44 protein-coding genes and 1 pseudogene (1 of these 45 running past the window's edge) are annotated in these 57,671 nt (G+C 31.6%); 39 read left to right on the top strand and 6 right to left on the bottom strand.

The genetic code is table 11. The features are described from left to right. The 39 genes from VJY32_RS13240 to VJY32_RS13050 all read left to right on the top strand — a co-directional run. On the top strand, positions 1 to 1,139 hold the final stretch of the coding sequence (locus VJY32_RS13240) for a GH36-type glycosyl hydrolase domain-containing protein (protein WP_353678404.1). Its footprint begins 1,357 nt before the window's first position; 1,139 of the gene's 2,496 nt are visible here — the last part of the coding sequence; its start codon lies off the left edge, out of view; it ends in the stop codon at positions 1,137 to 1,139. A gap of 29 nt (positions 1,140 to 1,168) precedes the next feature. Beyond that, entirely contained in the window at positions 1,169 to 3,613 is a 2,445-nt protein-coding gene (locus tag VJY32_RS13235) for a glycoside hydrolase family 2 protein (protein ID WP_353678403.1), read from the top strand. Between the two features lie 2 nt (positions 3,614 to 3,615). Then, on the top strand, positions 3,616 to 6,762 hold the full coding sequence (locus VJY32_RS13230) for a LamG-like jellyroll fold domain-containing protein (protein WP_353678402.1): 3,147 nt from the start codon (positions 3,616 to 3,618) through the stop codon (positions 6,760 to 6,762). Positions 6,763 to 6,774: 12 nt separating this feature from the next. After that, entirely contained in the window at positions 6,775 to 7,869 is a 1,095-nt protein-coding gene (locus VJY32_RS13225; RefSeq protein ID WP_353678401.1) for an ABC transporter ATP-binding protein, read from the top strand. A 220-nt stretch (positions 7,870 to 8,089) separates the two neighbouring features. Then, positions 8,090 to 8,794: a phosphate propanoyltransferase gene (gene pduL / locus VJY32_RS13220; RefSeq protein WP_353678400.1), complete on the top strand. Its 705-nt coding sequence runs from the start codon at positions 8,090 to 8,092 to the stop codon at positions 8,792 to 8,794. A 2-nt stretch (positions 8,795 to 8,796) separates the two neighbouring features. After that, a complete protein-coding gene (locus VJY32_RS13215) occupies positions 8,797 to 9,108 on the top strand; it encodes a EutN/CcmL family microcompartment protein (RefSeq protein ID WP_353678399.1) in 312 nt (103 codons plus the stop codon). Then, the gene (locus VJY32_RS13210) at positions 9,095 to 9,388 is read left to right on the top strand and encodes a hypothetical protein (RefSeq protein ID WP_353678398.1); all 294 of its coding nucleotides are present in this window, start codon (positions 9,095 to 9,097) and stop codon (positions 9,386 to 9,388) included. The genes VJY32_RS13215 and VJY32_RS13210 overlap by 14 nt, the downstream gene beginning before the upstream one ends. 20 nt (positions 9,389 to 9,408) lie before the next feature. After that, positions 9,409 to 9,690 carry a BMC domain-containing protein gene (locus VJY32_RS13205; protein ID WP_353678397.1) on the top strand — a complete coding sequence of 94 codons (282 nt, stop codon included), beginning with the start codon at positions 9,409 to 9,411 and terminating at the stop codon, positions 9,688 to 9,690. Between the two features lie 9 nt (positions 9,691 to 9,699). Beyond that, positions 9,700 to 10,002 carry a BMC domain-containing protein gene (locus VJY32_RS13200; RefSeq protein WP_353678396.1) on the top strand — a complete coding sequence of 101 codons (303 nt, stop codon included), beginning with the start codon at positions 9,700 to 9,702 and terminating at the stop codon, positions 10,000 to 10,002. Positions 10,003 to 10,018: 16 nt separating this feature from the next. Next, on the top strand, positions 10,019 to 11,440 hold the full coding sequence (locus VJY32_RS13195; protein ID WP_353678395.1) for an aldehyde dehydrogenase family protein: 1,422 nt from the start codon (positions 10,019 to 10,021) through the stop codon (positions 11,438 to 11,440). Between the two features lie 28 nt (positions 11,441 to 11,468). Beyond that, positions 11,469 to 11,750 carry a BMC domain-containing protein gene (locus VJY32_RS13190; RefSeq protein ID WP_353678394.1) on the top strand — a complete coding sequence of 94 codons (282 nt, stop codon included), beginning with the start codon at positions 11,469 to 11,471 and terminating at the stop codon, positions 11,748 to 11,750. A 2-nt stretch (positions 11,751 to 11,752) separates the two neighbouring features. Next, positions 11,753 to 12,040: a EutN/CcmL family microcompartment protein gene (locus VJY32_RS13185; RefSeq protein WP_353678393.1), complete on the top strand. Its 288-nt coding sequence runs from the start codon at positions 11,753 to 11,755 to the stop codon at positions 12,038 to 12,040. Continuing rightward, complete coding sequence (locus VJY32_RS13180; RefSeq protein WP_353678392.1) at positions 12,037 to 12,300, top strand: EutN/CcmL family microcompartment protein; 264 nt, start codon at positions 12,037 to 12,039, stop codon at positions 12,298 to 12,300. The genes VJY32_RS13185 and VJY32_RS13180 overlap by 4 nt, the downstream gene beginning before the upstream one ends. Next, on the top strand, positions 12,300 to 12,575 hold the full coding sequence (locus VJY32_RS13175) for a EutN/CcmL family microcompartment protein (protein ID WP_353678391.1): 276 nt from the start codon (positions 12,300 to 12,302) through the stop codon (positions 12,573 to 12,575). Before VJY32_RS13180 ends, VJY32_RS13175 begins: the two co-directional genes overlap by 1 nt. Positions 12,576 to 12,703: 128 nt before the next feature. Further along, positions 12,704 to 13,486 carry a class II aldolase/adducin family protein gene (locus tag VJY32_RS13170; protein ID WP_353678390.1) on the top strand — a complete coding sequence of 261 codons (783 nt, stop codon included), beginning with the start codon at positions 12,704 to 12,706 and terminating at the stop codon, positions 13,484 to 13,486. 2 nt (positions 13,487 to 13,488) lie between these two features. Then, positions 13,489 to 14,667 carry an acetate/propionate family kinase gene (locus VJY32_RS13165; RefSeq protein WP_353678389.1) on the top strand — a complete coding sequence of 393 codons (1,179 nt, stop codon included), beginning with the start codon at positions 13,489 to 13,491 and terminating at the stop codon, positions 14,665 to 14,667. A 70-nt stretch (positions 14,668 to 14,737) separates the two neighbouring features. Beyond that, complete coding sequence (locus tag VJY32_RS13160; RefSeq protein ID WP_353678388.1) at positions 14,738 to 15,271, top strand: LUD domain-containing protein; 534 nt, start codon at positions 14,738 to 14,740, stop codon at positions 15,269 to 15,271. A gap of 1 nt (position 15,272) precedes the next feature. Beyond that, positions 15,273 to 17,489, top strand: coding sequence for an LUD domain-containing protein (locus tag VJY32_RS13155; RefSeq protein ID WP_353678387.1), 2,217 nt, complete (start codon positions 15,273 to 15,275; stop codon positions 17,487 to 17,489). 355 nt (positions 17,490 to 17,844) lie between these two features. Further along, a complete protein-coding gene (locus tag VJY32_RS13150; RefSeq protein WP_353678386.1) occupies positions 17,845 to 18,861 on the top strand; it encodes a LacI family DNA-binding transcriptional regulator in 1,017 nt (338 codons plus the stop codon). A gap of 209 nt (positions 18,862 to 19,070) precedes the next feature. Then, positions 19,071 to 20,561 (top strand): rhamnulokinase, encoded by a 1,491-nt coding sequence (locus VJY32_RS13145; RefSeq protein ID WP_353678385.1) that lies wholly within the window; start codon positions 19,071 to 19,073, stop codon positions 20,559 to 20,561. A 117-nt stretch (positions 20,562 to 20,678) separates the two neighbouring features. Continuing rightward, the gene (locus VJY32_RS13140) at positions 20,679 to 23,630 is read left to right on the top strand and encodes a TonB-dependent receptor (RefSeq protein WP_353678384.1); all 2,952 of its coding nucleotides are present in this window, start codon (positions 20,679 to 20,681) and stop codon (positions 23,628 to 23,630) included. 118 nt (positions 23,631 to 23,748) lie between these two features. Next, positions 23,749 to 25,449, top strand: a complete 1,701-nt coding sequence (locus tag VJY32_RS13135) for a T9SS type A sorting domain-containing protein (protein WP_353678383.1) — start codon at positions 23,749 to 23,751, stop codon at positions 25,447 to 25,449. Between the two features lie 90 nt (positions 25,450 to 25,539). After that, positions 25,540 to 26,463, top strand: a complete 924-nt coding sequence (locus tag VJY32_RS13130) for an alpha/beta hydrolase (RefSeq protein ID WP_353678382.1) — start codon at positions 25,540 to 25,542, stop codon at positions 26,461 to 26,463. 101 nt (positions 26,464 to 26,564) lie between these two features. Then, positions 26,565 to 29,603, top strand: coding sequence for a rhamnogalacturonan lyase family protein (locus VJY32_RS13125; RefSeq protein ID WP_353678381.1), 3,039 nt, complete (start codon positions 26,565 to 26,567; stop codon positions 29,601 to 29,603). Between the two features lie 96 nt (positions 29,604 to 29,699). Further along, on the top strand, positions 29,700 to 31,811 hold the full coding sequence (locus VJY32_RS13120) for a TIM-barrel domain-containing protein (protein ID WP_353678380.1): 2,112 nt from the start codon (positions 29,700 to 29,702) through the stop codon (positions 31,809 to 31,811). A gap of 190 nt (positions 31,812 to 32,001) precedes the next feature. Beyond that, complete coding sequence (locus tag VJY32_RS13115) at positions 32,002 to 33,633, top strand: right-handed parallel beta-helix repeat-containing protein (RefSeq protein ID WP_353678379.1); 1,632 nt, start codon at positions 32,002 to 32,004, stop codon at positions 33,631 to 33,633. A 31-nt stretch (positions 33,634 to 33,664) separates the two neighbouring features. Further along, entirely contained in the window at positions 33,665 to 36,544 is a 2,880-nt protein-coding gene (locus VJY32_RS13110) for a glycosyl hydrolase (protein ID WP_353678378.1), read from the top strand. A 47-nt stretch (positions 36,545 to 36,591) separates the two neighbouring features. Beyond that, positions 36,592 to 39,501, top strand: coding sequence for an exo-beta-1,4-galactosidase (locus VJY32_RS13105; protein ID WP_353678377.1), 2,910 nt, complete (start codon positions 36,592 to 36,594; stop codon positions 39,499 to 39,501). A 39-nt stretch (positions 39,502 to 39,540) separates the two neighbouring features. Then, positions 39,541 to 40,320: a polysaccharide deacetylase family protein gene (locus VJY32_RS13100; RefSeq protein WP_353678376.1), complete on the top strand. Its 780-nt coding sequence runs from the start codon at positions 39,541 to 39,543 to the stop codon at positions 40,318 to 40,320. A gap of 172 nt (positions 40,321 to 40,492) precedes the next feature. Beyond that, positions 40,493 to 43,849, top strand: coding sequence for an exo-rhamnogalacturonan lyase family protein (locus VJY32_RS13095; RefSeq protein ID WP_353678375.1), 3,357 nt, complete (start codon positions 40,493 to 40,495; stop codon positions 43,847 to 43,849). 267 nt (positions 43,850 to 44,116) lie between these two features. Further along, positions 44,117 to 45,472, top strand: coding sequence for a hypothetical protein (locus VJY32_RS13090; RefSeq protein ID WP_353678374.1), 1,356 nt, complete (start codon positions 44,117 to 44,119; stop codon positions 45,470 to 45,472). Positions 45,473 to 45,488: 16 nt separating this feature from the next. Then, a complete protein-coding gene (locus VJY32_RS13085) occupies positions 45,489 to 46,733 on the top strand; it encodes a glycoside hydrolase family 88/105 protein (protein ID WP_353678373.1) in 1,245 nt (414 codons plus the stop codon). Between the two features lie 81 nt (positions 46,734 to 46,814). Next, positions 46,815 to 47,129, top strand: a complete 315-nt coding sequence (gene rhaM / locus VJY32_RS13080; protein WP_353678372.1) for an L-rhamnose mutarotase — start codon at positions 46,815 to 46,817, stop codon at positions 47,127 to 47,129. 18 nt (positions 47,130 to 47,147) lie between these two features. After that, on the top strand, positions 47,148 to 48,188 hold the full coding sequence (locus tag VJY32_RS13075) for an L-rhamnose/proton symporter RhaT (protein WP_353678371.1): 1,041 nt from the start codon (positions 47,148 to 47,150) through the stop codon (positions 48,186 to 48,188). Between the two features lie 25 nt (positions 48,189 to 48,213). Beyond that, the gene (locus VJY32_RS13070; RefSeq protein WP_353678370.1) at positions 48,214 to 49,485 is read left to right on the top strand and encodes an L-rhamnose isomerase; all 1,272 of its coding nucleotides are present in this window, start codon (positions 48,214 to 48,216) and stop codon (positions 49,483 to 49,485) included. 212 nt (positions 49,486 to 49,697) lie between these two features. Then, positions 49,698 to 51,113, top strand: coding sequence for a glycoside hydrolase family 28 protein (locus VJY32_RS13065; protein WP_353678369.1), 1,416 nt, complete (start codon positions 49,698 to 49,700; stop codon positions 51,111 to 51,113). Positions 51,114 to 51,115: 2 nt separating this feature from the next. Continuing rightward, positions 51,116 to 52,234: a PKD domain-containing protein gene (locus VJY32_RS13060; RefSeq protein WP_353678368.1), complete on the top strand. Its 1,119-nt coding sequence runs from the start codon at positions 51,116 to 51,118 to the stop codon at positions 52,232 to 52,234. A gap of 39 nt (positions 52,235 to 52,273) precedes the next feature. Then, on the top strand, positions 52,274 to 54,118 hold the full coding sequence (locus VJY32_RS13055; RefSeq protein WP_353678367.1) for a glycoside hydrolase family 2 protein: 1,845 nt from the start codon (positions 52,274 to 52,276) through the stop codon (positions 54,116 to 54,118). 655 nt (positions 54,119 to 54,773) lie between these two features. Beyond that, positions 54,774 to 55,394 (top strand): hypothetical protein, encoded by a 621-nt coding sequence (locus VJY32_RS13050; RefSeq protein WP_353678366.1) that lies wholly within the window; start codon positions 54,774 to 54,776, stop codon positions 55,392 to 55,394. Here the strand turns inward: VJY32_RS13050 and VJY32_RS13045 are convergent. The 6 genes and pseudogenes from VJY32_RS13045 to VJY32_RS13020 all read right to left on the bottom strand — a co-directional run bounded on the left by VJY32_RS13045 (position 55,293) and on the right by VJY32_RS13020 (position 57,552). Then, positions 55,293 to 55,616 carry a hypothetical protein gene (locus VJY32_RS13045; RefSeq protein WP_353678417.1) on the bottom strand — a complete coding sequence of 108 codons (324 nt, stop codon included), beginning with the start codon at positions 55,614 to 55,616 and terminating at the stop codon, positions 55,293 to 55,295. The two genes, VJY32_RS13050 and VJY32_RS13045, sit on opposite strands and share 102 nt — an antisense overlap. Positions 55,617 to 55,801: 185 nt before the next feature. Further along, the gene (locus VJY32_RS13040; protein ID WP_353678416.1) at positions 55,802 to 55,876 is read right to left on the bottom strand and encodes a cation transporter; all 75 of its coding nucleotides are present in this window, start codon (positions 55,874 to 55,876) and stop codon (positions 55,802 to 55,804) included. Between the two features lie 173 nt (positions 55,877 to 56,049). Continuing rightward, positions 56,050 to 56,271: an NmrA family NAD(P)-binding protein gene (locus VJY32_RS13035; protein ID WP_353678365.1), complete on the bottom strand. Its 222-nt coding sequence runs from the start codon at positions 56,269 to 56,271 to the stop codon at positions 56,050 to 56,052. 29 nt (positions 56,272 to 56,300) lie between these two features. Then, positions 56,301 to 56,441, bottom strand: a pseudogene (locus tag VJY32_RS13030) (DNA starvation/stationary phase protection protein); the annotation flags it as partial. A gap of 301 nt (positions 56,442 to 56,742) precedes the next feature. After that, on the bottom strand, positions 56,743 to 57,039 hold the full coding sequence (locus VJY32_RS13025) for a hypothetical protein (protein ID WP_353678364.1): 297 nt from the start codon (positions 57,037 to 57,039) through the stop codon (positions 56,743 to 56,745). Between the two features lie 57 nt (positions 57,040 to 57,096). Further along, positions 57,097 to 57,552, bottom strand: coding sequence for a hypothetical protein (locus tag VJY32_RS13020; protein WP_353678363.1), 456 nt, complete (start codon positions 57,550 to 57,552; stop codon positions 57,097 to 57,099). Positions 57,553 to 57,671: the final 119 nt, after the last annotated feature.

Below are 57,671 nucleotides of genomic sequence, written 5' to 3'. Positions count from 1 at the left end.
GACAGAGAAGCTACATGACAATTTTAGCAATCCAAGCAATTCGTTCATACATTTATCTATCAACTGTAATTGAAAAAAATGAAGATAAACTTAGTGAATATGAAAACCTATCGGATAGAATGGAAAAAAGCTTAAATGAAAAATTGTGGTTAGATAATTTTAATTACTTAATGAATTGTTCAGAACTAAATGTAATTGATGAACATTATTACAGCGGTTCACTTTTAGCTGCTCACTTTGGATTGATTGATTCTTCTAAAAATTTACGAATGATTAAAACTGCAGAAGAATTTCTTATTGATAAAAAAGTTGGGGTTTATACAGTTTATCCAATGGATTTTACACAACTTAGAGATTATTGGCATTTTGCAGGAAACGAAGCTGGAGAAAAATTTTATTATCTAAATGGTGGAATTTGGTTTCACTCAAATGCCTGGTATGCATTAGCTCTAATTTCAATCGGAAAGAAAAATAAAGCCGGAGAATTCATTAAGAATGTTATGACAATTGATGGAATTATAAATGGACCAAATGGACAGCCAGCAATGTATGAAGTAAGAAATGGTGATTATAATAATCTAAAAATTTACGGAACTATTGATAAACCGCAATTTATGTGGGCAGCTGGTTGGTACCTTTATACTCTCTATCATCTTTTCGGAATTAATAACAATGAATGGAATATTGAACTTAATCCCTTTTTATTGTATGAACAAAGTGAATGTTTATTTAATCTTTATATTAATGGTCGTTTAGCAAATGTGAATTTGGTAAGAAATAAATTTTTACAAAATAAAATTGATAAGAAAGAAATTAATTCATTTGTTATCCCGGAAAAGTTATTTCATGTAAACCAAATAAATTTTTCAATTGGTGAACTAAAAAATGCTTTTCTGAAAAGTACTAATTCAATTCTTGAAGAATTTACTTATGATAAAAATAAAATGGATATTCACTTAAAAGCTTTTAAGGGACACAAAAACAAAACCATAATTATCTCAAAACATTTGCCAAAAGAAATAAAATTAAATCGAAATCATACCGTTGATTATTCGATTCATCAAAACAAAAATGAATGGATAATAAATATCAGCTTTACACATCAAGAAAAATTAGAAAGACTCACAGTTCAATTTTGACATAATCATTATTTGGGAGAGTAATATTTATGAAAGAAAAGTTCATCCTTAATAAAAATTGGGAATTGAAATTAGGAAACAATTATTCATCATCGACACCGAATGAAATAAAAAAAATAAAGAGCATAAAAGCTGAGATTCCTGGCACTGTTCATACAGACCTTTTATCAAACAATTTAATTGAAGAACCATTTTACTCGGATAATGAAAAACGACTTAACTGGATTTCTGAATCAGATTGGATTTATAAAACAATTTTTGATTCACCCTTTGATTATAAAAATTCTTCACCAATAAAATTAATCTTTGAAGGTATTGATACGGTTGCAAATATTTATTTGAACGATATTCAATTAGGGACAACATCTAATATGTTTTTGAAATATGAATATGATGTGACAAAACTGCTTAAACCAAAAAACAATGAATTAAAATTATATTTCGAATCGCCAGTTAATTATGCAATAAAACAAGAAAAGAAATACGGCAAACTTCCAGTCGCATTAAATTCATATCGAGTTTACATCAGAAAAGCACAATACTCTTTTGGCTGGGATTGGGGACCATCTTTTCCAACTATCGGAATCTGGAAGAATGTTTATCTCAAAAAAGAAAGCGAAGCAGAAATAGAAAATTTTCTTTTTAATACAATTGAAATAAAAAACAATTATGCAGTTGTCGAGGTAATATTTGATGTAAAGAAAAATACAAATGAAAAAATATTAGCAGCGATAAAAATTAACAACGAGAATTATTCAACAAATAAATTAATTGAAGTAATTAAAGGCAAAAATAAGATTAAATTCAAAATTGAAAATTGCGAATTGTGGATGCCTAATGGTTATGGCAAACAAAATTTGTATGATTTGGAAATTAAACTGCTCAATAAAAATAAAAATGTTTTGGATTCATTAAATAAAAAAGTAGGCATTAGAAAAATTGAATTGCAATTAAAAGAAAAAAATAAGAATTCATTTGGATTTATTGTTAATGGTAAAAAAATTTTTGCAAAGGGAGCAAACTGGATTCCTGCTGATGCATTTTTGACGAGAGTAACAGAAGATAAATATCGTAAGTTACTTACTTATGCTAAAGACGCAAATATGAACTTCGTTCGTGTATGGGGCGGCGGAATTTATGAAAATGATATTTTCTATGAAATATGTGACGAGCTTGGATTATTAATCTGGCAGGATTTTATGTTTGCATGCGGTTCATATCCCGAACATTCAGAATTTATTCAAAATGTTAAAAAAGAAGTTTCTTATAATGTAAACAGATTACAATATCATCCATCAATAGCAATATGGTGCGGTAATAATGAGAATGAATGGATTTGGTATCAGGAACAGAAGAAGAGTTATAAAAAAATGCCTGGCTATAAAATATTTAGTAAAATAATTCCATCTATTCTGAAAGAAGTTGATCCATTAAGACCATATTGGGAATCGTCGCCATTTGGTTTTGATGAAGACCCGAATTCACAATACAGCGGCAATCGCCATCAATGGGATATATGGAGCAGATGGATTGATTATTCTGAAGTAAAAAATGATAACAGTTTGTTTGTTACAGAATTTGGATTTCAAGGACCAGCTAATAAATCAACTCTTGAAAAAGTAATTCCTGTTGAAGAAAGAAAAATCAATAGTAAAATATTTGAGTTTCATAATAAACAAATCGAAGGAACGGAAAGATTAATAAAATTTTTGAGTGCTCATCTTCCGTTAAGTACTAAGTGGGATGAATTCATTTATTTAACACAACTTAATCAAGGCTTGGCGCTTAAAACTTGTCTTGAACACTGGCGTTTCAATCAACCAGGAACAAATGGAAGCATAATCTGGCAAATCAATGATACCTGGCCTGTTGTAAGCTGGTCTTTAATTGATAGTGAACTTAAACCGAAGTTGTCTTACTATTTTGTAAAAAAAATTTTTGCAGATGTTGTCACTAAAATTGATGTAAATGAAAAAGGAATATTTATCTTAGGGTTAAATCAGAAAGAAAAGAATTTCATGGGGATATTAAAATTATTTATTGTTGAATCGAGCAGCAGTGAAATTCTTTATGAAAAAAATAAATCAATAATAATCAAAAGCAATTCAATCAGTAATTTAATTACGATTAAAAATAATTTTGGTTCTTCTTCAATAATTATTTTAACAATTTATGATGAAAATGGAATTCAAATTTTTAGAGATGTATATGCATTTCAAGAGTGGAAACATATAAAACTTCCGAAGCCAGAAATTAAATTAAAGTTAATTCCAAAAGATGAAGAAAAATTTTTAGAAGTTACTTCAAATAAGCTTTCAATCTTTGTCGATTTAATTTCTTCTAAAGCAATATTTTCTGATAGAGGATTTATTTTATTGCCTGATGAAAAAGTATTAATAAAGGCTCAAAAAAATACAGAGTTAATAGAAGACGATATTGAAATTTATTGCCTTAATCAATTTCTATGTGATTAAAAATGTTTTTAAGAATTAAAAAACTTTTCATCATTAATTTAATTTTGTTTTTCAACTGTTACTCACAACAAATCGAAATTGAACGAATTGAAAAAATGCCAAATATTCCTTCACCTTATGAAATGAGAGATTGGAAAGCCGTTGCTCGTGGTTATGATTCATTAATTTATAATTTGAATGCTAATGGTGAATATCTGCCATTAATATTTTTATTTAACAGTTCAATTAATTATCCTGATGAAATTAGCTTTGGTTTGCATTCTTATGTGGGCACTAATAGCCCAAATAACAGCGAAGCAATAAATGTTCTTCCATCAATTATAAGTGCAACACTCATTGGGATTGATAAAAGAAATCAGAATGGCTTTGATTGGGTTAAGATGAGCAGAGAATATTTTAACAAAAGACCTGAAATGAATGTCTATAAAAATTCTCCTCATAATGATACTTATGATGACTGGTGGTATGAAACAATGCCGAATGTTTTTTTCTATCAATTATATTCATTATATACAGATGTTGAAGATTATGATTATCAATTTAGAATTATTGCTGATAGATTTCTTGAAGTAGCAAAATTAAGTGGCGGAAGTACAACTCCCTGGCAATATCCCAACTTCAATTATCGTGGTTGGGACTTTATAAATAAAAAATCTTATAAAATTGGAGTTGAAGAACCCGAAGCAGCTGGTGCAATTGCTTATATTCTTTATAATGCTTATGTAACAACTAGAGATAAGAAATATTTAATTGGTGCAGAATGGTGTTTAGAATTTTTGAATTCGTTAACAATAAATCCAGCTTATGAAATTCAACTTCCTTATGGTGTTTATACAGCTGTTAGGATGAACGCAGAAATTGGAACTGATTATGACATTGAAAAAATGTTCAACTGGTGTTTTAGTTTTACTAATCTTAGAAAATGGAATGTATTATTAGGCAAATGGGGTATTTATGATATTAATGGTTTGATTGGTGAAGACTTTGATAGACAATACGCATTCTCAATGAACACATTTCAACAAATTGGTGCTTTAGTTCCTGTTGCAAGATATGATGAAAGATTTGCTCGTGCAATTGGTAAATGGGTTCTGAATGCAGCTAATTCATTAAGATTATTTTACAGTAAATATTTAGATGACATTCGGCAAGATAGTGAAGACTGGGCTCATAAATATGATCCTAATTCATATATTGCTTATGAAGCATTATTAAAATCAAATTCTAATTGGCCAGAAGCTACTGGTGATGCAATTAAAGGCGGCTGGGCAAAGACAAATTTATCTCTCTACAGTTCATCTTCTGTCGGTTATCTTGCTTCAATTGTAGATACTACTAATGTTTCCAAAATTTTAAAACTCAATTTGAACAAAACAGATTTCTTCCAGAAAAATTCTTATCCAACTTTTCTTTTATTTAATCCTTATGAAGAATCAAAATCAGTAAGAATAAATTTACCAGATGGAATTTTTGATATTTATGAAACAATTAATAATTCATTTCTTGCAAAAAATATTTCGAATGATTTTGATGTTTTAATTCCAGCAAATTCTGCAATAATAATTGTTCTAACCCCTTCGAATGGTAAAATAGAATATAAAATGAACAAATTATTAATAGATGGAGTAGTTGTAGATTATAATGTTAATCAACAAGTTAGTAATCATCAGCCAAGAATAAAAAGTCTTGCCGCTGTTTCAGAAAAATTGATACAAAATAGATCAACAAAAATTTATTGCACTGCTGTTGATAAAGATAATGATCAACTTAAATATTATTGGCAAGTAAGTGAAGGCAGTATATTAGGCGGGGGTTCTTATGTTGATTTCGTTGCTCCAAATAAATCTACAACAGCCATTATCAAAGTAATAGTGGAAGATACATTTGGAGAGAAAGATTCAGCTTCATTATCAATAGATATTGTAAGTAATATTAATCATTCACCAGATATTAAGTACATCAAAGCAATTCCAAGAAAAATTAATTTAGGAGAAAAAGCAAAATTAATTTGTTATGCTGAAGATATTGATAATGACAGTCTGAGTTTTAATTGGAATTCAAAATTTGGTTATATAAATCAAACATCAGATTCTGCTATGTGGACAGCCCCAGATATTGAAGGAGATTATTACGTTATATGCACAGTAAGAGATGGAAAAGGGGGGATAGCCAGAGATAGTTTGAAAATTATGGTAAGAAATTTTAGTGAAAGTACTTTTGGAAAATTAATAATGTATTTGCCCTTTAATGGAAATGGAAACGATGAAAGCGGAAATGGCAATAACGGAATAATTTATGGAGCAATTTTTGTGAATGACCGTTTTGGGAAGTCAAACTCAGCATTACAATTTGATGGAATTAATGATTATATATTGATAAAAAATTCTCCTTCATTGAATTTTCAAAATGCAATAACAATTAGCTTCTGGATTAAATTAGATGAACTAAGTGAAAAAGAATCTTACATAATTTCTCATGGCAGTTATGATAAGCGTTATAAAGTTTCTATTGCAAATAAAAAATTAAGATGGACTATTAAAACTGACAAAACGGGTAATGGCATTTTAGACCTTGATAGTGAAAGTCAACTTGTTCTAAATAAATTTATTCATTGTATAGTAAATTATAATGGGAAAGATGCAGAGTTGTGGATTAATGGCGAGCTAAATTCATTTGCTTCGTGGACAGGCAAATTGCAATTATCAGATATTGATTTAACCATTGCTCAAATGCTTCCTGCAAACTCTAATTATAACTTCAAAGGAATTATTGATGATGTAAGAATTTATGATTATGCTCTTATGCCCGATGAGATTTATAAGTTAAATGATATACCAAGTTCAGTAAAGGAGTATAGTTCTTTAATTAATTCTAATGAAATATTTCTTTACAATTTCCCGAATCCGTTTAATTCAAATACAGTTATAATTTATCAAATATTAGAACTAACGAGAGTTCAATTAAAAATTTATGATATACTTGGTAAGGAAATAAAACTGCTATTTGACGAAACGCAATCACCAGGTATTTTTGAAATAAAATGGGATGGTAAAAATAATTATGGAAATGTTGTCCCATCTGGAATTTACTTTTGTATTTTAAGGACGAACCAAAATATGAAAATCAAAAAACTAATTTTAATGAAATAAAAGAGGATTATTATGGCAGAAGTAAAATTAGTAAACGTTTCAAAAATTTATGATTCTGATAATAAAGCAGTTAAAAATGTTAGCTTCACTGTAAATGATAATGAATTTGTTGTGCTTGTTGGTCCTACAGGATGTGGTAAATCTACAATTTTGAGAATGATAGCAGGACTTGAAGATATATCAGAAGGAGAACTTTTTATTGATAATAAATTGATGAATGATGTATTGCCAGCACAAAGAGATATTGCAATGGTATTTCAGAATTATGCATTGTATCCTCATATGACTGTATTTGAAAATATGGCTTTTGGATTAAAATTAAGAAAATATCCGAAAGAAGAAATTAAGACAAGAGTAATTATCGCAGCAAAAATTTTAGGTATTGAAGAATTACTTGATAAAAAACCCAAACAGCTTTCGGGTGGACAAAAACAACGGGTTGCAGTTGGCAGAGCGATTGTTCGAAACCCAAAAGTATTTTTGTTCGATGAGCCTCTAAGCAATCTCGATGCAAAGATGAGAGTTCAGATGAGAGCAGAAATTACAAAATTACATCAGCAGTTAAAAGCAACAATGATTTATGTAACTCATGATCAAGTAGAAGCAATGACAATGGGCGATAGAATTATTGTTCTTAAAGATGGTGAAATCCAGCAAATTGATACTCCTATGAATTTATATAAGAATCCTGTTAACAAATTTGTTGCTGGATTTATTGGAAGTCCATCCATGAATTTTATAGAAGGCATTATAATACAGGGAGAAGATTTACAATTTAGAAGCTTAAATGGTTCACTAATGATAAATTTGACAGGTGAACAAAAATTAAAACTTGGGAAATATATTGATAAAAAAATTTATTTAGGTATACGACCTGAAAATATAAGTTTACAGAAACATGAAAATAGACATGAATTTGTAAGTATTCTCGATTTAGTTGAACCAATGGGGAATGAGATTTTCATATACTTTAAAGTTGATGAAAATCAATTTATCGGGAAAGTTTATTCAAATGAAATTTATAGAAAAGGGGAAAAAGTACATATTTATTTAGATAAGAATAAATTTTATTTCTTTGACTATGAAAAAGAATTGGCAATTAATTAGACTTTTAAAATAGATTAGTATTAGAAATAAGTTATTCAAATGATTTAAAATAATATTCCCCCACCATTAAATTTTTTGAAGACTGCTATTAAGATTACTTGACAAAACAAAAAATAAAATTTAACTTTGCTTAAAGGTTTTCGATAAGGTTTTCGGCATCTTTATATTAAATGAATTCCTATTAATTAAAGAAATAATTATTAGCGAGATGAGGTAAATCTTGTCTGAAAAAAATCAATTTTGTGATTGTAATGTAAATATTGACGAAAATTATTTGATTTCTCTTTTAGCTGATGAAATTGCTAAATCAATTGAGAATAAGTATAAGAATTTTGTTAAGAGAGAGCTGCCTAAAATTCCTGTGGGGGTTTCAAATCGACATGTCCATCTAACAGAAAAAACTTTTCATAAATTATTTGGAGAAGAAACAAAATTTGAATCACTGAGGCCTTTATATCAGCCAGGAGAATTTGCTTCGAAACATACATTGACTATTGTTGGCTCAAAACTTAGATGCATTGAAAATGTAAGAATACTCGGACCTTTAAGAAAATATGACCAGGTTGAAGTCTCGCTTACTGACTCTATATATTTAGGTATTGAACCACCAATTGTTAATTCGGGCTCGCTTGAGAATGCTGCCCCCTTAACACTTGTCGGACCAAAATCTTCAATATACATTGAAAGATGTGCTATCATTGCAAATCGTCATATTCATATGAATAGTAAAGAAGCAATGATTTTAGGAGTTAAAGATGGTGATTTATGCAAAGTAAGAATTCAAGGAATTAAAAGTACAATTTTTGAAAATGTTTTAATTAGAATAAATGATAACTGGCGCTTACAAATTCATCTTGATACGGATGATGCCAATGCAGCTTTTATAAAAGGTGAAGCATACGCAGAATTTTTGGGTAAAATGTAATTATGAAACTTGGATTGGTAATAGGAAAATTAGTATCAACAAGAAAAGAAGGAAAACTCGAAGGATTGAAAATTTTGATTGTAAATTATCTTACAGAGAATATGGAAAGAACTAAAGATACAGTTGCATGTGTTGACACTGTAAATGCAGGCGAAGGGGATATTGTATTACTTTGTTCCTCATCTTCGGCAAGGTTGACAAAATTAACAAAAGATGTTGCTACAGATAATACAATTGTTGGCATTGTAGATTCTGTTATGCAAGGAGGAAATTACATTTACAAGAAAACAAAGAGAAAAGGTGCAGAACATTAATCTCAAATACTTAGTAGAAATTATAGTTTCAGAAGTACTGAAAGAATTAAATAAGAGAGGAATTAATATTTTATCTGAAAAGAATACAGTCGATGATATTTCAAATAAAAAAGTTTATGAAGTAGATATGAGCGAATATAAAACTCCCATATTAACCGAAAGAATGTTAATGATGATAGACTCTACAGTTTCTGAAATAATAATTCCATCTAGTACAATTATTACACATGGTGCTAAGGATATTATTAAAAAAAGAAATCTAAAAATTAATTATAAGTAAAAATAAAACAGGAGATGAAAATGGCTAAAGGTACAGCATTAGGCTTCGTAGAAACAAGAGGTAATACAGGAGCTGTCCAAGCAATTGATGCCATGATAAAAGCTGCGAATGTTGAATTTGTTAAACGTGTGGAAATTGGAGGAGCTTATGTTACTGCTTTAGTTAGAGGAGAAGTAGGAGCTGTTCGCGCTTCGGTCGAAGCTGGAGCAGAAGCAGCAGCAAGAGTTGGAGAACTTGTTTGTACAAATATTATTCCTTCAGCTCACGAAGAAGTATTTGAATTATTGAATTTAACTAAATAGGGTAATCATATGATAGAAGCATTAGGAATTATTGAAACACTCGGCTTTACTGCTGGAATACAGGCGGCTGATGCCGCTGTTAAATCAGCAAATGTAAAACTTGGCAGATGGGTAAAAGTCGGTGGCGGAAGAGTAAGTATCATCATTCGTGGTGATGTCGCAGCTGTAAAAGCCGCTGTAGAAGCAGGTACTCAAGCTGCATCAAACATTGGAACAGTATTATCAGAAATTATTATACCACGACCTTCAGAAAAACTAATTAATAAATTCCCAATTGAGCCAATTAATAAAAATAAAGAAACAACTAAATAATTAATTGGAGTTTGTTTTGGATAATAGAGATTTGCAATTAAAAGAATTAGTGGAAAGAGTTGTTGAGAAAGTTTTATCTCAAGCACTATCCGGGAATTTTTCGAGTGTTGAAGATGGGGATTGGGGAGTTTTTAATGATATGAATGATGCTATTAATGCTGCTTACGAAGCATTTCTGCAATACAGAGAAAGAAGTGTTCAATGCAGAAAGAAATTTATTGATGCGGTTCGCACTATGGCATTAGAGAATAAAGAAGAATTAGCAGAAATGACTGTGAAAGAAACCGGAATGGGTAGAGTAGATCACAAAGTGGCAAAATTTATTAATGCAGCAAATTACAGTCCTGGAATTGAATATTTACAACCTCAAGCATGGTCAGGTAAAAATGGTTTGGCAATAGATGAATATGCTCCATTTGGAGTAATTGGAAATATTTCACCAAGTACTCATCCTGGACCAACAATTATTAATAATATTATAATTCAACTGGCTGGCGGTAATACAATTGTATTTAATCCACACCCTTCTGCAAAAAATGTTAGTGCTAAAGTAATTCAGCTTGCTAATAAATATATGCATGCAGCAGGTGCTCCAAAAAATTTAGTAACTTGTGTAAAAGAACCAACATTAGAAACCGCAAAAATACTTTTTGGACATGAAAAGGTTGAATTACTTTCTGTTACAGGGGGTCCTCAAGTCGTTGAATTGGCGCTGAAGTATCCAAAAAAAGTGGTTGCTGCAGGTCCAGGTAATCCACCTGTTTTAGTAGATGAAACTGCAGACCTAAATCTTGCAGCAAAAGAGATAACAATGAGTGCAAGTTTTGATAATAATATTTTATGTATTGCAGAAAAAGAAATATTTGTTGTCAAAGATGTTTTTGAGAAGTTTATGACTGAAATGGAAAATGTTGGTAATTATCGATTATCAACAAATGAAATGAATAAACTTGCAGAGATAGCCTTAGAACAATCGGGAAAACATTGGATAATTAAAAGAGATTTTGCTGGCAAAAGTGCAAAGGTTCTTGGAAATGCAATTGGATTGAATATTCCCGAAAGTGTTCCGCTGCTTTTTGGAGAGGTAGATAAGAATCATCCATGGGTTGTAGCAGAACAAATGACTTGTTGTATTCCCGTTGTGCCTGTGCTTGATTTTGAAGATGGATTGCAGGCAGCTTTGAAAGCTGAACATGGATTTAAACACACTGCAAGTATTTTTTCAAAAGATATTGATAGAGTTACCAAATTTACCAGAATACTTGATTGCGATGTTCATGTGATAAATGGAGGTACTTTGCGTGGAAATGGCGGCGAATTAGGCGAAGGGTACTTTTCGCATACAATTGCTACTCCTACAGGCGAAGGAATTTGTACACCTTTACATTTTGTTCGTAAACGCCGCATTATGTCTCATAAAGCTTTTAGATTTGTTTAATTTGTAAATTATTAATGAGGTATATAAAATGTTAGTAAAAAATGCAATTGGAATTTTAGAAACAAAAGGTTTTGCACCTTTAATTTATGGTGCAGATGCTGCAGTAAAAGCAGCAAATGTAGAAGTTGTTGAATGGAGACAGGTAGGAAGTGGTTATGTCTCTTTTGTGATTGAAGGTGATGTAGCTGCTGTAAGAGCTGCAATGGATTCGGCTGTAGAAGCAGCATCACGAGTTGGTGAAGTAATTTCACAACTTGTTATTCCAAGACCAGTGGATGAATTAGAAGCTTCGTTTAATCGTATTAAGTAAAAATGATATTTGCTAAAGTCATTGGAAATATTGTTTCTACACAAAAGGACCCCAAGCTTCAGGGGAAAAAATTAATGTTGTGCAAAGAAGTAAATCATAATGGGGAATTCTTAAAATCATATCATGTAGCTGTTGATGCTGTACAGGCAGGCGAAGGAGATTTTGTTCTGATAACATATGGTTCATCAGCTAGAATGACTGATGAAACAAAAGATACTCCAGTTGATGCGGTAATTGTAGCAATTATTGATAATATAGAAATTACACATAATCTATCAGATGCGTCATGAAATTAGGCATTGTAATTGGTAAAACTTGGGCAACAAAAAAAGTTAAAGAACTTGATGGCTGTCAATTGTATATTTTACAACCAATATCTTCCAATGGTAAATTAGATGGCACACCATTAGTTGCCGCTGACCCTCAGAATATTGCTGCTTCAGGTGATGTTGTGGTTTATGTTACAAGCACAGATGCTGCTCAAGCTTTCAAAAATGGTTATGCACCTGTAAATGCAAGTATTGTTCAAAGAGTAGAGAGTATAGCATAATGTATTTAGCAAAAGTTATAAAAAGAGTAGTCTCGGTTGTAAAACACGAAGCATATTATAACAAAAAAGTATATGTCATAAAACCAATTCTACCAAATGGTGATGAAATTGAAACAGAACATGTAGCAGTTGATTATGTTGGGGCAGGAGTTGGTGATATTGTCGTTTGCGGAGGAGCTCCAGGTGTTGCACAATCTATATTTGGTTTAGAACGAGCACCAATTAGAACGCTCATAATTGCAATAGTTGATAAAATTAATTATGTGGAAACATAAGCATATTCATATTGATGATAATTAATTTCAATTGATATATAAAAATAATTGTTTATTGAAAATCATTTTTATAAAAATATTTTTCTAATTTTGATGCCAAATAATTGACAATAACAAAGGGAATTAGAATGAATAACGAATGGGAACTTCGAAAACAAATTGTTGAAGTTGGCAGAAGAATATGGCTGAGAGGATATGTTGCCGCTAATGATGGTAATATTACAGTTTTATTAAATGATGATGAAGTGCTAACAACTCCTACAGGCGTTAGTAAAGGTTTTATGACAACAGACATGATTATTAAATGTGACAGACAAGGCAACGTAATTAATAAGAATACAAAATATCGTCCTTCAAGCGAACTAAAAATGCACCTCGAAGTTTATAAAGAAAGACCAGATGTTCGTTCGGTTGTGCATGCACATCCAACTTATGCTACAAGTTTTGCAGTGGCGGGAATTCCCCTTGATAAATGTGTTTTGCCAGAAGCTATAATTGTAATAGGTGCTGTCCCAATTGCACCATATGGGTTACCTTCTACTACTGAGATTCCAGATAGAATTCGACCATATATAAAAAATTCAGATGCAATATTACTTGAAAATCACGGAGCGTTAACTTTGGGAAGTGACCTCTTTAACGCTTATTATAAAATGGAAACACTTGAACATACCGCAAGCATTGTTTGGAAAGCAATACAATTAGGAAATCTTAATGTTCTTTCTCCAGCAGAAAGAGACCGTCTTTTACAATTAAGAGAAAAATTTAATTTGTCGGGACGTGTAACTGCATGCAGTACTGAGAATTATAATATTTCAGAAAGTAATATCAAATCAGGTGAAATTGATGAGGAATTAGTCCAAAAAATTGCTGAGCAAGTTTTGAATAACCTGAAAAATAAATTAAAATAAAAATGAAAATATTAATAGCTAATCCCGGCAGCACTTCTTATAAGTGCAAACTTTATGATGCCGATAGTATGGATATTTTATTTCAAGCTGTTGTTGAAAAAATAGGTCACGATGATGGAATTGTGAAATATTCCTTTAAAGGCGAAGAAGAAAATATTAGAAAACTTCCAATCAAAGATTATCATTCTGCTGTAAATTTAACTTTAGAAACATTAAAAGAAAAAAATCTGCTAAAAGATATTTCTGCTGTTGGATTTAAAACTGTTCATGCAAAAGGAGTAACCGGCTGTGTTGAATTAAGTGATTCAGTTATTAAAGCGATGAAAGAATATCGCTTGTTAGCTCCTGTTCACACTGATGTTTATCTAACTGCTATTTCAATTTTCAAAGAATTACTTTCAATTCCCTTAGTTGGATTATTTGAAACACATTTCCATGTGAATGTTCCACCAGAAGCATACATATACGGTATTCCTTATGAGTATTATGAAAAATATGGTATAAGAAAATACGGATTTCATGGTGCATCGCATCGATATATTGCAATGCGTGCTAAAGAATTATACAATGCAAATAAAATTATCTCATGTCATCTTGGAGGAAGCTCTTCTGTTTGTGCAATTAAGGATGGAATTTCTGTAGATACTTCAATGGGTATGAGTCCTCAAAGTGGTTTATTAAATGCTAAACGTGTGGGGGACCTTGATGCTTATGCACTTTTATATCTCATGCATAAAGAAAATCTTTCTATAAATGATGCAGTTGAAATTTTGATGTCGAAAGGAGGGCTTTATGGAATCTCAGGAATCAAAACTGGCGACTTAAGAGATATTGAAGCAGAAATGGAAAAAGGGAATTATCGCGCTAAACTTGCTTTTAATGCTTTTGTTTATAGTGTTAAAAGATATATTGGAGAATACCTTGCTATTTTAAATGGTGCAGATTGTATTGTATTTACAGCTGGAGCAGGTCAAAATAGTGTATTATTAAGAAGAAAAATTACTGAGAATATGGAGAATCTCGGTATTATAATTGACGAAGAAAAAAATCGTTCTAATCCAAAAGAAGGATTGATATCAAATGATGATTCTAAAATAAAAGTAGCTGTTATCCCAACAAATGAAGAATATATTGTTGCTTCTGAAGTAAAAAATTATCTCTTAAGTAAAGCTAATAAATAGAAGGAAGTTATAATTAATTTGTGCGTTATTTATTATTAGAAATGGATTATTATAATAAATTATAAATAAAATGAATCAAGTAACCAAGCAGGCATTAGTAGAGAAGTTCATAACAAAAGCACAAAATGCCTGTGCAAAAGTTCAATTAATACAAAAGAATTCAGATTCACTGACCTCGTTATTGGAAAATCTTATAGCAGATGAAAAACAAATTCTTTTTATTCCTCCTAAAAATATTGAGCCCAACCTGTTCGAAAAATTTTTATCCAATGATAAAGTAATAACTAACCCAGATAAAGAACAATTGAAAAATATTAAAACCAGTATTACGGGTGCATCTTATGGAATTGCATCCACAGGCTCCGTAGCAATTTCGATTACAAATGATTTAACAATTTATTTAAGCATGCTCGTAAAAAAACATATTGTTATACTTGATGCTAAATATATTGTAGATAAACCTCGTGATTTGTTTAATGAAAGTATGACACCTGGAAATAGTTTTACAATAATAACAGGGCCAAGTGCAACTGCAGATATGGGACCTCTGGTAAGAGGTGTGCACGGTCCTGGTGAATTGTTTATTATTGTTCTCGGAGATTAATATGAGTAAAGATTTAATTCATCCCAAAGAATTTGCTAATAAATCATCAAAAAAAAATTTGTTCAAAGCAATTGATTATGTGTTAAAGTATGAAAGTAAATCAATAAGATTAAATACAAAAACATTTAACGAGGGCCGTTATAAAGCAATAAAACAAATTGAAGATTATGAAAACTTAAAAACTCATGCCAGAGAAATAAAAGAAAAAGCTATAAATGATTTACCAGAATTAGTTGAAAAATTAACCCATACAATTCAATCAAGAGGGGGCAATGTATTTTATGCGAAGAATAAAAATGATGCTGTAAATTTTATTAGGGAAATTTGTAGACAGAATGAAGCAAAGTTAATAGTAAAATCAAAATCAATTACATCAGAAGAAATTAAATTAAATGAAGCACTTCAAAAAGATAATATCGAAATAGTAGAAACAGATTTAGCTGAATTTATTCTTCAATTATCTAAAGAGCAACCTTCTCACATAGTTGCACCGGCAATTCATAGAAGCAGGGAGAGCATTTCAAAACTTTTTAAAGAGAATTTTCAAACTACAAATCCACTGGAAAGTGGTGAACAATTAACTGAATTTGCCAGTGCTACACTTAGACAAAAATTTCTTAGTGCCGATATTGGGATTACAGGTGCAAATCTTATTTCTGCAGAGGAAGGAACAATTTTATTAGTAGAAAGTGAAGGCAATATAAGATTGACTACTCATCTTCCAGCAATTCATATTGCAATTGCAGGAATAGAAAAGATTATTCCCTCAAAAAAAGATTTTGGAATTTTTATTGAATTATTAGCAGCAAGTGCTACAGGGCAGTCACTTACATCATATACTAATATTTTAGAACCGCCATTGGATTTACCACTATTAAACTTGAATAACAGAAAAGATAAAGAAAGAAAATTCTATCTCATTTTACTGGACAACGGACGAATGAAAATGAGAGAGGATTCTGAATTAAAAGAAGCTCTGTATTGTATTCGTTGTAGTGCATGCATGAATGTTTGTGCTAATTTTCAAACCGTTGGTGGTCATGCTTTTGGAGGTGAATGTTATACTGGAGGTATTGGTGCAAGCTGGACTGTAGGCACAACAGGCAAACTTGAAAATGGAAAGTTTGCTGAACTTTGCACAGGTTGTTCTCGTTGCGTTCCCAATTGTCCTGTTAAAATTGATATACCAAGATTGAATTCTGTTATTAAAGATAGACTCAATAAAAGTAATCTTCCAACACTTCAAAAATATTTCTTTGCTTATTATAATTTTTTTGCAAGAATAGCTTCTTGGGTCCCATCTATTGTAAATAAAATGATGAATCTTCATCTCTCAAAAATATTATTGGAAAAATTATTTGACATTGAAAAAGAAAGAAACATACCACAGTTTACAAAAAAAACATTTACTCAGTTATATAAAAAAAGATTAATAGCCCCTTCGCTTATTGATAATTCTAAACTAAGTCCAATAAAACTTATAATCTTTTCTGATATTTATACTAATTATAATAATCCAAATGTTGGATTAAACGCAGTGGAATTGCTGGAAAAATTGGGATTCAAAATAAATATAAGTAAGGTATTCGATGATGGCAGAGCATCACTTTCACAAGGTATTCTTAAAAGTTCATCAAAAAAAGCAAAATCAACTTCACGATATTTAAAACAGTTAATAGATGAAGGGAATGATATAATATTTTTAGAGCCAAGTGTATTAGCAATGATTCGTTATGATTATCAGAAATTAGTCAACGATGATAATTTATTTAATTATGTAAAAGCAAGATGTTATGATATCTTTGAATATTTGTTAATGTTGGCTGATGATAGGAAGTTAAATTTAGAAGAAATAAAAAGTAGAGTAATTCCCTCGAGCACTAAAAAAATATTTTATCATTCTCACTGTCAATTAAAATCAATTGGTTTAGGTGATGTTGTGCCTTCATTTTTCAATCGTCTCGATATGCATGTTGTTACATCATCTCAGGAATGTTGTGGTATGGCTGGTAGTTTTGGTTACAAAAAACATTTCTATGAAATAAGTAAAAGTTTAGGTGAACAATTGATAGAAGAAATTAATTATTATGACAAAGAAAGAGATGATATGGTAATATTAGCAAGCGGGACATCATGCAGGGAACAGTTAAATAGTTTTATGAAAATATCGAAAACAATTTTTCATCCTGTTGAGTATTTAAATAGAATAATGAAATAGTATAATGATATTTGTTCAAAGGGTTATTTTTGAATTGTTAATTCTAATTAAAGAAAAAAATGATAGTATATTGTAAAATTAACTTGACACAAAATAATTTTATTTTTAACTTGAAAACGGTTTCGAAAACCTTTAAGTATTAGTAAACAGAGCAATATTTAAGCTCTTTTTTTAATACAAAATTACTCAAAGGTTTTCGAAATCCTTTTCTGATTAGGTGATTTTATGAGCAGATTATTGGTTGCAAAGGTTAAAATGTGACTGATGTGGCGGAGCTGTATTTAAACTGAATAATTTCTATATTTAAGTAAAATTATTTTTAATTATCAATCCATAAATAAAATTTTGGTAATCTGTGGAGAAAAATTTTAGAAGAAATAAAGTTACATTAAAGGACATTGCACGTGAATTATCTCTTACTCCTGCAACAGTATCTAAAGCACTTCGTGATTCAAGTGATATTTCAGAAAAAACCAAACAGCTTGTAAAAGAAAAATGTAAACAGATGAAATATAGACCCAATATTCTTGCAAGGTCTCTTATAACTAAAAAAAGCAAAATCTTGGGAGTTCTTATTCCCGATTTGCGTATTTCGTTTTTCTCTGAAGCTGTAAGAGGAATGTACGAAGAAGCAAGCAATAAAGGATATGAATGCATTTTAATGGTTCATGATGAAGATAATCATAAAGAAAGAAAAAAAATTGAATTTTTATCCGACATTGGAGTGGATGGTATTTTACTTAATGCTGCAGGTGGAAATGAAAATTTATCTTTATATAAAAGTCTAGACGAAGAAGGAATTAAAATTGTTTGCTGGGATAGAAAGATAAATAAATTACCGTTTACTACAGTTAAAATTGATGATGTAGATGCTTCTTTTGAATTAACATCAAGAATGATAAAAGAAGGAAGAAAAAATATTTTGTTTCTAGGACCAAATACATTAATCCCGGTTTGTAAGGATAGATTTCAAGGTTATAAAAAAGCATTGAAAAAATTCGGAATTAAATTTAATCCGAAACTTGTATTACAAACTTTTAGAAGTATCGAAGATAGTTACAATAAAATGTCTGCACTGCTTGATACAAAAATAAAAATTGATGCTGTTATTAGTATTGGTGGCTTGATTACTTATGGAGCTGGAAAAGCAATATTAGATAAAAAACTTTCTATACCTGATGACATTTTATTGGGTGAATTTGGCGACAATACTATAGTTGCACGTTTAGGCGTCCCTTATTATACCGTTGACCAGAACCCTTATGTAATTGGTAAAACAGCTACAGATATATTAATTGATATGCTGGATAATAAAAAAGATTACAGTGATTTTGACGATGTTACAATACGATACAAAATAGTTGAAAGATAAAATCATTCATTTAATCCCTCCAATATTTTGATGAAATTTTTTTGAAGTTATTAAAAATATTCAAATAAATTTTATAATAAATTCACTTCATTAGATAATTAATATTACCCTTAGATTATTTTATTTCTCATAATTATCCTTTCATAAAATCAAATAAATTATCATCAATTTTATATACTTATAATTATAATAAAAATTATGGGCCTATTATGGAAGAAAAAAAATTCATAGCTTTTGATTTAGGAGCAGAAAGCGGACGATGTTTTGTGGGATTACTTGATAAACAAAAAGTAATTCTTCATGAAGTACATCGTTTCAGCACTCCATCAATCAAATATGATCATGGATTTCACTGGGATATTTTAGCTATTTATGAAGAGGTAATTGAAGGATTAAAAAAAGCAAGGAAAATTTTTGGGAATAACTTTGAAGGAATTGGGATTGATACCTGGGGAGTAGATTATGTTCTTTTAGACCCCGATGATAGAATTTTAGGTTATCCATATCACTATCGTGATGACCGTACTGATAATATGATGGAAGAAGCATTTAAAATTGTACCTAAGAAAGAAATTTATAATAGAAGTGGTATTCAGTTCATGCAGATTAATACTTTATTTCAATTATTATCCGAGAAAAAAAGAAAATTAAACTTATTGAATATTGCAGATAAGATTTTGTTCATCCCAGATTTCATAAACTTTATGCTTTCAGGTGAAAAGTATACAGAGTATACTATTGCATCTACATCAGGTCTAACTGACCCTTTAAAAAGAGATTGGGCATGGGATTTAATTGATTCTTTTGGTCTCAATAGAAAAATTTTTCCTGCAATTATTGAACCAGGTACTGTGATAGGACTTTTACTACCTTCTATTGCTCAACTAGCAGAATTAAATGAAAATATTCCTGTTATTGCTACAACTTGTCATGATACTGCTTCTGCGGTTGCAGCTGTTCCATCATTTGATGGGAACTGGGCTTTCTTGAGTTCAGGAACATGGTCTTTGATGGGAATAGAGTTAAGTCATCCTGTATTAACTGAAGAAGCTATGAATAATAATTTTACAAATGAAGGCGGATTTGCCAATACTATTCGGTTTCTTAAAAATATTATTGGTTTATGGCCTATACAGGAATGTAGAAGATACTGGGCAGAAAAAAATAATATACAGTATAATTATTCAGAATTAATTTTAATGGCTATTGAAAATGGACCAGCAAATTCTTGGGTAGATTTAAATGATTCTCGATTTCTTAAAGCAGGTGACATGCCTGAAAAAGTAATAAGCTACTTAGAAGAAACTGGACAGGAGTATAATTCTGATATTGGATTTATAATTAGAGTTATTATTGAAAGCCTTGCTTTTTGTTATAGAGATACTCTAAGAAAATTAGAGTCAGTAATCGGTGAAAAAATAAAGAGATTGCATATTGTAGGAGGAGGTATTCAAAATGAACTACTCAATCAATTAACATCAGATTCAACTGGATGTGAAGTAATTACCGGTCCTATTGAAGCAGCAGTATTAGGAAATATTGGAGTTCAAGCTATTTCAAAAGGTATTGTTAAAAATATTTCAGAATGGCGTGCAATAGTCGCAAACTCTTTCGAGTTAAAAAAATATTATCCACAGGATGTTGATTACTTTAATGAACGAGAAGAATATTACAGAAAAATTTCTAATCAGATAGTTTGAAAACCTGATTGAGTCAATTTTGAGTAAACATTTTAAATTTTTCTAATCTTTTCAAAGTAAAGTCAATCTTATGTAAACATTAATAAATAAATCTCCAAATTAAAAAAGGAGTGAGATATGAAAATAATTAAACTAATATTTATGTTTTTACTTTTCTTTGTATGGGGATTAAACATAATAGAAGCACAGGGTTCAGGCAGAATTCGGGGCAAAGTTGTTGATAAAACTACAGGTGAACCACTACCTGGCGCAAATGTTATGCTTGAAGGAACAGGTATTGGAGATGCTGCTTCGCTCGATGGAAGCTATTTAATACGAAGTGTACTTCCGGGTAATTATAATTTAATTATCAAATACCTCGGTTATAAAGATCAGAAAATACCTGTTACAGTAAAAGCTGGTACGACCTTAGAAGTAAATGTTGGGTTAGAATATGTTGCTATCGAGACAGGTGAAATTGTAATTACAGCTCAAGCGGAAGGACAAATAGAAGCAATTAATCAACAATTATCTTCTAATACAATTAAAAATATTGTTTCTTCAGACCGTATTAAGGATATCCCTGATGTAAATGCCGCTGAATCTGTAGCAAGACTTCCCGGTATCTCATTAATTAGAAGTGGAGGCGAAGGGCAAAAAGTAACTATTCGTGGTCTTTCACCTCAATATAATGTTATGATGGTTAATGGGGTTCGATTACAATCTACAGACCGTGATAACAGAAGTGTCGATTTAAATATGATTGCACCAAACATACTTTCTGGTATTGAAGTTACAAAAGTTTTAACAGCTGATATGGATGCTGATGCAGTTGGTGGTTCAGTCAATCTTAGAATAAGCAAAGCAAGAGAAGGATTCCATAGCAATTTTACAATTCAGGATGGATATACATCTTTAGCAAATACAAAACCATTTGGTAATTATAGATTAACGGGACTTGTTAGTAATCGTTATTTTGATAATAAATTAGGTGTGCAGGTATCTGTTTATATAGATAAGTTCAATAGAAATTCTGATGAATTAACAGCTTCATATTCAACTAATGAGCAAGAAATAAAAATTAAAGGTTTTATTCCAACTTATCTTTCTACTGTTACAATTAGTGATAAAGTTACGGATAGAAAAAGATTGGGCGGCAGTCTTGTTTTAGATTATCAATTATCACGTGGGTCATTAATATTAAATAATTTTATTGGTAGCTTAAATGAACATCAAATTGAACAGCAAAATTATTTTTCTACAGATTACGATTGGCGGGGTTTTGCAGCTGAGAGAGAATTTACCAACACAGTTATAAGTAATGCACTTCAGGGTGAATTCGAGTTTGAAAACATAAGTATGGATTTCTCACTTTCTAATTCGTTTACAATTCAACGTAATCCAGGTGATTTGAGAATGGATGTTAGAACAAGGTCTGGTGGAGTTCAAGGTTGGACAAGCCCTGTAACCAATCAAAAAAATATGTCACCAAGTGATTTTCTTAATTCTGTTACTGTCCTTCAAAAAGATAAAATAATTACAAATACTTCTACTCTTAAACGTGATGTTGATGAATCTGCACAAGCTGCTGTATTAAATTTTAAGTTGCCTTATACAATAACAAAATATATCTCCGGCAATTTAAAACTTGGCGGTAAATATGAACGCAACACAAGAAAAAACGATGAAACTCAATGGTATATTGATACAGATAGAGGAGGACTTGCAGGCAACTTTAATGTTCTATTGAGAGATTCGATATGGACAGATTTAGGTATTGAAAAGAAGGATAATGGATTAAGAGCCGAATTGTTTGCTGACCCAAGTTATGATGTTGGAAATTTTCTCTCTGGTCATGAAGGAATTAGTGGCGATATATTCTTCAATAAAATTTCTATCTGGAAAATGCACCATATGGAAGAATTAGCAAAACAACATGGTTACTATCTTCCTTCACCTTTGGAATCAACTCAATACGATTATAATTACACAAGAAATTTTGGTGCATTTTACATAATGACAGAATTAAATATTGGTAAATATGTTACTTTTTTGCCAGGTCTCAGATATGAAACATTCAATTTCGATTATGAAGCAGATTCAACTTATGTATTTGGTCGATTAACAACTCCGGGTGAATATTACTATGATCATAAGAAAGTCCATTGGGATTCAACAAAAGGAACAACATGGTTCCCTCAAATGGTACTGAGAATTAAACCTACAGGTTGGTTAGATTTTCGTTTAGCAAGTACCAAGAGTATAATTTATCCTGATTACCGAGCTGTCTCTCCGTTTTTGTATGTAGACACTTATAGTGCTCCAACTCTAAGATTGGGAAATCCATATTTAAAACCTGCAGTAACTCAAAATTATGATATTTACGCTTCGGTTTACGAACATCACATTGGATTATTTACAGCAGGATTCTTTTATAAAGAAATTAAAAATTTGATAGTACCTATCGAATACTATACTAAAGATGCATCTAAGATTCATTACAGATATAAACTGACACAAGCAGATTATACTACAATAAATACATGGACTAACTTAGATGAAACTTCTTATGTAAGAGGAATTGAATTGGACTGGCAAACTCATTTCTGGTATTTGCCGTCATTTTTAAAAGGATTAGTATTTAATATTAATTATACTCACATTAATTCAGTAACTCGTTATCCATATTTTAAGAGTGTTGCAACTGGTACAGGGGTATTTAAGAAATATAAATATATCGATACAACAAGAACTGGAAGATTAATAAATCAACCAAATGATATATTGAATTTAACTATTGGATATGATATCGGTGATTTTTCAGCAAGATTATCGTTCTTGTATCAGGATAATGTTTTGAGAAGTGCACATCCAGTTTATCAGGAACTTGATTCCTATACGGCTGCATATTACAGATGGGATTTTACAGCTTATCAAAAATTACCATGGTTGAAAGGCCTTCAAATATATTTGAATATCAATAATATTACCAACACACCTGACCGACAATTCGTTAGTACTTTAGAAAAATTATCTGGAGTAGAATATTATGGGACTACTGCAGATTTAGGAATTAGGTATTCATTTTAACATTATTGAATTTATCTAAAGGAGGTGATGAAAAAAGATAACATTTCGATAGTAACACATCTTTGTATTCAACCCAATAATTAATTAATCAAAACAAATTTAAAAAAAGGAGGGACCAATGAAAAAATATGCATTACTTTTGGTTTTCTTTCTGATATTATCACCGTATGTTTTTGCACAGGAAATGGTACTTGATCCAAATCAGTATGTCAATGCACAAATTGCTGCCGACACACTGGCAGACGGGTCACAAGCACATAAGGTTTATAAAGTAGAAAGCGGAAAGATTTATGCCTTTGATGGAGCTTTGGAAGTCGATTTTGACCTTGTAATTGAAGGTCCTTATAAAGGCTGGATTATGAACGACCCCAATCCACCTGTATTTCTCCAAACCCCAGGGGCTGACGGTAGAGCAAGAGATATGTTTAATTTAAGAGCAGGCGGCAGCATTGTATTAAAAAATATTTTGCTTAGTGGTCTTCATGGAAATGATGTTAATATTTCATCATTTGTTCGTAATTATGGTGGCTATAAAATTGTTTGGGATAATTGTGCATTTACTGATTATGTTGACCATTGCTCACGAACTACAGCTCCAACTGAAGAAATTACAATTACAAACTGCATTTTTATAAATGGGGTAAGAAGAAGCAGTTCTCCTTTCGGTGGTATGCCCATAAGAATTGATGCTGAATGTAAAAAATTTACTTTTGAAAATAATACCTCAGTTAATATGGGAAGAGAGTTTGGTAATGGCGGTAACTTCTTTACTTCAAAAATGTATGAACTGCACAATACGTTTGTAAATGGCCAGATTAATGCTCATGAGCTGCATTGGTACGAAGCAATTCAGGCAAATAATATTTATTATAATTGGAGCTGGAGAGGTCGTATGCCGAATACTAACGGTTACGAGACCTATTTTACAACATGGGAATATTTTACAGATGTAAAAGAAAAACTTGATTCTATTTCATTATATCATGGATTTAATGCAATGTATTTAGACCCAAGATTTTTACAATTTTATAAAACAGAATTTGCTGATACTTTAAAACAATGCCTGTTGTGGAATGCCGATGTTGATTCCACTATTTTAGCAGATAATGATTTTAGAATCGGGAAAAATTACTGGCAGATTGACCCCAAATTTATTCAGCTGCCCAATAATATTGATAGTATGATGGCATGGTTAAAATTTCATTGGTTGAAAGTAGGGACATACCGCGATTGGCGTATTGAACCTCCGGTAACTTATAATGCAGATGGTTTACCAGTTCTCAATTGGCCGCCTAAGTTTAATTTGAAATATACAAATGATACGCTGTTAACTGCCGGAACTGATGGATTACCACTTGGTGACCTTAACTGGTTCCCTGAGAAAAAAGCTATTTACCTTGCTAATAGAGACAAATATATTGCAGCTTTGCAGGATTCAATGGCAAATGCTAAATATGTTTATGTCCCAGGAGATAGTGTTTCAGCATTAATTACATGGAAAAATTATACTTCGGTTGAATCTTATAGCTCATCAATGCCAAATGAATATTACTTAAGCAATAACTATCCAAATCCTTTTAACCCAACTACAAAATTTGAATTTGGGTTACCTGCTCAATCAAAAGTTACTATTACTATCTATAACATCTTGGGTCAAAAAGTGTTTGAGTTAAAAGATAAGGATTTGCCGGCTGGAGTTCATACGTTCAACTTTAATGCTTATAATCTGAGCAGTGGTGTATATATTTATAATATTAATGCTGTAGGAGTTAATGGCAAGAATTACGTTGCTTCCAAAAAGATGATTTTAACGAAATAACAATTGAATATTGAGTGGTCAACCAATAACTTAATTTTGGTTGACCGCTATTTTTTATTAACAGATTTATAAAAACAAAACTTATTAATCATGATAAAACAAAATATTCATTTTATAATTTTATTTTCTATTTTGGTAAATATGAGCATTAGTGCTCAAAGATTTATTCCTCTCTGGAACAATAATATGCCCAACAGCAGAGGAATAAATATCAAAGATAGCATTGCAAATGAACGCATATACAAAGTTGGGAAACCGGGTATTTATGAATTTAAAGTTCCAGAATCACAAAATAAAAGAGCAGCTGTTCTTATCATACCTGGTGGAGGATATGTAAGATTAGCTTATGAAGTTGGTGGTTTTCAATTAGCAAAATGGTTTAACACAATTGGAATTAATGCATTTGTATTAATTCACAGACTTCCACAATCACCCGATGTAATTGAAAGTTATAAAGCACCTTTACAAGATGCTCAAAGAGCAATTAGATATATTCGTGCACATGCTAATGAGTACGGCATTGATACAAATAAAATTGGTGTAATGGGAGGTTCGGCTGGAGGACATTTAGCTGCCTGTCTTTCTACAATTAAAGATGATTGGTCGCACGTAAATGATTCTCTTGATGTTTATTCCTTCAAGCCAAATTTTACTATTTTAATTTCTCCTGTTATTACAATGGAATTACCATATGCCCATAAGGGTAGCAGAGATAATTTATTAGGAGAAAATCCATCTGAATTATTAGTTAAAAAGTTTTCATGTGAACAGCAAGTTGATTCAACTACTCCACCTGCTTTTATTGTTCATGCTATGGATGACAACGGGGTCAGCTGCATGAACAGCATTTTTTATTTTACTGCATTAAAGAAAAATGGGAAAGAAGATAAATCTTCTCTTCATATATATTCTGGTGGCAAACATAATATTGGTTTGAGAAATAATCCTCCATCAACAAATACATGGAGTCAATTAGCAGAATTGTGGCTAACAGAAATTTCAATTTTACCTTGAATATTTTTCAAATAAGTTTTTATTAAATATTCTTTCCTCCCTAAATAATTAGCATACACTTTTATTTAATTATAAATAAATATTTTTTGAGGAAAAAAATTATGAAACGAGCAATGGTGTTATTGATAGTTATCATTGTTCTCATTGGTAATATAAATTGGGCTCAGAAACAACAATTGGAAAAATTAGATAGAGGTTTGGTTGGAGTACCAGCTAAGGACAAAGGAATTTTTCTGAGCTGGCGCTTGCTGATATCTGATTCAACAAATGTAAAGTTTAATATTTATCGTAATAATATAAAAATTAATAAAGAGCCACTTCTAAATTCAACAAATTATGTTGATACTGCAGGAACATTAAATGATAAATATTTTGTTGTCCCAATTGTAAATGATGTTGAACAAGAAGCTTCAAAAGAAATTACACCTTGGAGCCAGATTTATAAAACAATCCCTTTGCAAAGACCAGAAGGAGGACAAACTCCTGATGGAGTTAATTATACATATAGTCCAAATGATGCAAGTGTAGCGGATTTAGATGGTGATGGTGAATATGAAATTGTACTTAAATGGGACCCTTCTAATTCGAAAGATAACTCACAAAGTGGTTACACAGGTAATGTATATCTTGATGGTTTAGAGTTTGATGGAACTTTACTCTGGCGCATAGACCTTGGAAAAAATATTAGAGCAGGTGCACATTACACACAGTTTATGGTTTATGATTTGGATGGAGATGGAAAAGCTGAGGTTGCATGTAAAACTGCAGATGGAACTATTGATGGTAAGGGGAATGTAATTGGGGATGCTAATGCTGACTATAGAAATTCAAGTGGATATATACTATCAGGACCTGAATATTTTACTATCTTTGATGGCAAAACTGGTGAAGCTTTAGCAACAACAAATTATTTGCCTCCTCGTGGGGATGTAAGTTCTTGGGGGGATTCTTATGGTAATAGAGTTGACCGTTTTCTTGCTTGTGTAGCTTATCTTGATGGCGAACATCCAAGTGTTGTGATGTGTAGAGGTTATTATACAAGAACTGTTCTTGTTGCATGGGACTGGAAAGATAATCAATTAAAAACAAGATGGATTTTTGACACAAATAATGGTTATCCTGATTACACAGGGCAGGGCAATCATAATTTAAGTGTTGCTGACCTTGATGGCGATGGAAAAGATGAAATTATTTATGGCGCAATGGCAATTGACGATGATGGTAAACCACTCTGGAATTCTCGTTTAGGACATGGTGATGCTCTGCACGTATCGGATATAGACCCAAATCGTCCTGGACTTGAAATATGGGGAATTCACGAGAAAGCTGCAGTAGGTTCAGCTCTTCTTAATGGAAAAACCGGAGAAATAATCTGGGGAACTGGTCCAGGTGATATAGGTAGAGGTGTTGCTGCCAATCTTGATGATTCATACGAAGGTATGGAATGCTGGGGTGGAACAGATGGTTTGCGAAGTGCAAATAATATTAAAGTAGGCCCGAATCCCCCTTCTTCTAATTTTGTAATATGGTGGGACGGAGATCTTGAGCGTGAGCTTTTAGATGATATTAACATTAGAAAGTATGATGGTCAATCTAATCCAATTTTATTATTAGCTAATGGCTGTGCTTCAAACAATGGAACTAAAGCAACTCCATGTCTCCAAGCTGATTTGTTTGGTGATTGGAGAGAAGAGGTAATTTGGCGGACAAGCGACAACTCAGCTCTTAGGATTTATACTACAAATATAGAGACACCATATCGCATTATTACTTTGATGCAAGACAGACAATATCGGCTTGCAATTGCATGGCAAAATGTTGGATATAATCAACCACCACATCCAAGCTTTTTTGTTGGAAAAAGCATGTTTATTCCAGATAGTCTTAAACCACCTGCAAAACCTAAAAATATTAGAGGATTTTCTTTAGGTGATACTATAAAAATTGAATGGGATGCAAATACTGAATCAGATTTAGCAGGTTATATCATCTATAAAGGCACTGTTAAAAATAATTTTAATGATTCAATCGATGTTGGAAATAATACATCATATGTTGATACTAATGTAAAATATGATTCTACTTATTACTATGCTGTTGCTGCTTATGATGTCGATGGAAATAAATCTCAACTCTCAGATATTATTGAAATAACCCCAACTGTTAGACCTGCAGCACCAACAAATTTATCTTATCGATATGATTCTAACTCAGCTCTATTATTGTGGAAAATTCAAAATGATAATGCAATATCAAAAGTTAATGTTTATCGTTCGGATTCACCTGATATGAAATCACCTCAAATTTTTTCTTTTGATAAGAATGAAAATTATTTTATTGACAAAAATCTTGTAAAAGGGAAAACTTATTATTACTCTTTAACAGTAACTGATACAAACAAAGTAGAATCTCTTCGTTCAGAAGTTTTGAGTATAACTCCTGATGATTATTTTACTTTTCAAGCAGAAGATGCAACGATAATTGGGACTGTTTATTTTGATAATAATCATTTAGGATATCACGGAACAGGATTTACAAATTTTGATGCAAACAACAGTTCTGTTGAATTTACTTATATGCCTGGATTTGGCGGGGGGATGCATACTTTATATTATAGATATGCTCTTGGAAATGTTGATAGAACCGGATTATTGATTGTAAATGGCACATCAAAAAATTTAACTATGAAAGGAACAGGCGCATGGACTAATTATGTAATTGATAGTGTCGATGTTAACCTTAATAATGGTTATGACAATACAATTAGATTCTCTGCAAATGGTTCAGATTTTGGAAATCTTGATGAAATAACTATAACTTCAAAACAAATAACATCAGTTGAAGAATTCACAACTTTGCCTAAAGAATATCAGCTTTTCCAGAATTATCCCAATCCATTTAATCCTGAAACTGTTATTAATTTTTCATTACCGGAAAAAAGTTTTGTATCATTAAAAATTTATAATACATTAGGACAGGAAATAAGAACTCTTGTTGACAAAGAATTATATTCAGGATATCACTCAATAGTCTGGGATGGAAAAGATAATTTTGGTAATTCAATAACTTCGGGAATCTATTTCTATAGATTTAATGCAGGCGGATTTACTGAAGTTAAAAAAATGATTTTTATGAAGTAGTAATTCTTAATTTGTTTTTTCAAAATTGAACACTTGGATTTAGATATAATTCATTACTCGAGTAACAAATAATTAACAGATTAAAAGGTATTAGTAATGAACAAAAAGAAATTATTCTACAATTTTTTAATCTTTTTAATATGTGGTTTAATTGCAATAAATAATCTAAGTGCAAAAGAAAAAAGAATAGTTGTTTCCGGCCATAGTGATGCATTTGTATCTATTAAAGTTCATAATCCATTTGGAGAAAATATATTAATTGAGCCCGATGATACATTAGGTGGAATAGGTTTTATTCTGAATGATAAAAAAATCTGGCTTAAAGGAGAATTTACTTTTTATAAAGACTCATCCAACAAAACAATTTATATATGGGAAATTGATTCATTGTCAATATTAATGGAAACTATTGAAAAAGAAAAAAATATTGATTTCACATTTAGGCTTAAGAATAAAGAACTAAAACCCTCAGCATGGCTTATTAACACAAAAGTAAATCCCGAGGAATATTTTACCGGAATATTTGAGCGTGTAGTTGATGGTGAACAAAATAAATCATGGGCAAAAGGAATTACCGAAGGACTTAATCTTCGAGGACAAAAAGTTGATGTTAAATTAAAACCAACAGTTTCTGCTTATGCTCCTTTTTACATCTCATCTGGCAATTATGCAATTTTTGTTCAAGGTACATGGCCTGGAGTTATAGATTTTTGCAAAGAGAGAAAAGATTTTGTCCAAATTTTATTTGAAGGTCCTGAATTATCATTTTCATTAATGATGGATAAAGTGCCTGCAGAATTAGTTAAGCGGCATGCACTAAAAACCGGCCCTTCATTTGTTCCGCCAAAGTGGGCATTTGGACCCTGGCGCTGGCGCGATGAACATTTTAATAATAAAAAATATTATGACGGCAGTTTTGTTCATGCACCTTACAATTCTCAAATTGTTGAAGAAATTCTTCTCATGCAGGCTTATGATATACCATGCACTGCATACTGGATTGATAGACCCTGGGCACCAGGACCTGACGGTTTTGATGATTATGAAATTGATAATGAACGTCTACCAAATTTTCAAAATATGATAAAATGGCTCGAGTCAAAAAATATTAAATTGATGATGTGGATTGCACCTTATGTTATGGGGAAAATGGCAGATACAGCAGAAGCAAAAAAATATTTTCTTATAAGCCGGGATAGAATTAAAGCTCGTCAAGTTTTAATTGATTTCACAAATGAAAAAGCTTGTAAATGGTGGGGAGAAAATGGTCCTGCAAAATTGGCAAAAATGGGAATTAAAGGCTTTAAACTTGACCGAGCTGATGGTGAAAAACTTCTTGACTCTTTACACCTGAAAACTTTTATAGGCACAACTTACCGTGAAAATTATAATGATTTTCCTCGACAATATGTAAAAGCTGCCTATGATGCTGTAAAACCAATTCTTGTTGATGATTTTATTTTATTTCCAAGAGCTCAATATACTGGCAGTGCAAAATATGGAGGAATGTGGGCTGGAGATACTGGCAATCCGCCTGAAGGACTTCGCTCGGTGATTATAGGTGCTCAAAGATGTGCAATAATGGGTTATCCTATCTGGGGTTCTGATACTGGCGGTTATCCAAGAAAAATTAATCGAGAAGTAACAAAACGATGGCTTGGTTTTTCTTGTTTTTCTCCAATTATGGAAGTCGGACCAACAAATAATCGAGTATTCTGGGATATGGATTATGAACCATCATTCGACCATGAACTACTTGCAGTGTGGAGATTTTATGCAAAATTAAGAATGTACTTGATTGATTACATTCATCATCATGCTGAAGTTGCAAATAAAACTGGAATGCCTATCATTAGACCATTATTTCTTGAGTATCCAAATCAAAAAGAATGCTGGGAAGATTGGACAACCTATAAATTTGGAAATGACATATTAGTTTCAATCATATGGGAAGAAGGTAAAACTAAGAAATCAATTTATCTGCCTGCAGGTGAAATATGGATTGACCAATGGAATAAAAAAGAATATAAAGGAGGAACTTTTATTGAAGTTGATGCACCAGATTATAAAACTCCATTATTTATTCGTAAAGGTTCTAAATTACAATTGCCTGATTTAAATGAATTGTACAGAGAATCAGTAGAAATTACAAAGAAGAAATTTGATATGAATATTTTAGAATCGAGTGAAAATTGGCTGAATAATTAAATTCATTATAAAATGCCGGCTTATAATAAAGCACTTCAAACAAAAAAATTTTTCCATCGCGCTTACTAATCTCATAATAATTCTGAAAAAATTAATTAACACAATAATTATAAGATTATAATCTCAAGAAAAATATTGTTCACAATTCTCATAAAAAAAATTAACCCTTCAATAAAATAAAAGTTCAAGCATGAATAAAATAGCAATCAAAGTATTTTTTTTTATAACGATATTGAAAGTAAATATAATTTCACAAATTTATATTGCGCCGTATGGAAATGATTCAAATCCCGGAACTATAGATAAACCATTAGAATCTCTTCAAAAAGCTCAAGAACTTGTAAATCCAGGTGATACAGTTTTTATTAGAGGAGGATTATATAAAATTCGTGCTAACCAAATTTCAAAAGTAGTTTCAAATCTTTTTGCCTGCGTTACATATTTAGATAAAAGCGGGACCGAAGGAAATACAATTAAATATTGGGCTTATCCAGGAGAAACACCAGTTTTTGATTTCTCCGATGTAAAGCCTGCGAATCAAAGAGTGGTAGGTATTTATGTCATTGGAAATTATATACATTTGAAGGGTTTAGAAATGACAGGTGTTCAGGTTACAATTACCGGGCATACAGAATCATATTGTATCTACAGCAGAGGGAATCATAATATTTTTGAAAATATTAGTATGCACGATAATATTGGGACAGGACTAAGACATTATAAAGGGGGTTATAACTTATTTCTAAATTGTGATGCATTTCGAAATTGGGATAATGTTTCGGAAGACAAACTTGGAAGCAATACAGATGGTTTTGGTTGTCATCCAGATGCAGGAGGGAAAGGAAATATTTTTAAGGGTTGTCGCGCATGGTTTAACAGCGATGATGGTTTTGATATTATTAGAGCAGATGAATCTGTTGTGTTCGATAGTTGCTGGTCATTCTATAATGGTTATTCTACATCTTTTGAAAGATTAGGTGACGGGAATGGATTTAAGGCCGGTGGTTATGCACATGATACAGCTGATAAAATTCCTAATCCAGTGCCAAGAAATATAATTAAATTTTGTATAGCTGTCGGTAATAAAACTAATGGATTTTATTCAAATCATCACTTAAGTGGAAATGAATGGTACAACAATACAGCATATCAAAACGACATAAATTTTAATATGGTCAATCGTGAAAGTCCTCAAATAGATAACATATGGTTTAATGGTTATGACCACATTTTAATAAATAACTTAAGTTATCAACCTGTCAACTCGCACACAGCTTATATTGATAATACCAAAAATACTCTTTCTCATAATTCGTTTGATTTAGGATTAAATATTTCTGACAATGATTTCATTAGTCTTGATGTTTCTCAACTAACAGCACCAAGAAAACCAGATGGCAGTTTACCCGATATTAATTTTATGCGTCCATCGAAAAATAGTAGCCTTATTGATGCGGGTTTAGATGTTGGTTTTAATTTTACTGGTAAGGCCCCAGATATAGGTGCTCTAGAAAATCAAAATTTGACAAGCATTAATTACATAAAAAACAATATCCCTGATGAAATTGAGTTACTTCAAAATTATCCCAATCCTTTTAATGCCTTTACAAATTTTGTTTTTAAGATTCCTTATTCAACTCATGTAAATATTATTATCTACAATTCTTTAGGTCAAAAAATTACTACACTTGTAGATGAAATTAAAAATAAAGGAATTCACACAGTACGTTTTGATGGTAAGAATCTGCCTAGCGGAGTTTATTTTTGCAAATTAGAGGTAAATGGTATAACCATGATAAAACAATTTGTTCTACTGAAGTGAATTATTAAAGCAAATCAAATTATAAAGTAATATGAAAAGAAATATTGAATACATGAAAGAATTAACAAACTGGTTTTTTATTTTATTTTTCTTTTTAATCTCATCTCACACATTAAGTCAAAAAAATTATTATAGACCTGAGTGGCCTCACACAACTAATATTACAAAACCATGGACAAGATGGTGGTGGTATGGCAGTGCAGTTAATAAAGAAGATTTGAAATTAAACTTAGAAGAACTTAGCAAAGCTAATTTTGGTGGTGTTGAACTCACAGCAATTTATGGAGTAAAAGGTTATGAAAATCAATTTGTAGATTTTTTATCTCCAGAATGGATGCAGCTTTTGAAATTTACTTTAGAACAAGCAGAAAAGTTAGGATTAAGAGTTGATGTTGCTAATGCTTCAGGTTGGCCATTTGGCGGCCCATGGGTTACGGATGATGATGCGTGCAAAAATGTTAAGTATAAAATTTATACTTTATCATCAGGTGAAAAATTAAATGAGAAAATAAAATATGTTCAAGAACCATTGGTTAGAGCTGTTGGTCATAAAGTTGATATTTCAGAAATAAAATATCCAATCAGCAGTAATAAAAATTTGCAAGAGCTTGCATTAGACCAGGTTCGGTTTGAAAGAGAATTGCCTTTAATAGCTCTTGTTGCATTCAATGAAAATGGGAATAAAATTAATCTAATCGATAGAGTAAAAAGTGATGGAACTTTGGAATGGATTGCCCTGGATGGCAAATGGAAATTATATGCAGTATTTCAAGGCTGGCATGGAAAAATGGTAGAACGTGCTTCAAAAGGTGGCGAGGGAAATGTAATTGACCATTTTTCAGAAAAAGCAATAAAAAATTATCTGAAATTTTTTGATAAAAATGCTGCGGGAATGAATTTAACTGGCATTCGTGCTTTCTTTAATGATTCTTATGAAGTTGATGATGCAGATGGAGAAGCAGACTGGACTCCATTATTCTTTGGGGAGTTTAAAAAATACAGAGGTTATGATTTAAAAGATTATTTACCAGCATTATTTGGGAACGATTCAGATGATATGAATAATCGAGTTATTTGTGACTATAGAGAAACTATATCTGATTTATTATTGAATAAATTTACTTTACAATGGAAAAAATGGTCAAGAAAATATAATGCAATTGTTCGTAATCAAGCTCATGGCTCACCTGCAAATATTATTGATTTGTATGCTGTTAGTGACATCCCAGAAACTGAAGGTTCTTCACCCTTACGTATTAAAATGGCTACTTCGGCAGGACATGTTTCTGGGAAACAATTAATATCAGCTGAAGCTGCAACTTGGCTTAATGATCATTTTCTTTCAACTCTTTCAGAAGTAAAAAAGAATTTTGATTTATATTTTGCAAATGGTGTTAATCATCTTGTATATCATGGAACTCCTTATTCTCCTATCAATGAAAATTGGCCGGGCTGGCTTTTCTATGCATCAGTTCATTTTGCACCAACAAATACATGGTGGGAAGATTTAAAGACAATTAATTCGTATGTAACTAATTGTCAAGCATTTTTACAAACATCTAAACCAGCAAATGATATTTTATTATATTTCCCGATTTATGATATATGGTCAGATAGAGGCAAAAGTATGCTAAAACATTTTGGCACTGGAAGAGATGAATTGCCTGATGATTTTCAAAACCTTAGTGAAATGTTTTTAAATAACGGATTTACTTACGACTACATTTCCGACAAACAAATTCAACAATTAAAATCATTAAATAAAAAAATTATTTCTAATAACTACTCAGAATATAAAACTATAATTGTTCCACAATGCAATTTTATACCACTTAAAACATTTGAAAAATTAATTCACTTAGCTGAAAAAGGGGCTACGATAATTTTTCATAAAGATTTCCCTTCAGATGTGCCTGGCTTATATAATTTAGATACACGACGCAAATTTTACAATGAAATAAAATATAAAATAAAATTTATCTCTAATGGAAATTATTTTATTAGTAATATCGGCAAAGGCAGAATAATTAAAGGTGATGATGTTGAAACAATTTTAAATGATATTAAAATATTCCCAGAACAAATGGCGAAAATTGGTCTTTGGTTTAATAGAATAAAACGAAAAGAAGGTATTTGTTATTTTATCAGTAATTGGACAGAAAATGAAATTGCTCAATGGGTAAAAGTTTATTCTGGTGGAAAAGATGCTGTTTGGTTTAATCCAATGAATAAACAAATTGGTAAAGCTTCAATTAGAAATTTAACTGAAAATAATTCTGAAGTTTATATAAAATTGAAAAAAGGAGAAACACTTATTCTCCAGTGGTATCCAGAAAAAATTAGTATTAACAATTATAAGTTTTATGATAAAACAGACAAAGAAATTATTCTTGACGGTGAATGGGAAATTGATTTTGTTAAAGGAGGTCCAACATTACCTGAATCGTATTCAACAAAAAAATTAGAATCATGGACTCTCCATTCTGATGAGTTAAAATGGTTTTCAGGAACGGCAAGTTATAAAACAAAATTTAAGAAGCCAGATTTTAAAACCGATGCATACTTACTTGACCTTGGCAAAGTATGTGAATCAGCAGTAGTTTATCTAAATGGTGAAAAGTTGGCAACTTTAGTTGGCCCAGAATTCCAATTAACAATTGAAGCAGATAAACTGCAAGAAATAAATGAACTTGAAATTCATGTAACGAACTTAATGGCAAATAGAATTATTTATTTGGATAAGAATGGAATTAATTACAAAAAATTTTACAATATCAATTTTGCAGCGCGCGAAAGAAAAAATTTAGATGAAAATGGTTTGTTCACTGCCAAGGACTGGGAACCACTTGAATCAGGTTTAATTGGTCCTGTCAAATTAATTGGGGCAACACAAATTTATCCGAATGAATGAAATTATAGTTTTTTGGTTTACTTGTGAAATTAATTTTTGGAGTATACATGAATAATAAAATCAAACTCACAATATTTGCTTTCTTATTAATCTTTATTTTTTCTTCTGTTAATAATTCACAAACCACAAGTAAAGAAGTAATCTCTTTAAAAGGTACATGGAATTTTCAAATTGATCCTGATGATGTTGGCATCAAACAAAGTTGGTATCGGTCAAAATTGAATGATATTGTAAATTTACCCGGCTCGATGATAGATAATGATAAAGGTTATGAACCTGATACAAATACGAAATGGACTGGAAGCATTTATGATAGTTCGTGGTACTTTAGGCCTGAGATGGCAAAATATCGAAAGAAAGACAATTTGAAATTTCCATTCTGGCTAACACCAAAAAAGCATTATATTGGAGTTGCCTGGTATCAGAAAGAAATTGATGTTCCTGAAGATTGGAAAGGCAGAAATGTTGAATTATTTCTGGAACGCCCGCACTGGGAAACCACAGTCTGGATTGATACTATAAAAGTTGGAATGCAAAATAGTCTTTCAACACCTCATCAATATGATTTATCAAAAATATTAACACCTGGTCGTCATATCATTACAATAAGAATTGATAATCGAATTAAAGAAATCAATGTTGGTCCTGATTCACATAGTATTACAGACCAAACTCAGGGGAACTGGAATGGAATTGTAGGTGATATTTATCTTAAATCTACTTCGCCGATATATTTTGATGATATTAAAATTTATCCTGATGTAGAAAATAAATCAGTTCGTGTAAAAATTAATATTCACAATATCACTAACAAAGATAAATCAGTCAAAGTAAAACTATATGCTAAATCATTTAATTCAGAATCAGTTCATAATGTTCAACCAATTTCTAAAAAAATTACAGTTAGGAAAGGGTCAACAAATTTTGAAATTAATTATCCAATGGGTTCAAATGTTTTGTTGTGGGATGAATATAATCCAGCACTTTATAAATTAACTGCTGTTTTATCAAACGAATCTGAAAATTTAGATTCGATGTCAATTCAATTTGGTATGCGTTCATTCACAATAAAGGAAACACGTTTTCAAATAAATAATCGACCAATATTTTTAAGAGGGACAGTAGAAAATTGTGTATTTCCATTAACTGGTTATCCGCCTACGGATGTAGCTTCTTGGGAACGTATATTTAGAATATGTAAAAATTATGGATTAAATCATATGCGGTTTCATTCATGGTGCCCTCCCAAGGCTGCATTCGAGGCGGCTGATAAATTAGGATTTTATTTGCAGGTTGAAGGTCCAAGCTGGGCAAATCATGGTGTTACTCTGGGAGATAGCCTTCCTATAGATAAGTACCTTTACGAAGAAACTGAAAGAATCATTAATGCCTATGGTAATCATCCATCTTTTTGTATGATGGCTTATGGAAACGAACCCGCAGGAAAAAATCAGGTGAAATATCTCAGTGAATATGTGAGATACTGGAAAGAAAGAGATCCACGAAGAGTCTATACAAGTGCATCAATAGGCAGAAGTTGGCCACTTGTGCCTGAAAGTGAATTTATAGTTCGCTCTGAACCTCGTGGACTTCCCTGGGATGATAGTCGCCCTGAAACTAAATTTGATTATGCAGATAGGATTAAAAATTATAGTGTCCCTTATGTTGTTCATGAAATGGGCCAGCATTGTGTTTATCCGAATTTTAAAGAGATAGGAAAATACACAGGTGTTTATAAGGCAAAAAATTTTGAATTATTTAAAGAAGAATTAGAAAAAAATCATATGGGCGAACAAGCAGAAGACTTTTTAATGGCATCAGGCAAATTACAGGTATTGTGTTATAAATCTGAGATTGAAGCTGCATTACGAACTCCGGGTTTAGCTGGTATTCAATTACTCAGTCTTAATGATTATCCTGGTCAGGGAACGGCATTAGTTGGAGTTCTAGATGCATTTTGGGATGAAAAAGGATATATAACCGTAGAAGAGTTTAAAAAATTTTTTAGTGAAACTGTCCCGTTAGCACGTATACCAAAATTTGTTTTTCTAAACAACGAAAAATTTGAAGCTGAATTTGAAGTTTTTCATTTTGGCAATCGTCCACTCGAAAATGTAATACCGCAATGGAAAATTACGAACTCAGATGGAGTTGTTATTGCAAAAGGTTCTTTGCCAAGTCAAACTATACCAATTGGTAATTGTATTCAAATTGGAAAGATTACTTTATTACTTTCAAAAATTTCAAAAGCAGAAAAATTAAATCTCGAGATAAATATTGATAATCACACAAATAATTGGGATTTCTGGGTTTATCCTGAGAAACTTCCTCAATTGAATGATAATGAAATTTATTTCTGCAATAAACTTGATGAGAGGGCAAAATCTGTTTTAAAAAATGGTGGAAAAGTTTTTTTACATGCAGCAGGTATTGTTGAAAATGGTAAAGATGTAGTTCAATATTTAAGACCAGTATTCTGGAATACATCATGGTTTAAAATGAGACCGCCTCATACATTGGGGATTTTATGTAATCCAAAGCATCCGGCTTTTGAAGATTTTCCAACTGAATATCACAGTAATTTACAATGGTGGGAAATTCTTAATCGTCAGCAGGTAATGAATCTTGAACTTTTCCCCAAAGAATTTAAACCACTAATACAACCTATCGATACGTGGTTCTTAAATCGTCGATTAGCTGTATTGTTCGAAGCCCAGGTTGAAAATGGAAAACTTATGGTTTGCAGTGCTGACCTCCAAAACAATTTGGAAGAAAGACCCGCTGCAAGACAATTATTATATAGTTTGACAAAATATATGTTATCAGACAAATTCAATCCAAAATATAAAGTTGATTATTCAATTGTCGAAGAACTTTTTGAAAAGAAAGACAGACCTCCTGCAATTAATTTTTATACAAAACAAAGCACTGATGATTTAAGACCAAAAACTAAGTGATAAACTTGAATTAAATAATATTTTCTTAGTGATAAAAGAATGAAAAAATTTGTATTCATAATTTTATTAATTACAATATTGGTATTATTTCATTACAATGATAATCAGGCAATTAAAAGGAAGAGAAATGCAAGATTAGATAGCCCTATTGTTGTTTTAACATTTGATGATGCTTCAATTACTCATTATACATATGTAGCACCACTTTTGAAAAAATATGGTTTTGGAGCTACTTTCTTTATCTGCGAGTTTCCATTCGAGGTCCCTGAAGATTCTTCAAAATATATGTCGTGGAAGCAAATAGCAGAACTAAATCAAATGGGTTTTGAAATAGGGAATCATACACGCAGTCATAAACATGTTAATAAAATGAGCAAGCAGGAATTGTATGAACAGTTACGTTATATTGAGATTAAATGCAAAGAGTATGGAATTTCGAAACCTGTTTCATTTGCATATCCTGGTTATGATACAAGCTATTTAGCATTAGTGGTTTTACAAGAAATGGGGTATAAATATGCTCGAACAGGGGGTAATAGAAAATATAATCCATTAAACGATAATCCATTATTAATTCCTAGTTATAGTACAACTGGCACTACTAATGAAGCGAAAAATAGAGTGATGAATATTTTAACAAATGCTAAAGCAGGTGAAATAATAGTCTTTACAATTCACGGTGTTCCTGATTATGCTCATCCATGGGTTACAACTTCACCTGAATTATTTAAAGATTACATTGAATATATGTATAACCGCCATTTTATTGTTATTGCGATTAGGGATTTGGAAAAATATATTCATCATATGAAGCAATAATTTGCCATCCTGATTCGAAAAATTTTTTAATGTAAATAATTTTAAAGAAAATAAAATTTCTGCATAATATTAAATTCATTTCTTATTCGAATAAAACAAATATCAATAAATATTACTCAATTTTTATTAGTAAAGAGGGCAAAGTGAATTATTCTAACAAAATTGGTGAAATATGATTGGCTCTCGAAATTCAAACTTTATTAAATTCATTTTTATATCAATGTTTTTTATTATTGATAGTATATTACAAATCCCGGTTAAAGCTCAAAATATCCAGTCTATAAAATTATCATGGCTTGGTGGAAGTCCACCTTCATTACCTGCAGGAATTAGCTGGGGTGTGCCTCTGCCGGAAGGGAAATTTGCTCCATCAACAAAATTTCAATTAAAGAATTCTCAAGGTCATATTTTACCTGTTCAATCCTGGCCCTTAGCTTTTTGGCCTAATGGTACTTTGAAATGGATTGGATTAAGCACAGTAGTTGAATCTGATAAAGACTCAATTTTCCACCTGGATATTGTCAAAAAAGAAATTTCTAATTACAATAAAAAAATTGAAGTTATTGAAAATAGCGAAGATATTTTTGTTAATACTGGAGTAATACAGTGTGTTATTCCAAAACAAGGAAATCAAATTATTCGATATATTAAATTAGATGATAACCAAATTTCAACAGGTGGAAAATTAGTATGCATTTTACAGAATGGCCCAGATGCTGAAATCGGTTTACAACCTGCTAAAGAATTGTTTACTGGTCATATTGAAAAAGTTACAATTGAACAAAATGGCCCTATAAGAGCAGTAATAAAAGTAGAAGGTAAACATATTTCAGAATCAAATAGAAGAAGCTGGCTGCCGTTTATTATTCGATTTTATTTTTATGCAGGGTTACAATCAATTCGTATAGTGCACACAATTATTTATGATGGAAATCAGCAAGTGGATTTTATTCGAGGATTGGGATTAGTTTTTGATGTTCCACTTGATGAACAATTGTATAATCGTCATATTCGTTTTTCTGGTGATGATGGAAGATTATGGGATGAACCATGTCAGCCATTAACAGGAAGATTTCCACTTGATAGAGATGAAAAGCTTTATTCTAAACAACTAATTGGGGAACGGATACCAGAATATGAAACATTTTCTGAAAGACAGCAACAACTAATAAAAAATTGGGCTTCATGGAATGATTTTAAATTAGTTCAATTAAATGCTGATGGTTTTCGAGTATTAAAAAGAACAAATGATAAAAGTACATGGATAGATGCAGGATATGGTCATCGTTCAACAGGTCTGGCTTTTGTTGGAGATGTATCTGGTGGATTGACTGTTTGTTTAAGAGATTTCTGGCAATCATTCCCATCTGCATTAGAAATTAATAATGTAAAAAAAGATACTTCGCAACTAAAAATCTGGTTGTGGACTCCTGATGCAGAAGCTATGGATATGAGGCATTACGATACCCTTGCTTATGGTCATGACTTAATTGCAAGTTACGAAGATGTTCAACCAGGATATAGTATTGCAACTGGAATTGGGCGAACTTCTGAAATAATGTTATATGCTACTTCAAATGTTCCCTCTTATGAAACTCTAAATAAAATTGTGAAGATAGGAAACAATCCACCTTTACTTGCTGCATCTCCAGAATATATTCATAGTGTTAAAGTTTTTGGAATATGGAGTTTGCCAGATAGAAGCACAAATACTAAAAGTTGGTTGGAAGAACAACTCGATAAGGCTTTTGAATATTATAAATTAGAAGTGGAACAGCGTCATTGGTATGGATTCTGGCATTATGGTGATATTCAACATAGTTATGATTTTAGAAGACATACATGGAAATATGATATTGGTGGCTTTGCATGGGACAATACAGAATTAATGCCGAATATGTGGCTATGGTACAGCTATTTGCGTTCTGGGCGTGAAGATATTTTCCGCATGGCTGAAGCGATGACACGTCACACTGGTGAAGTTGATGTATATCATCTTGGTCCTTTTAAAGGATTGGGTTCGCGTCATAATGTGATTCACTGGGGCTGCGGTGCTAAAGAAGTTCGTATCTCACAAGCAGCTCTTAAACGATTCTATTATTATTTAACAACAGATGAGCGCACTGGCGATTTAATGCGTGAAGTTGTTGATGCTGCAAATGAAGCTATTGGCAAGTATGACCCGCTTCGTTTAATTTTAGAAAAAAGCCAATATCCCACACATGCTCGTGTTGGACCTGATTGGCTTGCATTGGTTGGTAACTGGATGACAGAATGGGAACGTACGGGTGACACAAAATACCGTGACCGTATTATGATTGGAGTCAATTCTTTATATGAAATGCCTTTTGGATTTTTCTCAGGTAAAGATGCGGCTTTTGGATACGATCCAAAAACTTACAAATTATTTCGCTTGAGTCAAAATGATATAGGTTCGGCTCATTTATCAGTTTTGATGGGAGGACCAGAAGTAGCTTTCGAATTATCTAATCTTTTGAAAGATAAAAAATGGGATAAACTCTGGTTGCAATTCTGCAAATTATATGGAGCTCCAAAAGAAGAAATTCAAAAAGAATTTGGTAAAGCTGTAGAATTAGGAACACCAGGTCCATGGTATTCTCGGTTGCCAGCATATTATGCAAAAGTTACAGGTGACAAATCTTATGCTGAAAGAGCATGGAAAGAATTTTTCAATTACGGCTCAAGACAATTCCAGACAAATTTCGAAATGGAAAAATTTGATTCTATTCAAAGTTTACAACCAATTTACGAAGTTAAATGGGTATCCACTAACAATACCGCTCAATGGTGTCTTAATGCTATAGAGTTGCTTGATTTGATTGGTAATGATATCCCAGAAAATATTCCTTTATCTGATGGTAATATTTTGAAATTAAATTCAATCAATCAATTTGAAAAAGGTGAATTACTTTATGAAGATAATTTTGACAATGATTTGAGTAATTGGGTTGTAGAGACTAAAAGCTCTCCTTACACAAAAGTTGAAGTGAAAGATGGGAAATTGATTATTGATGTAGAACATGGTGCAACTGTCTGGTTCAACAAAAAATTATCTGGAAATATTTTGATTGAATATAATCGAAAAGTTATTGTTAATAATGGTTACAATGATAGATTATCTGACCTCAATCAATTCTGGATGGCTACAGACCCACGCAGAGAAAACTTATTTACTAGAGATGGAACATTAGCTGATTATGATTCACTTCGACTTTATTATGCTGGAATTGGTGGAAATTATAACACTACTACTCGTTTTAGAAAGTATGAGGGGAATGGAGAACGTACGCTTATATTTGATTTTCAAGATCAAGATCATTTGCTCAAACCAAACAAAAATTATTTAATTCAAATTGTGGTTTATAATGGCACTACAAAACTTTATGTTGATGGTGAAGAATATTTCTCTTTTACAGATAAAGAACCAATAAAAGAAGGCTATTTTGGTTTTCGAACAGTTAAATCACATCAAGAAGTTGATGATTTCAAAGTATACCGATTGAAATAAAAATTAAATAGTCGTTTTAATTTCTCGGAATAATTATTTATCTAAAAATCTTAAAATATTTTTTAACAATTTACTTTAGAATAAATTTGAATACATTTATTATGGAAAAACACTTACTTCATTCTACTTATCATATTTCCCCAAAATATTTAGATAGGTATCAATCTTTTACGTTGTTTTTAGGAGAAAATGATTTATTAAAGAGCAATCTAATCTATCAAAAACATATTTATTGTTTTCCATATATAATAAAAGTGAGAACTGAAAATGAGAAGTATTAAATCGTTAATTGCAGTTGTAATTTTTTTAGTGATATGCTCAAATTTAAAAGCACAAATTGGTACTCGCTTTCCGTCAGAGAAAAAAATTGTAACCGACCCAATTACAGGTGTTGAACTAATTTTTTTAACAAGCAAATCTTTTGGGGATTCAAAAATATATCCGACACATAATCAATGGACATCTGATGGGCAATGGATTATTTTCAGATCTCGGCGTGTAAGAGGTGAAGTGATGGCTGTAAATGAAAAAACCGGTGAAATTATTCAAGTTACAGAAGGTGGATATTTAGGTTCTCCGCTTGTTGCGAGAAAATCGATGAAATTATATTGCATGAGAAATTCACATGATATGAACGGTTCACAAGAAATTATCGAAGTAAAATTGGATGAATTATTTAATGACAGTAAATCAGGTAATTTGAAAGATAAATCACATTATCAAAGAGTTTGTGGAATAATTCCAGCAGAGTATGAAGCCAGTGGCGATTTAGCATTAGATGCTGATGAAGAATGGGTCTGGTTTCGTGTAGGTCGTAATAAAGCAATGAAACATTTGCCAGAAGGAACTAAAATCGAAGGTAACTATGGTCCTCGTAATATGGGTGCAGGAGCGGGTGGAATAGCTGGAATAAATATTAAAACAGGCGAACTTAAGTATGTAGTATCGGTACCTTTTCAGGTGGGACATGTTCAAAGTAATCCTTGGGTTCCAGGTCAAATTTTATTTTGCTGGGAAACAGGTGGTAAATCTCCTCAACGTACGTGGATTGTAAATTCTGATGGTACAGGATTAAGACCGCTTTACCCAGAAGCACCATATGAATGGGTAACTCATGAAGTTGTTATAACTCCCGACGAAGTTGCTTTTGCGTTAATGGGTCATCGAAAAATTCCCGGCACTTCTGAAAATATATTAACAGATATTAAGCAGAGCGGGGAAGATTTAGGGCAGGAAATTGAATGGGGAAATTGCGGCACAAGAGAAAAACCCACAGGACTTGCAGTTGTAAATATTAATACAAGAGAGATGACTATTGCAGGACAAATACCTTACGGCAGCGGATTCTGGCATGTTGCTGGATCATCAGATGGGAGATTTTTAGCAGGAGACGATTTTGCACGTGAAATTTATTTGATTGACCGTTATACACATGAAATGATTTTACTTTCAACTAATCATAAAATTACTGCACAGGACCATCCACATCCATCATTTAGTCCTGATAGTAAAAAAATTCTAATTCAATCAGCAATGATTTCTGAAGATGGAAAGGCAATGAACCTTTGTTTAATTCCAGTTCCAGATGAATGGTTAAAAAGAAATTTTCACAAATCAAAATAAAATAGGAGGAATAGCAGTGAAACGATTATTAATCTTTTTATTAATCTTCTTTATAAGTAAAGTTTCTTTCGCACAAAATGATGTAGATGAATTGATTGTAAGAAGAGTTGCAGATTACATTCTCGAACACGGTGAATTAGGTTTTAAGGATATCAACACTGGGGAAATATTTAAATCGACAAAAAATGTTCCTGAAGGAGCTAAATTAAGATTCTTAAATTCATTTGGTGAATGGCATTATACTAATGGTGTTTTGAATATGGCATTAATCAATTTATCTAAATTCACAGGCGATAAAAAATATGCTGATTATGCTGCAGAGCATGTGGCTTTTGGTATGGATAATTATAAATATTTTCAGGCAAGATATAATAAAGAAAAAGATGGACCACATTACACTTTCCCATTTGGTCAACTCTGGACAATGCGAGAGTTGGATGATTGCGGGGCTATGGGTGCAAGTATGATTGATGTTTATGAGTTTGTTAAACGTGATGATTATAAAAAATATATTGAGAACACTGCAAATCATATAACTAAAGGACAGGAACGAATTGAAGATGGAACATTAGTTCGCAGTTTTCCTTACAGAATGACTTTATGGGCTGATGATTTGTATATGAGTGTTCCATTCCTCGCAAGAATGGGTAAATTTTCAGGAGATAAAAAATACTGGGACGATGCTATAACACAGGTTAAAAATTTTTCTAAGTATCTCTGGGATAATAATAAAGAATTATACTGGCATTGCTATTATACTGACCTCAAAAGAAATGGAGTAGCGCATTGGGGCAGATGTAATGGCTGGGTAATGATGGCAAAAGTTCATCTGTTGAATTTTTTGCCTGAAAATTATCCAGGAAGAGAAGATATTATCAAAGACCTCGAAAGACAAATTCTTGGAATTGCTAAATATCAAAGCAAAGAAGGTCTATGGCATCAATTGCTCGATAAAAATGATTCTTATCTCGAATCCTCATGTACTGCTATGTTTGTTTACTGTATTGCTCGAGCAGTAAATCAAGGCTGGCTCGATAAACGTTATGCTTCAATTGCTCTAAAAGGCTGGGAAGGTTTGAAGGAATATAAAATTCAACTTGACGGGCAGGTTAAAGATATTTGTGTAGGAACTGGCATTGAAGATAATTTGGTTTTCTACTATGAACGTCCCGCAAGATTAAATGAAAAACATGGACTTGGGGCAGTAATAGATGCGGGTATTGAAATAATTAAGTTAAAGAAAACATTAAATCAAAAGTAGCTGCATTGGATCTTATCGCTGATATGAAGATTTAGTATTATAAATAAATTTATTACTAATAAAAATTTTATGGAGCTGCACATGAAAATATTCGCATTTAAAATGAAATTAAAACCAAATTGCAAAGAAGAATACAAACGCAGACACGACCAAATCTGGCCAGAACTAAAAGATTTGCTAACTCAAAGTGGAGTAAGGGATTATTCTATTTTTTTAGATGAAGAAACAAATACTCTATTTGCAGTTCAAAAAATAGTTGGTGAATCTTCATCACAAGATTTGGGTCTTAATCCAATTGTTCAAAAATGGTGGAAATATATGGCAGATATAATGGAAACTAATCCAGATTTCTCTCCTATTTCTGTTCCTTTAGAAATGGTCTTTCATATGGATTAATAAAATAAGGAAATTATTATGGATTCATTAATGAGTATTATACTTATTGCAATTGGAAGTATGTGTGCAGCTAGTTTTTATGTTCCCATAAAAAAAATAAAAGAATGGGCTTGGGAATCCTACTGGATTGTTCAGGGAGTTATTTCTTGGATTATAGCACCATGGATATTTGCATACTTCACTGTTCCAAATTTAGGAGAAGTTTTAGCTAATTCGCCAACTTCTGCAATTTGGGGCGCATTGATTTTTGGTGCACTCTGGGGTGTGGGCGGTCTTACTTTTGGTTTGAGTATGCGATATCTTGGTGTTGGACTTGGACAATCCGTTGCTCTTGGCTTTACTGCTGCACTTGGTACTCTTATTCCTCCTTTTGTCTCCGGCAGAAATTTATTTGCTACTCATGAAGGGAGATTAATTCTTATTGGGGTTTCAATTTGTGTTGTTGGTATTGCAATAGTTGGATATGCAGGCGTATTGAGGTCTCGTAATATGCCTGAAGAAGATAGAAAAAAAGCAATAAAAGATTTTGCACTTAAAAAAGGTTTGTTAATCGCTGTTCTCTCAGGATTAATGAGTGCTTGTTTTAATTATGGAATTAATGGAATTCCAGGAGTTATTGATGCCGGTTATGCAATTCAAAAGGTTGCTGCAGAATATAATACTGACCCTTTGTTTGTTGTTAATCCTGCATACATCTTTGTAATGTTTGGAGGATTTTTAACAAACTTTGTCTATTGCATGTATCTGAATTTTAAGAATAAGACTTTTCGTGACTATTATTCAGTTGATAAAAAAGTTTTAGTCAATAATTTATTATTCTGTTTATTAGGTGGAACACTCTGGTATTTGCAATTCTTTTTCTTTGGAATGGGACAAAGTAAACTTACTGCCGAAATGTTTGTATTTGGCTGGAGTATATTGATGGCTTTGAATATTCTTTTCAGTAATGTCTGGGGAATTCTATTAAAAGAATGGAAGGGCGCAGGCACAAAAACAATTTCTACTTTAATACTTGGTCTTGTTCTTCTTATTCTGTCAACTTTCGTAATTAAATTATAATTCTACTAAACTTTTGGAGGTTCTGATGAAAAACGAAAAATCAATTGAACAATTATATCAAAAAGCTAAAGAACTTTATGCTGAACTTGGCATTGATACAGATGAAGTTTTGAAAAAGCTAAATGATATAAAAATTAGTTTGCATTGTTGGCAAGCTGATGATGTTGGAGGATTTGAAACACCTGATTCTGAATTAAACGGTGGTGGAATTCAGGTGACTGGGAATTATCCGGGAAAAGCAAGAACATTAGAACAACTACGTACAGATTTGGAAAAAGTCATGAGTCTCCTTCCGGGCAAACAACGCCTTAATCTTCATGCTATTTATGGAGATTTTCAAGGTAAAAAAGTTGACCGCGACCAAATTGAAGTAAAACATTTTCAAAGCTGGATTGATTGGGCAAAGAAATTAAATATTGGTATTGATTTTAATCCAACTTGTTTTTCTCACCCTTATGCTGATGACGGCTTTACTCTTTCAAGTAAAAATGAACAACATCGTAAATTCTGGATAGAACATGTAAAAAGAACAAGAGAAATTGCCGCTGAAATTGGTAAACAATTAGGAACTCCATGCATTAATAATATTTGGATTCCAGATGGTTCAAAAGATATTCCTGTTGACCGTTATACTCATCGAGCTTTGTTGAAAGATTCTCTTGATGAAATTTTTAAAATTGATTATCCAAAAAATTATTTGAAAGATTCACTTGAAAGTAAATTATTTGGCATTGGTTCTGAATCAATGGTTGTTGGCTCTCATGAGTTCTACATGGGTTATGCTGTAAAAAATAATAAAATGATTTGTATTGACTGCGGTCATTTTCATCCTACTGAACAGATAGGAGATAAAATTTCATCATTGCTTCTTTTTGTTGATGAATTGTTATTACATATAAGTCGTGGTGTTCGATGGGATAGCGACCATGTAGTAATATTTAATGATGAAATTCAACTAATTGCACAGGAAATTGTAAGAGCAAATGCTTTGAACCGTGTAAATATTGGACTCGACTTTTTTGATGGTTCAATTAATCGTATCGGTGCTTATGTAATTGGAACAAGAGCAACTCAATTGGCATTTTTATATGCAATGTTAGAACCAACAAAGATGTTAAGAGAATTAGAAGAAAATGGAAAATTCTTTGAACGTCTGGCTTATCTCGAAATTATGAAGACAAAACCATTTGGAGCAATTTATGATTACTACTGCATGATAAATAATGTGCCTATCGGCGAAGATTATATTAAAGAAATTCAGAAGTATGAAGCTGAAGTATTAAGTAAAAGAACTTAATGTTAATGGTATTTATCAAAAAGTAATTTTCATTTTAGCAACCTGCCTAGCATGAAAAATATTTTGGGATGCATTTCAATTAATAATGAGTAATAAGTGAGTTATATTCTGAGATATCTTTCATTTTAGATAATTCCAATCAAAAAAATCTTTATTAAATCATCTTTTTTAATCAAATTTATCTTTGATTTTTAATATGCAGGGAAGATAATATGAACAGAAGGGATGCAATTAAAAAAACTGCTGGTGCTATTGCTTTAACTGCATTTGCACCTGCTCTAATTCCCAATATTTTTATTTCGAAATTTGGTCCTAAAAAAGAATTTAATGTTTTGAAATATGGTGCACGAGGAGATGGAAAAACATTAGATACTCATGCAATTCAAGAAGCAATAAATAAAGCATCAACTTATGGTAAACAATCAAAAGTAATTATTCCTGAAGGATACAAATTTCTTATTGGGACGCTCGAACTAAAAAGTGGAATTGAGTTTTTTATAGACCAGGGAGCAGAGTTATTGATAAGCACAGAACAAATACATTATAAAAATTCTGCTGTAATTTATGCAGATGGAAGCGAAGAAATTACAATATCTGGTTATGGTAATATAGAAGGGCAAGCACTAAAATTTATGTCGCATTATGAAGAAGAAAATGAATGGTGGATTCCCAAAAATTGGCGTCCCAAAATGTTTATTTTAAAAAATTGCAAGAACCTCTATCTCAAAAATTTTTCTTTCAGCAATGCTCCAGAATGGGGATTGCACATGCTTGGTTGTGAAGATGTAGTTGTAGATGGAATAAAAATTAGAAATTATCTTAATGTTCCTAATTGTGATGGAATTGACCCTGACCATTGCAGAAATGTTGAAATCAAAAATTGTGATATTGTATGCGGAGATGATGCAATTGTAATTAAAGCTACAAAACAGGAAAAAGATTATGGACCATCATCAAAAATACATGTTCATGATTGTATTCTTGAAACACAGGATTCAGGATTAAAAATAGGTACTGAAACAACTTCCGATATTAATGATATTATTTTTGAGAATTGTAAAATTAAATCAAGCTGCAGAGGATTAAATATTCAACTTCGCGATAATGGAATCGTAAGTAATATTGTCTTTAGGAATATTGAATTTGTTTCAAGATATCATTCAAATCCGTGGTGGGGACGAGGCGAAGCAATTTCTTTTACTGCGATTCCAAGAAATAACGATACTAATATTGGGAAAATATCAAATGTAATTGTGAAAGATGTGAAAGGTAAATCAGAAAATAGTATAAGAATTAATGGAACAAAAGAAAGTATTATTGAAAATGTATTACTTGAAAATGTATCTTTAGAAATTGGAAGATGGACTAATTATAAAGGCGGCCTTTTTGATAATCGTCCAACAAATGTTTATGAACCAATTGAGTATTGTGATAACCCGGCTATAAGCATTAAATATGCTAATGATGTTAAAATTATGAATTCTTCTGTTAAATGGATTGATAACTTGCCAGAATATTTTAGTAATGCAATTAAAGTAGAAAAGTCCAGTAATATTAAGATAAAAGATTTTAACGGCAAAGCTGCACATCCAGATAAATATGAGGATATAATTTTTCTAAAGGAATAATTATGAAAAAATTGTTAATCTTTTTTGCATGGTTGATTTCAATATCATTTACATATCATGATAGAGAAGATAAAATATTCCCAGTATTTCAATTTCCTCTCAACAAAATTCCTGTTATAGATGGCAAAGCTGATGATTGGGAAGTTGTGCCGGATTCCTTTACAATTGGCATTGAACAATTGTGGGAGGATTCGGGTAAACAGCAATCAATAAATAAAAAAAATCTCGATGTAAAAATTAAAGTTGGATGGGTTAAAGGTTTGAATCGATTATATTTTTTATATGAAGCATATGATGATTACTGGAGTTTTAGCAGAGCAGACCACCATAATGATATTTTTGAAGTAGTGGTTGATGGAGATTTATCAGGTGGTCCTCTTGTAGACCATGTCCATTATAAAGTATGGACTCCAGAAGCTGTAGGTCAGGATAGAGTAAAACTTGATTCTCGAATATCTCCTCAAGACGAACACTGGTTAATGCATGGAGTTCATGCTCAAAATTATCATATCTTTACACCTCCAGGAAATAAGGATTGGTGTATGGTTTGGGGAGTTCAACCTTGGATTAAAGAATTTCCATATTCATTAGCAGCTTATAATTATGATTTCAAAAAAAGTGGTGAATCCGGTAAATTAACTCTCGAATTTTATATTACTCTTTTTGACTATGCTCCTGCTGATGGACCTTCAAGAGCAGTTGAATCAAAATTAGAGGAAAATAAATTGATAGGTTTATCGTGGGCAATTATTGATTATGATGATTCTTCATCTCAAAATAATGGTTTCTGGAATCTTTCGCGTCATCATACAATGTATGGAAATGCTTCGTATCTGTGTCTTTTTAAACTGATGCCGCTTCTTCCACAATTTCTTCCTAAATTAAAAGCAAACTGGAATTTTCAAATTATTGACTTCGAAAAAAGAATTGTAGCTTTTAAAGATTTATCAATAGGTAATATTAAAATATGGAAATGGAATTTTGGAGATGGAGATTTTTCGTATGAGCAGAATCCTGTTTATCAATATAAAAAAGGTGGAGATTATAATGTAACACTATATGTTGAAGGTCCTGATGGCAAAGATTCACTTACAAAAGTTTGGGATGTAGCTTTTAAATAATATTAATCTTCTTGTTCTCTTAACATCAAAGGAGAAGCAATGAAAAAAATTAGTTTTGTAATTATTCTGTTATTAACATTTTATGTTAACAGTTTTACACAGGATAATAATTTAAATCTCATAACAAATGTTTTGAATAGAAATAAAATTTCGTTAAATGGACGATGGAATTATATTGTTGACCCCTATGAAAATGGATATTATAATTATCGAAGGGAACCTTATGATGAATCAGAATTTCCTTCGGGTGGATTTTTTCTTAATCAAAAGCAAAAAGATAAATCAGAACGAATTGAATATGACTTCGATTTATCACCGTCTATGACAATTCCTGGCGACTGGAATTCACAGGTTAACGAATTAAAATTTTATGAAGGAACAATCTGGTTCAAAAGAACTTTTGAAGTTAATAAAAAAGAGAACAAAAGATATTTCCTTTATTTTGGTGCTGTTAATTATGAAGCGCATGTTTACCTTAATGGAAAGAAACTCGGAATGCATATAGGCGGATTTACTCCTTTTAATTTTGAAGTCACAAATCTGCTGAATGATGGCGAGAACTTTGTTATTGTAAAAGTTGATAATGTTCGAAGAATTGATGGAGTGCCTACAATAAATACAGACTGGTGGAACTATGGTGGAATTACACGAGATGTTTTTCTGATAGAAACTAATTCAACTTTTATTCAGGATTATAAAATTCAATTAAGTAAAGATAATAATCAATTAATAGAGGGTTTTGTTCAATTAAATGGAGAAGAAAAAAAACAAAGTGGTTTTGTCATAATTTCTAAAACAAATATCAAACATAAAATTTCAACAGATGATAATGGTTATGCAGAATTTAGAATCCCAGTTAAAGATTTAACTCTTTGGTCACCTGAAAATCCATTTCTTTATGATATTCAAATTGTAATGAATACTGATTCTATCTATGACCAGATAGGATTTCGTACAATAGCAGTTAAAGGAAATGATATTTTGCTTAATGGGAAACCAATTTTTTTGAGAGGAATTTGCATTCATGAAGAAAATCCATTAAAACAAGGAAGAGCATACAGCGAAGGGGAAGCTTTCATGCTTTTAAATTGGGCTAAAGAATTGAATTGTAATTATGTTCGATTAGCACATTATCCACATAATGAATATATGATAAGAACTGCAGAAAAATTAGGATTACTTGTTTGGGAAGAAATACCTGTTTACTGGACAATTCAATGGAATAATGAAAAAACATTAAATAATGCTCTCAATCAATTAACTGAAATGATATTGAGAGATAAAAACAGAGCAAATATTATAATCTGGTCAATTGGCAATGAAACACCTGTAACTCAAGAAAGATTAAAATTTATGAAGGCGCTTGCTGATAAAGCAAGGAAATTAGATGATACAAGATTAATTTCTGCTGCTCTGCAAGTTTATAATCTTAAAGACAATCCTGATGTATATGTTATGGATGACCCATTAGGAGAATTTCTTGATGTTGTTTCATTTAACGAATACATAGGTTGGTATGAAGGTAAACCAGAAAAACTCGCAAATATTAAATGGCAATTTAAATATGATAAACCAATTTTAATAAGTGAAACAGGAGCTGGTGCATTACAGGGATTTTATGCTGATAGTTTGACTGTGTGGTCAGAAGAATATCAAGAATATTTTTTCAAAATGCAGATTAATATGATTAAAAGATTAAATCAAGTTAAAGGATTTACACCATGGATACTTGTAGATTTCCGTTCACCAAGAAGGCAGCATCCTGTTTATCAAAACTTTTGGAATAGAAAAGGACTTATTTCAAGTTCTGGCATAAAGAAAAAAGCTTTTTATATATTAAAAAATTTTTATCAAGAAATTTCCAGCAAAAATATACTAAAGTGAAAAACTGAAAAATCAATTTCACAAATAAATTAGCAATTTATCTAGCTTAGCTGAATTATCTTTATAATTCCTGTCTTGACTACCGCATAATAAAATAGTTTGTTGCTTATTATTAGATAAGTGCAAACTAAATCCTTCCTGACGTATCATATCTGTGAAAAACATAAACTTATCTCCAAAGACTTGATCAAGAAAAACAAATCAATATTTTTTTAAAAAATTTATTTTTATCGTAATAAGCTATCACAAAAGATAATTCAAAAAAGTATCTGTCGAAGTTTATTAAGATTGTAAATTTATGTTTTTATAAAATTGATTAATACTACATTGGTTCAGTTAACAATTTTAAATGGAAATTGAAAAATCATAATTTATTAGAGTAATCCCAATACAAAATGAAATTTCTGCATATTAGGTTTCACTCACAAAAAATTTTATATAAACTTTTTTATGATAAAAGAAATTCAATTTCTTAACAACGTAACGAATTTTCATATAATGAAATTCATAGATTATTTTATACTGGAGTTATCAAATAGTATTTATATAACAATCAGAGATTATTATATTTATACATAAGATAACTTATGGAAATTAATTTTTATGATTGCCTTCGATACTCAATATTATTAAAAATATTTAAATAGGAGGGGGTATGAGGAAGAAAATTTTTATAACATTGTCTTTATTATTGTCTATATCCCAAATTATTAATGCACAAAATCAAGTATGGATAATTTACAATCGTGATAATTCTCTCCTACCATCAAATTCAATATTTGCATTTTCGATTGATTCTACAGGCAATAGATGGATAGGAACTTTAGATTCAGGCTTAGTAAGATTTGATGGTAAGAATTGGATGATATACAATATTCAAAGATCTAATTTCCCTTCTAATACAGTTTATTCAATCATAATTGATAATTTGAATAACAAATGGATTACTACTGGAAATGGTTTAGTAAAATTAAATGAAACAACTATAGAACATAACAATTTCAATATACCTGTAGATTTTCTTTGTGGGGCTCTTGATAAATTAAATAATATCTGGATTGGAACTGGACGTCCAATTTTTCAGATCGGAGCAGGTATGATAAAATACGATGGTATTACTCCGATCATATTCAATGAATCTAATTCAAGCTTACCATCAGATTTTGTTTTTTCATTAGCTGTTGATAATGAAAATAGAAAGTGGATAGGCACCAATAGTGGACTTGCTGTATATGATGATTCTAAATGGGAAATGTATATATTTATGCTCTCTTAGAGATTCTACTAATTCTGTTTTTTGCCGAATAACTTCCTTGAAATCAATTTTACTATTACCTGATATTATACCAGAAAAATTCCGATGATTTGCAATGTGAAATTGTTCTGCTGTTCTTATTAATGTTTTAGAAGGAACACAGCCAACATTAACACAGGTACCGCCAATAGGAAGTCCATCATTAATCATCAAAACTTTTTTCTCAAGTTCACTTGCTTTTATAGCTGCAGAAAAAGCAGCCGAGCCGCCGCCGATTATTATTAAATCAAAGTTCGTTGTTCCAAATTTGGTATCATCTATTTCACCAACAACCTTATAGTGTCCGGTTGAATTGATTGCATCAATTATTTCTTTTGGAGAAATTTTTTCGTTATCAAACTGAAACTCACCTTTTTTATCGGGAAAGCTTACAGATTTAGAAATTGCCCTTTAATTGCTGATAATCTCTTTTCAATTGTCTTTGCGCAATGCTCGCAAGTCATTCCGCTGATTTCTAATTTTATTGTTTCAAAAGCCATACTTTCTCCTTATTATTTTTTTGTGACTCTTAGTGGCTTCTCGGTGGTTCTCTGTGTAACAAAAATACTTACACGGAGTAACACAGAGATTGCACAGAGAACCACAGAGTTTTATTGATTGATGTTTTCGACAGATTTTATTTTGTAACCAGCTTTTTCTTCAACGATGCTGTCCAGGGGTTGCCGAGCGAGCCAGTGTCGCTAAGGTCGCTGGCGACGAGATCGGCGCCGAGCCGGTCGATGGACTTGGCGTGGGCCGGGTCGCGGAAGAAGGCGCGAATGGTCTCCCCCTGTTGGAGCAGGCGTGGGACGAAGCGGTTGCCGACACCTCCAATCGCACTGGTGACGAGGATGGTCATGGGAACCTCCGTGGTTCGATGTGCCGTCGGGCACAAATGCGTTCTGCGATTTCATCCACCGCAACGGCGAGTTTCGTGCACTGTATCTCAAAGAGCGTGTGGAGTGTCGTGAACATGGGTCACATGACGTTCAAGTGGTAATTGTGCGCCTTGAGGTAGAGCGTGTAGGTTAGTTGCGAGAAGCACTGAGAGGACTTAAACAACTGAGCCTAGTGATTGCTTGGTCATAATTTTCTTCTTTGTAAGTGACATCGACAGATGCGTGTACCGCCCAACGGCGTTGTTTTTAAGCCGCCGCCCATAACAGCAATGCAACTTTGAATAGACAACGCCAATGATTTTATAAAAACTTTTTTATTACAACCTACTTCAAAGCGTAATTAACTTTTACAATGAAACTTTTTATTTGCACAAATGCCAACCAGTTGAAAGTGATAGGCTTGTAAAACGGGTTATGCGTATTTTCATATTTTAACGGCAGATTTTATTTGCCGCTTTTCTTGCTTTAAGAGCTAAATCTTTATTGTTACAATTGACTTCAAATCGGACTAATGAATTACAAGCATTCTCTCCACCAATATTCTCAAGTGCATCTATGATTGTACTAACTACCTTTGATTCATTTTCAGTAAGATTTTTAGCTATATATCCATTCAATTTCTCAATTAACAAAGAAGATGCCTTGCTTGATTTTAACAACCCCAATTTTGTAATTGTAGAAATAATAGTAGCGCTGTCAGTATTACTTTTAGAAGTGAGAACATTCAAATATTCTCTTTCTCGAATTTCATTGGCTTTTTCATTTGCTGGAGCTTCAGTAAATAATTATGAAATATATTTTTCTGGACTGATGCCAACGAAATAGTAAATTAAAGTATAAGAAAGCATCAATATGTTAAGTATAAATATTACTACAAAAGCTCGTTTGGATTGAGTAGGTAAACTTTGATTAATACCTATACTATCTTTTTTTATTTCAGCAATAAAATCTCTAAAGAAAAGAATAAGAACAAATATTATTACAGCCCAACCAGTAATTGACATCCAAAGCCAATGCTTAGTGGAACCGATGAAAATCATTAAAATAAAAGGAAGTAGGTAAAAAACTACTCTGAGCAGATTAGTAAGCAAGTTCAATATCTTTTTTGCAACTTCCTCGAATGTTTTAATTAGATAGTCTAAGAATTTATAAAAAGCATTGAGAGTTATATCCAACATATTGATAATTCTATCTAGTACTTTCACAATAGAGTCTAATACTTTTTGAATGTTTACTGACATTGTGTAACCTCTTTGTTATCTATAATAAATATGTAATATCTCATACGCATAACGGCGCTGCAACTAAAGCGCTGCCCAGAACTACAATGCAACACTGAAAAGCTTTGCCGATAATTATT

This window comes from Rosettibacter primus (assembly GCF_036860675.1).
Taxonomy (GTDB): Bacteria; Bacteroidota; Ignavibacteria; order Ignavibacteriales; family Melioribacteraceae; genus Rosettibacter; species Rosettibacter primus.
This window is presented reverse-complemented; position numbering and strand designations above follow the sequence as displayed.

Coding starts and splice junctions, on each gene's coding strand:
- VJY32_RS13230 (WP_353678402.1), top strand. CDS start 3,616: ATGTTTTTAAGAATTAAAAAACTTTTCATCATTAATTTAATTTTGTTT.
- VJY32_RS13205 (WP_353678397.1), top strand. CDS start 9,409: ATGGCTAAAGGTACAGCATTAGGCTTCGTAGAAACAAGAGGTAATACA.
- VJY32_RS13215 (WP_353678399.1), top strand. CDS start 8,797: ATGAAACTTGGATTGGTAATAGGAAAATTAGTATCAACAAGAAAAGAA.
- VJY32_RS13160 (WP_353678388.1), top strand. CDS start 14,738: ATGAATCAAGTAACCAAGCAGGCATTAGTAGAGAAGTTCATAACAAAA.
- VJY32_RS13055 (WP_353678367.1), top strand. CDS start 52,274: ATGAAAAAAATTAGTTTTGTAATTATTCTGTTATTAACATTTTATGTT.
- VJY32_RS13235 (WP_353678403.1), top strand. CDS start 1,169: ATGAAAGAAAAGTTCATCCTTAATAAAAATTGGGAATTGAAATTAGGA.
- VJY32_RS13130 (WP_353678382.1), top strand. CDS start 25,540: ATGATAAAACAAAATATTCATTTTATAATTTTATTTTCTATTTTGGTA.
- VJY32_RS13050 (WP_353678366.1), top strand. CDS start 54,774: ATGAGGAAGAAAATTTTTATAACATTGTCTTTATTATTGTCTATATCC.
- VJY32_RS13090 (WP_353678374.1), top strand. CDS start 44,117: ATGAGAAGTATTAAATCGTTAATTGCAGTTGTAATTTTTTTAGTGATA.
- VJY32_RS13110 (WP_353678378.1), top strand. CDS start 33,665: ATGAAAAGAAATATTGAATACATGAAAGAATTAACAAACTGGTTTTTT.
- VJY32_RS13190 (WP_353678394.1), top strand. CDS start 11,469: ATGTTAGTAAAAAATGCAATTGGAATTTTAGAAACAAAAGGTTTTGCA.
- VJY32_RS13100 (WP_353678376.1), top strand. CDS start 39,541: ATGAAAAAATTTGTATTCATAATTTTATTAATTACAATATTGGTATTA.
- VJY32_RS13035 (WP_353678365.1), bottom strand. CDS start 56,271: ATGACCATCCTCGTCACCAGTGCGATTGGAGGTGTCGGCAACCGCTTC.
- VJY32_RS13060 (WP_353678368.1), top strand. CDS start 51,116: ATGAAAAAATTGTTAATCTTTTTTGCATGGTTGATTTCAATATCATTT.
- VJY32_RS13165 (WP_353678389.1), top strand. CDS start 13,489: ATGAAAATATTAATAGCTAATCCCGGCAGCACTTCTTATAAGTGCAAA.
- VJY32_RS13105 (WP_353678377.1), top strand. CDS start 36,592: ATGAATAATAAAATCAAACTCACAATATTTGCTTTCTTATTAATCTTT.
- VJY32_RS13145 (WP_353678385.1), top strand. CDS start 19,071: ATGGAAGAAAAAAAATTCATAGCTTTTGATTTAGGAGCAGAAAGCGGA.
- VJY32_RS13070 (WP_353678370.1), top strand. CDS start 48,214: ATGAAAAACGAAAAATCAATTGAACAATTATATCAAAAAGCTAAAGAA.
- VJY32_RS13155 (WP_353678387.1), top strand. CDS start 15,273: ATGAGTAAAGATTTAATTCATCCCAAAGAATTTGCTAATAAATCATCA.
- VJY32_RS13140 (WP_353678384.1), top strand. CDS start 20,679: ATGAAAATAATTAAACTAATATTTATGTTTTTACTTTTCTTTGTATGG.
- VJY32_RS13125 (WP_353678381.1), top strand. CDS start 26,565: ATGAAACGAGCAATGGTGTTATTGATAGTTATCATTGTTCTCATTGGT.
- VJY32_RS13115 (WP_353678379.1), top strand. CDS start 32,002: ATGAATAAAATAGCAATCAAAGTATTTTTTTTTATAACGATATTGAAA.
- VJY32_RS13170 (WP_353678390.1), top strand. CDS start 12,704: ATGAATAACGAATGGGAACTTCGAAAACAAATTGTTGAAGTTGGCAGA.
- VJY32_RS13135 (WP_353678383.1), top strand. CDS start 23,749: ATGAAAAAATATGCATTACTTTTGGTTTTCTTTCTGATATTATCACCG.
- VJY32_RS13095 (WP_353678375.1), top strand. CDS start 40,493: ATGATTGGCTCTCGAAATTCAAACTTTATTAAATTCATTTTTATATCA.
- rhaM (WP_353678372.1), top strand. CDS start 46,815: ATGAAAATATTCGCATTTAAAATGAAATTAAAACCAAATTGCAAAGAA.
- VJY32_RS13075 (WP_353678371.1), top strand. CDS start 47,148: ATGGATTCATTAATGAGTATTATACTTATTGCAATTGGAAGTATGTGT.
- VJY32_RS13200 (WP_353678396.1), top strand. CDS start 9,700: ATGATAGAAGCATTAGGAATTATTGAAACACTCGGCTTTACTGCTGGA.
- VJY32_RS13065 (WP_353678369.1), top strand. CDS start 49,698: ATGAACAGAAGGGATGCAATTAAAAAAACTGCTGGTGCTATTGCTTTA.
- VJY32_RS13185 (WP_353678393.1), top strand. CDS start 11,753: ATGATATTTGCTAAAGTCATTGGAAATATTGTTTCTACACAAAAGGAC.
- VJY32_RS13175 (WP_353678391.1), top strand. CDS start 12,300: ATGTATTTAGCAAAAGTTATAAAAAGAGTAGTCTCGGTTGTAAAACAC.
- VJY32_RS13020 (WP_353678363.1), bottom strand. CDS start 57,552: ATGTCAGTAAACATTCAAAAAGTATTAGACTCTATTGTGAAAGTACTA.
- VJY32_RS13180 (WP_353678392.1), top strand. CDS start 12,037: ATGAAATTAGGCATTGTAATTGGTAAAACTTGGGCAACAAAAAAAGTT.
- VJY32_RS13120 (WP_353678380.1), top strand. CDS start 29,700: ATGAACAAAAAGAAATTATTCTACAATTTTTTAATCTTTTTAATATGT.
- VJY32_RS13225 (WP_353678401.1), top strand. CDS start 6,775: ATGGCAGAAGTAAAATTAGTAAACGTTTCAAAAATTTATGATTCTGAT.